Annotated in this window: 36 protein-coding genes and 1 pseudogene; 21 read left to right on the forward strand and 16 right to left on the reverse strand. The window is 65.8% G+C overall.

Translation table 11 applies throughout. The annotated features are described in order from the left end of the window. The first annotated feature begins 230 nt into the window (after positions 1-230). Both BCF44_RS53395 and BCF44_RS53400 read left to right on the forward strand, forming a co-directional pair. Complete coding sequence (locus tag BCF44_RS53395) at positions 231-1,352, forward strand: SDR family oxidoreductase (protein ID WP_116182291.1); 1,122 nt, start codon at positions 231-233, stop codon at positions 1,350-1,352. Positions 1,353-2,624: 1,272 nt separating this feature from the next. Next, positions 2,625-5,264 (forward strand): LuxR C-terminal-related transcriptional regulator, encoded by a 2,640-nt coding sequence (locus BCF44_RS53400; protein WP_116182292.1) that lies wholly within the window; start codon positions 2,625-2,627, stop codon positions 5,262-5,264. Positions 5,265-5,271: 7 nt separating this feature from the next. On the opposite strand, the gene BCF44_RS53405 is transcribed toward BCF44_RS53400, so the two are convergent. From BCF44_RS53405 to BCF44_RS53420, 3 genes are all read right to left on the reverse strand, one after another. Next, positions 5,272-7,884, reverse strand: coding sequence for a helix-turn-helix transcriptional regulator (locus tag BCF44_RS53405; RefSeq protein ID WP_170218262.1), 2,613 nt, complete (start codon positions 7,882-7,884; stop codon positions 5,272-5,274). Between the two features lie 233 nt (positions 7,885-8,117). Beyond that, entirely contained in the window at positions 8,118-8,591 is a 474-nt protein-coding gene (locus tag BCF44_RS59460; RefSeq protein WP_170218263.1) for a helix-turn-helix domain-containing protein, read from the reverse strand. A 1,223-nt stretch (positions 8,592-9,814) separates the two neighbouring features. Further along, positions 9,815-10,987 carry a PucR family transcriptional regulator gene (locus BCF44_RS53420; RefSeq protein WP_116182296.1) on the reverse strand — a complete coding sequence of 391 codons (1,173 nt, stop codon included), beginning with the start codon at positions 10,985-10,987 and terminating at the stop codon, positions 9,815-9,817. Between the two features lie 478 nt (positions 10,988-11,465). Between BCF44_RS53420 and BCF44_RS58390 the strand changes: the two genes are divergently transcribed. Further along, a complete protein-coding gene (locus tag BCF44_RS58390; RefSeq protein WP_246016319.1) occupies positions 11,466-11,696 on the forward strand; it encodes a transposase in 231 nt (76 codons plus the stop codon). Between the two features lie 1,457 nt (positions 11,697-13,153). Here BCF44_RS58390 and BCF44_RS53430 read toward each other — a convergent pair. The 3 genes from BCF44_RS53430 to BCF44_RS53445 form a co-directional block, all read right to left on the reverse strand. After that, the gene (locus tag BCF44_RS53430) at positions 13,154-13,549 is read right to left on the reverse strand and encodes a hypothetical protein (protein ID WP_147329071.1); all 396 of its coding nucleotides are present in this window, start codon (positions 13,547-13,549) and stop codon (positions 13,154-13,156) included. A gap of 750 nt (positions 13,550-14,299) precedes the next feature. Then, positions 14,300-15,211 (reverse strand): helix-turn-helix domain-containing protein, encoded by a 912-nt coding sequence (locus tag BCF44_RS53440; protein WP_116182299.1) that lies wholly within the window; start codon positions 15,209-15,211, stop codon positions 14,300-14,302. A 596-nt stretch (positions 15,212-15,807) separates the two neighbouring features. Beyond that, on the reverse strand, positions 15,808-16,992 hold the full coding sequence (locus tag BCF44_RS53445) for a S1 family peptidase (RefSeq protein WP_147329072.1): 1,185 nt from the start codon (positions 16,990-16,992) through the stop codon (positions 15,808-15,810). Between the two features lie 199 nt (positions 16,993-17,191). On the opposite strand from BCF44_RS53445, the gene BCF44_RS55115 reads away from it, so the two are divergent. Continuing rightward, complete coding sequence (locus tag BCF44_RS55115; protein WP_147329073.1) at positions 17,192-17,467, forward strand: hypothetical protein; 276 nt, start codon at positions 17,192-17,194, stop codon at positions 17,465-17,467. 81 nt (positions 17,468-17,548) lie between these two features. On the opposite strand, the gene BCF44_RS53450 is transcribed toward BCF44_RS55115, so the two are convergent. Beyond that, positions 17,549-20,356, reverse strand: a complete 2,808-nt coding sequence (locus BCF44_RS53450; protein ID WP_211353680.1) for a S8 family peptidase — start codon at positions 20,354-20,356, stop codon at positions 17,549-17,551. Between the two features lie 1,538 nt (positions 20,357-21,894). On the opposite strand from BCF44_RS53450, the gene BCF44_RS53455 reads away from it, so the two are divergent. Then, the gene (locus BCF44_RS53455; protein ID WP_116182302.1) at positions 21,895-22,182 is read left to right on the forward strand and encodes a hypothetical protein; all 288 of its coding nucleotides are present in this window, start codon (positions 21,895-21,897) and stop codon (positions 22,180-22,182) included. Between the two features lie 23 nt (positions 22,183-22,205). Here the strand turns inward: BCF44_RS53455 and BCF44_RS53460 are convergent, their stop codons facing one another. Both BCF44_RS53460 and BCF44_RS58395 read right to left on the reverse strand, forming a co-directional pair. Then, positions 22,206-22,406, reverse strand: coding sequence for a hypothetical protein (locus BCF44_RS53460; protein WP_147329074.1), 201 nt, complete (start codon positions 22,404-22,406; stop codon positions 22,206-22,208). 386 nt (positions 22,407-22,792) lie between these two features. Next, positions 22,793-22,978, reverse strand: coding sequence for a hypothetical protein (locus BCF44_RS58395; RefSeq protein ID WP_246016320.1), 186 nt, complete (start codon positions 22,976-22,978; stop codon positions 22,793-22,795). Here BCF44_RS58395 and BCF44_RS59465 point away from each other — a divergent pair. From BCF44_RS59465 to BCF44_RS59475, 3 genes are all read left to right on the forward strand, one after another. Next, the gene (locus BCF44_RS59465) at positions 22,895-23,107 is read left to right on the forward strand and encodes an alpha-L-rhamnosidase-related protein (protein WP_379801206.1); all 213 of its coding nucleotides are present in this window, start codon (positions 22,895-22,897) and stop codon (positions 23,105-23,107) included. The genes BCF44_RS58395 and BCF44_RS59465 overlap by 84 nt on opposite strands. Positions 23,108-23,302: 195 nt before the next feature. Then, entirely contained in the window at positions 23,303-23,581 is a 279-nt protein-coding gene (locus BCF44_RS59470; protein ID WP_211353681.1) for an alpha-L-rhamnosidase-related protein, read from the forward strand. 169 nt (positions 23,582-23,750) lie between these two features. Then, positions 23,751-24,233: an alpha-L-rhamnosidase C-terminal domain-containing protein gene (locus BCF44_RS59475; RefSeq protein ID WP_379801193.1), complete on the forward strand. Its 483-nt coding sequence runs from the start codon at positions 23,751-23,753 to the stop codon at positions 24,231-24,233. Here BCF44_RS59475 and BCF44_RS53470 read toward each other — a convergent pair. The 3 genes from BCF44_RS53470 to BCF44_RS55120 all read right to left on the reverse strand — a co-directional run bounded on the left by BCF44_RS53470 (position 24,207) and on the right by BCF44_RS55120 (position 27,600). Then, positions 24,207-24,884, reverse strand: coding sequence for a M15 family metallopeptidase domain-containing protein (locus tag BCF44_RS53470; RefSeq protein ID WP_116182313.1), 678 nt, complete (start codon positions 24,882-24,884; stop codon positions 24,207-24,209). The two genes, BCF44_RS59475 and BCF44_RS53470, sit on opposite strands and share 27 nt — an antisense overlap. Continuing rightward, positions 24,881-26,392: a glycoside hydrolase domain-containing protein gene (locus tag BCF44_RS53475; RefSeq protein ID WP_116182304.1), complete on the reverse strand. Its 1,512-nt coding sequence runs from the start codon at positions 26,390-26,392 to the stop codon at positions 24,881-24,883. The genes BCF44_RS53470 and BCF44_RS53475 overlap by 4 nt, the downstream gene beginning before the upstream one ends. 809 nt (positions 26,393-27,201) lie before the next feature. After that, entirely contained in the window at positions 27,202-27,600 is a 399-nt protein-coding gene (locus BCF44_RS55120; RefSeq protein WP_147329075.1) for a hypothetical protein, read from the reverse strand. 1,710 nt (positions 27,601-29,310) lie between these two features. Here BCF44_RS55120 and BCF44_RS53480 point away from each other — a divergent pair. The 7 genes from BCF44_RS53480 (at position 29,311) to BCF44_RS56395 (ending at position 33,661) form a co-directional block, all read left to right on the forward strand. Beyond that, positions 29,311-30,546, forward strand: a complete 1,236-nt coding sequence (locus BCF44_RS53480; RefSeq protein WP_211353683.1) for a hypothetical protein — start codon at positions 29,311-29,313, stop codon at positions 30,544-30,546. Positions 30,547-30,649: 103 nt separating this feature from the next. Next, entirely contained in the window at positions 30,650-31,159 is a 510-nt protein-coding gene (locus BCF44_RS53485) for a hypothetical protein (protein ID WP_116182306.1), read from the forward strand. An 18-nt stretch (positions 31,160-31,177) separates the two neighbouring features. Further along, positions 31,178-31,345 (forward strand): hypothetical protein, encoded by a 168-nt coding sequence (locus BCF44_RS57205; RefSeq protein ID WP_211353684.1) that lies wholly within the window; start codon positions 31,178-31,180, stop codon positions 31,343-31,345. A 202-nt stretch (positions 31,346-31,547) separates the two neighbouring features. After that, positions 31,548-32,069: a transposase gene (locus tag BCF44_RS57210; RefSeq protein WP_211353685.1), complete on the forward strand. Its 522-nt coding sequence runs from the start codon at positions 31,548-31,550 to the stop codon at positions 32,067-32,069. 54 nt (positions 32,070-32,123) lie between these two features. After that, positions 32,124-32,357, forward strand: a complete 234-nt coding sequence (locus BCF44_RS57215) for a hypothetical protein (protein WP_211353686.1) — start codon at positions 32,124-32,126, stop codon at positions 32,355-32,357. Positions 32,358-32,780: 423 nt separating this feature from the next. Continuing rightward, on the forward strand, positions 32,781-33,059 hold the full coding sequence (locus BCF44_RS55125) for a hypothetical protein (protein ID WP_147329076.1): 279 nt from the start codon (positions 32,781-32,783) through the stop codon (positions 33,057-33,059). 386 nt (positions 33,060-33,445) lie between these two features. Beyond that, entirely contained in the window at positions 33,446-33,661 is a 216-nt protein-coding gene (locus BCF44_RS56395) for a hypothetical protein (RefSeq protein WP_170218264.1), read from the forward strand. A gap of 185 nt (positions 33,662-33,846) precedes the next feature. Here the strand turns inward: BCF44_RS56395 and BCF44_RS58900 are convergent, their stop codons facing one another. Next, positions 33,847-33,981 carry a hypothetical protein gene (locus tag BCF44_RS58900; RefSeq protein WP_281283278.1) on the reverse strand — a complete coding sequence of 45 codons (135 nt, stop codon included), beginning with the start codon at positions 33,979-33,981 and terminating at the stop codon, positions 33,847-33,849. Between the two features lie 573 nt (positions 33,982-34,554). Continuing rightward, a complete protein-coding gene (locus BCF44_RS53500) occupies positions 34,555-35,775 on the reverse strand; it encodes an FGGY family carbohydrate kinase (RefSeq protein ID WP_116182308.1) in 1,221 nt (406 codons plus the stop codon). Between the two features lie 176 nt (positions 35,776-35,951). Here BCF44_RS53500 and BCF44_RS53505 point away from each other — a divergent pair, with 176 nt between their 5' ends. Beyond that, complete coding sequence (locus BCF44_RS53505; RefSeq protein ID WP_116182309.1) at positions 35,952-36,464, forward strand: GTP-binding protein; 513 nt, start codon at positions 35,952-35,954, stop codon at positions 36,462-36,464. A gap of 463 nt (positions 36,465-36,927) precedes the next feature. On the opposite strand, the gene BCF44_RS55130 is transcribed toward BCF44_RS53505, so the two are convergent. Continuing rightward, positions 36,928-37,155, reverse strand: coding sequence for a hypothetical protein (locus BCF44_RS55130; protein ID WP_147329077.1), 228 nt, complete (start codon positions 37,153-37,155; stop codon positions 36,928-36,930). Positions 37,156-37,624: 469 nt separating this feature from the next. On the opposite strand from BCF44_RS55130, the gene BCF44_RS53510 reads away from it, so the two are divergent. Next, entirely contained in the window at positions 37,625-38,701 is a 1,077-nt protein-coding gene (locus tag BCF44_RS53510) for a PucR family transcriptional regulator (RefSeq protein ID WP_246016321.1), read from the forward strand. Positions 38,702-39,504: 803 nt separating this feature from the next. On the opposite strand, the gene BCF44_RS53515 is transcribed toward BCF44_RS53510, so the two are convergent. Then, the gene (locus tag BCF44_RS53515; protein WP_170218267.1) at positions 39,505-40,620 is read right to left on the reverse strand and encodes a PucR family transcriptional regulator; all 1,116 of its coding nucleotides are present in this window, start codon (positions 40,618-40,620) and stop codon (positions 39,505-39,507) included. Between the two features lie 596 nt (positions 40,621-41,216). Between BCF44_RS53515 and BCF44_RS55135 the strand changes: the two genes are divergently transcribed. The 4 genes and pseudogenes from BCF44_RS55135 (at position 41,217) to BCF44_RS53525 (ending at position 45,509) form a co-directional block, all read left to right on the forward strand. Beyond that, complete coding sequence (locus BCF44_RS55135) at positions 41,217-41,591, forward strand: hypothetical protein (RefSeq protein WP_147329078.1); 375 nt, start codon at positions 41,217-41,219, stop codon at positions 41,589-41,591. After that, positions 41,585-41,986: a hypothetical protein gene (locus BCF44_RS55140; RefSeq protein WP_147329079.1), complete on the forward strand. Its 402-nt coding sequence runs from the start codon at positions 41,585-41,587 to the stop codon at positions 41,984-41,986. The genes BCF44_RS55135 and BCF44_RS55140 overlap by 7 nt, the downstream gene beginning before the upstream one ends. Before the next feature lie 949 nt (positions 41,987-42,935). Continuing rightward, positions 42,936-43,160: pseudogene (locus BCF44_RS53520) on the forward strand (transposase); the annotation flags it as partial. A 528-nt stretch (positions 43,161-43,688) separates the two neighbouring features. Continuing rightward, the gene (locus BCF44_RS53525; RefSeq protein ID WP_116182312.1) at positions 43,689-45,509 is read left to right on the forward strand and encodes a reverse transcriptase/maturase family protein; all 1,821 of its coding nucleotides are present in this window, start codon (positions 43,689-43,691) and stop codon (positions 45,507-45,509) included. Positions 45,510-45,682: the final 173 nt, after the last annotated feature.

Consider the following 45,682-nt stretch of genomic DNA (forward strand, 5'->3'; position numbering starts at 1 on the left):
GGCCAAGATCCTTCATCCCCCGCGCAGCACCGCTTCCGAGTGACTACCTACATCAGCACCCCTCCACGTTCAGGACACACGAGATCACGTCAGTGCACCTGATCGGACACGACGAGCGCCGAACCGGTTTCGATCGCGCGCCGGGCTGACTCAAGAAAGAGCACGCCCGCGACAATTTTCCCCACAGTTCGGATTGATCACGGTTGAGTGGCGTCCACAGACTGAGTCGCGTGATCGGCATCCTGGGTTGCACGAGCGCCGTCGGCCGCAAGGTGGCCTGGCTCCTGCGCGATCGATACGCATACCAGCTCCGCCTTGCGGTTGGCGTGCACGAGGAGACGGACGAAGACCGGGTGGAACGTGTCGACGTCCACGACATCAAGTCGCTGACCAGGTTTAGCCAGGGCTGCGATACGGTGGTGAACTGCCTCGACCTCGACGCCCCCGCAGTCAGCGGGCTCGCGGCCATCGTAGTCGACGCGGGCTCGAGCTTCATCGACGCCACCGGCGGCGTCGGCCCCGAGTCGTTGTCCCCTGTCGTCTCCGGTCAGACCGTGGTGCTCGCGGCCGAAGGGATCCGGTGCTGCACGAATCTACTCAGCCGGCATGTGCTCACGCTCCCCGAGACGCGCGGCGACAGCATTACCGTGCACTTCGGAGGGCTGTTCCACCCGACGTTGTCGTACGCGACCGAGATCGTGCGCCAGGTCTCCGCCGAGCGTCCGCTGCGGACTTGGCGCGCGGGCTTTCCGTCAAGAGCCGTTCCCGACGTGCCCGCGAACCCCTTCTTTCCGGCCGATGTCCGCTCGGTCCCCTTGTTGTCCGCTGAATCGCGGCGGCTGGCTGAGTATTGCGGGCTCGACACCGGGAGTTGGACGGCGGTGTTGGACGGGCGCGCCACTGCGGCTGTGCTGGACGGGGGCAACCTGACGCCGGACATATTGATCGAGGGTTGCCAACGGGACATGGCGGTCTCGCGGCCCTATCTGCTGGTCGTGGCACGAACCGATACCATCCAGGCCGCGCATCGGACCGCCGTCCTGCGGATACACGCCCTGAGTTCGGTCACGGCCACCATCGCTGCCCGCACCGTCCTACTGTCGAAGACCGGAAACATACCGTCCGGCGTGCACTACGCGTCCGAGCTCTTCCCTCCGAACCGCATGCTGGCCGAACTGACGCTCGAGTCCAACGTCGCGATGCTGACCACCATCTCGCACTCGGACCCGCATTTTAGGATCAACCAGGACACCGGGTCCGACAACGCCGGCCAACGGAAGCCCTTCCGTGCCGTGCGCGACTCGACGGATTCACCAGTGCGCACCTCGCTACCCGTCTCAACGGTGTGGTAGGCAGCCTCGGGATTTTCGACGGTTCGTAGGTTCGCGATCGACCCCAAGATCCAACGAGTCGCAGCGCCGGAGAACATCGGAAATCCATCCAAAATTCGAGGAATCGTGACACGCCCGCACAACGCGGAGCCGATTCCGCGTCCGTCGGCTATCCGGCAGCCATGACGCCGGACCATCATGGGGACTCGCAGCGGATGCGACAACGCCGCAGATCGCCCTGGCCTGCGCGCCCCGTGACCACGATGCGCCGTCCGGCGTTCATCACACCCGACAAAGATGTGATCATCGCCGCGCACCACGCGACCCTGGCAGTAAACCCGCGGTCATCGACACCGACACTTCCGCCGAGGTCTGAACAAAACTGATCGACGCGATACGGACAAAGAGACCACCCGGCCCACCGGCATGTCCCCATGCATCGGATCCACCGTGGCCACGACGGCCTGACCCATCCCGCACGAACATCCGCTCCGCCAGTCGTCCTGACACGGACTCAAGGACGACGCGGTATCCAGGTCCCACTGCCCGACTGGCCGCCGGCGTGTCCACCGCGTCGTCCATGAACGTGCTCGACAGGTCATCGACGAAATGGTCAGCAGCCGTGCTGGCGCCACCCCAACTCTGGCCGGAGCAGCCGCCACCACCGGTGCGCCCGAACCGTAGCTTCCCACTCGCCGAGGACGCCGCATACCTTGCCAGTGCGCCGCCTTCTCCTCGTGCAGGCGAGTTTGCCCCGCCGCATCGCGGTGCCAGCGGTGCTGATTCTGGTCGGTGATGCCGGCAGCCATGGCCGCGTACTCCACCCGTGTCACGCCAGAGGTCGCTGCACCGGTCGGGACTCGTCAGCCCCTTCACTCGTTCGCGGCAACACTTGCCGGTCCCACCCCTCGAGCCGGTCCGGGCCGTCGCGGTTCACACACCAGCAGGCGCGAGTCGAGGCGCGTGGCCGGAGTCGGGGCGACCGAGCCGGCCCCTGCCAGGTCCGACTTCGACCGGACCGTCGGCTTGGGCCAACTCGCCGGCCGCGACACGGCGATACGCCGACGACCTGGCGGACGGGCTTCACCAGCGCGATTTGGCAAGCATCCGCGTTCGCGCCGCCGGCCGGCCCCGCGCCGTGCGGCCGAATCGATTCCGCTCGCCAACCCCAACTACCCGAGCCGGAGGACTGTCCTCGGGAGTCCATAATGGGCGCGCGGCCGTCGGAAAGGAGACGCACCCGCCGAAGCAATCACGAAGAGAATTCACCTTTCGCACCCTGGAGCCGCACCCGTGCACAGCCGAGCCGCACTCGATCGAGCCAACACGATCAATCACGTTCTCGACGCCGTGAACCGACCGCTGGGCCCGCCATTGATCACGATCGTCGGTCCGTGCGGAATCGGCCTGAGCACAACACTCGAGCAAATATGCACAACGCTGCGCAAACGCGGCACACACGTCACCACCGTGCAGTTCACCCAGGGCTCCTCCGACCTGCCCGGCCCCTTCGGCAGCCCAGGACTCCCGAACGCGAGCGAACTCCTCAGCCAGGGAACCACGGTACTGGCGATCGACGACGCGCAATGGATCGACACCGAGACGCTCGGCCAGCTGGAGTCACTGATCCGCAAACTGGTCGGAACACGGGCACGATGCGTGTGCGCCGTCAGGCTGACCGCTACCCCGGAAGCCGGATCTGCCAGCCAGCTTGTGTTGTCCCAACTGGTCCGCGAGGGCCTGGCCGAGATCGTCAACCTCCGGCCACTCACCACCGCCGAGGTCACTGACTTGATCATCGAACGGTTCAACGCCAAGCCCGTCCCCCAACTCGTCCGACATCTGCGGCGACTCACCAGGAACCGGCCCAGAGCGCTCGACGCCGCACTCGATGCCTACAGGCACATGAACGCGATCCGCGTGGTCGACCGCCACGTCTACCTCGCACAGCGCGATGCCACGCCCACCCTGCCGGACAATCACGACCTCCCGCTCTACGTCCGCCGCATGGGACACCAGGCCTGGTCAGTCGCCAAAGCGATGGCTGTGCTGAACCCGCTGGGCGATGTCGCCGCCCACCTGGTCGCGCAGACCACGGGCATCGCCGAACCCGAGGTCTCCGAGGCCCTGAACCTGCTACGCGCCCGCGGAATCCTCCGTTACCTGCCCGGGAGAAGGCGCTGGGCCTTCCAACTGCCCCTCACCGAGGCCGTGCTGACCGGCCAACTTGGCCCCTACGAACGCCGCCGGCTCGCCAAGGCCGCGGTGACCGCGCTCTGGCACGGCCAAGCGTTCTGCGACGATCCGAACTACCTGGCCGACCAACTGGTCAACGCCGGCCGCATGGTCGACCCCGACCGCGCCAGAACCTGCCTGCTCACTCGCGCCGGCGTGGCGATCCGCCACACCGAGGATCACCTCGAACGCTGGCTACTGGCGGCTGCCGAGCTGGCACCGGATCGAAGCCAGCGTGCGAACACGCTGGTCGATCACGCCATCGTCTGCATGCTCCAGGGCAAGTCCACCCAGTGCCTGCAAACCACCGACACGCTCCTGTACGACCTGCCCGACCAGCTGTCACCGGAGTTGCTGCAGGAAGTCCACCTCGCCCACCTGCGAGCACTGCACGCCACCGGAGACTTCGCCACCACCGAACAGATCGCACGCGGCGAGGTGTGGCCGTGGCCCGATAGTCCCTTTGATCAGGCCATCACCAGAGTCGCCGCGTTCTACACACTCGGGCAATGGCGGGAAGTTCGGAAACTACTCAACGAAACGACGGTGGACTGGCGCGACCGTGCCACCGCCCGCTACCGCGCCGACCTGTTCGGCTCGCTGGCCGGGCTGTGGCTGGGCCAGCACGACCAGTTCGATCGTCTCGTGACCATGCTGCCTCAGTGGCGACACCACGGCGGCCACCACTGCGAGCAAGTCAACCTCTACATCGGCGCCCTGCTGACCATCGGCGACCTCAACACCGCGGAACGGCTACTCGCAGAGCAGGACCGCCCCGCCTCCCAGCTGAGTCTGGCCGAACACGCGGTGCTCGCGGCCCGCCGTGGTCGGTGCGACCAGGCACTCGAACTGACCCGCCGCTGCATCGTCGGCGGTCCCTCCTTCGGCTACGGTCCATGCCAAGTGAGCATGATCCAGACCGCCACCGTCATCCTGCTGGCCCGCGGACGGATCGCTCGTGCCCGCGACCTGCTCTCCGGCGCCCAGTCCGCCCAACCGGTGCTCCCCCATCTGCTTGCCGGCCCGGAGGCATGGATCGCCGTGGTGCTCGGCGAGCCCCACCGCGCCCGCGCCACGATCGACGCCGCGCTCACCGAGGCATCGCGGACCGGCGCGGTCGTCGGCACGGATGAACTCTGGTACGTAGCGGCCAGCTTGGCGCTCGCGGCCGGCGACATCACCGCCGTCCAGCGGTGCCGGCGGGAGGCCGAGCAGGTGGCACACACGTTGGGCACCGACCGGGCACGAATGCACTGCCTGGCGATACAGGCGGCACTCGACCCGCGTGGCGAGGCCGGCAGAGAGGCATTGCGCCTGGCCCGTCACCTCCGCCAACCCATCCAACTGGCTCTGGTCATCGACCACCTCGTCAGCATCGGCGCCGCCGACCCACAGCTGCTGCCCGAGGCCTACGGGCTGCTCGGCGATGCCGACGCGCTGCTGCTGCGCTCCTGGATGCGCAACCTAATGCGGGAAAACAACATCCCGGTTCCCGGGCGTCAGTCCACAGTGATGGAAAACGAACGGCTGCTGGCCGTGCTCGTCGCGGAAGGCATGGGCAACAAACAGATCGCGATGGCCCTGCGAACCAGTGAAAAAAGCGTGGAGGGCCGACTGTCCCGTCTGTTCGCCCGCACCGGTCACCGTTCACGTGTCGAACTGGCCGTGGCCGTCCTCAACGGGCAGTTCGACGCATGAGCCGCGCTCAGGTCCCGCTCAGCCTGCCGGCCACGCTCGCCGTCGCGAGGTCCACCCTGGACCGACACCCGGTCTTGAGGAACAGCCGGCTCAGGTGGTTCTCCACCGTCCGCTCGCTGACCCGCAACCGCACCGCGATCTGACGGTTCGTCCTACCATCCCGGACTAGTTCGATGATGCGTACCTCGATGTCAGAGAATCCGTTCCCGGACGCCTGCGTCCGCGGTGGGAACACGCCGAAATGGCGCATCACGGTCCTCACCAACGTCCGCATCGCCTCCGCGCCGAGCTCCGTGGCGATGGAATGGGCCTCGTGCAGCAGCGGCTGCGGGTCCGCCGCGACGGTCGCCGCGACCAGGCACGCCTGAGCGAGCTGCACCTTATAGCCTTGGAAACGGGCCAGCGCGACCGCTGCCTGCGCGGCATCGGCGTCCCGGCTTACGAGCCCACGCATCATCAGTGTCGCACAGTGCGAGGCCCGGTCACCTTGGCGCCGGTACAGCTCCTCGGCGTCAGCGAGCACGCGCTGTGCCCAGTCCATAAGGCCCAAAGTAAAGGCGGCGCCCGCAAGTCGCAGGAGCAACAGCGCCATCGCGAAGTCCTCCCCCTTGGCCTGAGCAAGCGCATACAATCTCACGCCCTGCCGGAACGCCGTCTCACGGTCGCCCTCGATCACAAGCATGCCGATCTCCACCCAGCCGCGCGCCGCGATGAACCCACCGTTGTCCGGCACCTCCGCCAGCCACGAACGGGCCTGTTTGTATTCGCCGCGGTAGGCGCAGATCTCGGCCGCGAACAGCCTGGACAGTTGCAGGCTCGGTGTGTCTGCGGTTGTCGTGAGGTCCAGGTCGGTGGCCGCCGACAGCGCGGCGTCCCATTGCCCGCTGATGTAGCCGGCCAGTACCCGGTGATACGCCGCGAGTGGGCCGTCCACAGGCGCGTGGTAGGCCGCACCGAACAGATTCTGGAACACCGTGACCAAGTCGAAGCGTGTGGACGCGACAAGCAGTTCGTCGTGGAAACTGCCCGTCCCCAGGTGACGGCGACGTGTCGGCGCTGCGACGAACGGCTCGAAGGCCTCGGCCACGTCCTCCGCCGAGATGCCGGGGTCGGCCGCAAACCATCGGTCGCCCAATTGCAGCGGGCGGTCGCTGCCCGGTGTTCCCGACAGGACGGCCCGCACGTGGCCGGACACGGGGCGTCCGGTGTGCAGGGCGGCGAGGGTGGCCGCGCAGGCGAGTTCGACCCGGTGTGTTGCGGCGCGCTCGGCGGCCACATCCTCGACGACCTCACCGAGCCAGTCGAACCGTCCGATGCGGACAAGCAGGCGGAGCAAACTGGACGTGATCCGCCCGGCAGCGGGGTGTTCCCGGTCCGCGTGCAGTAGTGCCGCGTGATAGAGACGGGCGGACTGCTCCGGCCTCGTCACGGCGATCCGGTCACCGACAGCCAGCAGGTCTACGATCGCCGGCACACGTGGCATCGCAGATCCAGCCTGGAGCACGTGGTGGGCGAGGACGCCGCAGTCGACGTGCTCGTCGCGTAGCAGGTACTCGGCGAACGCTCGATGGAGCTGGCGCACCGCCGGTCGCCCCAGTCCAGCCGCTACCGTGACCGCGAGCGCGGGACACGGGCAGTGCAACCGACCCGACGGATCCGCCTCCAAAGCCCCTAGACGAACCAGCTGGTCCAGCACACCACCGCAGCCGGACGGCCCACGGTCGATGACTGCTGCGAAGCCGCACAAGTCATCGACACGCAGCCGCTCGGACTGGCCAACCATCGCGACCACTTCCCGGCTCACATCGCCCAGCGCCTCCACTCGCCGGACGAGCCAGTGGCCGGTCGGCAGCGCGATGGGGGCCGCTTTCTCCCGAAGACACAGCACGCCGCGGAGTTCGGTGAATCGGTCCTGGTCTCGCAGTGCACGCAGGACCGCGAGCAGAGTGGCCGGATTGCCGGCAAGCGGCCCCAACGAGGCGCGGATAGCGGGCAACACTGCAGGGTCCACCGGCACGCCCGCCCACGCCGCGACCAAGACCTCCACATCCTGCCCGCCCAGCGGCGCCAGGTCCAACCGGCGCTCGGCCACCTCGATGACCGGAGTCAGTTCGGCCACCGCGTGTTCCTCCACATAGGTGGCGACCACAACACAGCCCGCCCGGCAAGCCGCCGCCACCCCCAGCAGCGGCGACGCGAGGGCGTGCACGTCGTCGATCAGCACCGCGACCTGCCTGCCGCGGCGAAGGCAGGCGAACATCCCCGTCAGCGCGGCCGTCAGAGCGGAGCGTCCCGAGCGGCTCAGATAAGTCCCGGCCGTACACAGTCGGGTGACACCGGTCAGCGCATCGGCGAGGCGGCGGTCGCCCACTCGCTCGAACCGGTCGCGGACGGCCGACACCATCGCCTGGGCGCCAAACAGGTCCCAGGCTGGGGTGTCACCCAGCGGAACTGTGACCACTTCCATGCCGCGGTCCGACCAGACTCGCTCCACCTCAGCCAGCACAGCGGTCTTCCCGCTTCCGACGTCCCCCTGGACGAGCACCAGCCCGCCCGCGTCAGCCATGTCGTCGAGGGCGGAGTCCAGCGCAGCGAGAATCTCGCCCCGACCGATCAGCACTTGTCCTCGCACCATCGCCGTTGCTTCCTCCCTACCGATCCTTCCTCCAGGGGACGAACGAACAGTCACGGTCTGACGCCGCATCATCCCATCGTGGGCATACGGGTGAACTTCATGGCGGACAAACGGGCAAACTTTGGCCGTCCTACCGACAGTGCACTGGTCAATCCCCCCATCAACACCAAGAGCTCCCAGGCACCCGCGGAACACGCCTATGCACAACTCTCGATCAATTACGCCTTTACACAATATGGAAGGTTTCGGACAAAACTCCACACTTCGCGTCGACCTGGAGGCGATGGCTCGGGTCGTTGCTTGTCTCGTAGCGCTTCCACAGTAGGTCGCGCTGCTCGTATCGCGGCGAGGCCGGGAGTCGGGTCATGTGCAGGCGTGTGAGGATGCGCTACACGCCGGACTTGCTGAGGGTGACGTCGTGGTACCGCCTCGGGTACATCTGGATCTTCGCTTGTCCGAGGTGGTAGTGCTGGCGCAGGTGGACGATCTTCTCGACGACCTCGACGGGTGGCGGTGTTCGGGCTGCCGCGGGGTCGCTTCAAGCGGTCGTGCGGGCCGTCGACGCCCTCGGCCTCGTATCGGCGTAGCCAGTTGCGGTAGGTCGGTCGGGTGCCGCCGAAGTAGCGGCAGGCCATGGCGAGGTTGCCCGTGACTTCCTCGACGTGTCGCAGGACCACCAGGCGATGTCGCACCTGGCGGTCCTGCCGAGGGGTACTCGCCCAGGTCTCTTTATGATCAAGAGGCCTCGACGTCAAGCATCTCCGTCAGTTTTATAGCGACATCCGCCAACAGGCACGCGAACCAGTATTTGATCCAGCGACTCCTTGTCGCAAGGAAGATGGTCCGCAATACATGGAATCAGGCTCCTCCAAGAAGGAAGCGAGTTACCATACAACCACATCACTAAATTGAAACGTTGAGGTGTCACACCAGCGTATCCTCCGGCGTTCGACCGGCTGGTTGTCTACCCAAGAAAATACACTATCCAGCCGACGTCGGCGACACCGAGTGCACACATACACTCGACGCGGAACAGATTGAGTTCAGCGCCGGATTGCAAGCTAAAAGGAGTACCGGTCATGCGAATGCTGATAGCAAAGGTCCTCGTCGCCGCCACGCTCGCGAGCGGCGCCGCACTCGTCAGCGCTAACACCGCGACGGCCGCTGAACCCTGTACACAGCCGCCAGGCGGAAGCAAGTGTGTCGTAAACGGGGCCGGCGTCGATACAAGCAAGGAAATAGCGACCACGAAAGCGGAGTTAAATGCGGGACAAAAGTGCGTCTCAGGCAAGATCAGACTCAAGCACGCCGAAATTATTGAGCTAAAAGGTACACAAACGGGCGACTGGTACGTATTCGTAACTGCCAGATGCTGGTAAAGAACCATCCACACCGATGTGGGCACGATTCACCAGCAGTCGTGCCCACATCAGCGGCCTACTACGTAGCAGCAGTCGACACCTCCACGTCGGTGCTGCGGCCGCGCCACTTTCCACAAAACCCGGGCACGCTTGTGGTGGCTTGGCGTCACCGTCTCGCGTCAACGAGACTGTCCTACTCAGGGCGCCCACACGGCGCCGAACAGAGCGCCTTGATCAGGCCCGACGAGGTCGGCCTGGCAGTCTCGGGGCATTGTCGACCGTCTTAGGAGGGCGATGTCGTTGTACCGGACGCCCGGCTCCCCAGTGACCTCAGCCGCCGCGTGGATGAACGCCGTCGCCGACCGACTGCTGACGGCAGCCCGGCGAGCCGGCTCGCGATCCCTGCTGCTTGCCATGCCCTGGGCTGTCATCGCTTCGGACTGCGACCCGGGGCGGCATTGTTCGCCCTCGGGAGCCCCCGCGCACGCCGCGGAGCATCGGTGACCGGAACGACTAGTTCACCCAGTGCCAAGCCCTGCGGGTTGGGGCTGCGACTACCGGAGAACGCCCTTGCCATATGCGAAGCTGCCCGGTTCGTCGATGGCCGACGAAGACCGCACCGATCCGTCGAGCGCGCTGGCCACCGCGCTCGCGGTCATCGCCGCGCTGAGCACCTGCCCGCCTCGGCCGCTGGTCGGGCTGTATCCAGTGATCTCCTCGATCCGTCGGGTTCTGTAGTCCAAAGTGGATCTGTGAATGAACAGCGCCTGCGCCGCTTGGTTCCGGTTGAAATCGAACTCGATCAGTGCCGCCAGCGTCGAGCGCAGCATTTCGTTGGCCAGCAACGGCTTGACGATCGCAACCAGACTGTCGGTCACGGAGCTCTGGCGCAGCACGGCGTACTCGATCAGGAAATCGTCCAGGCAGAACAAGCCGGGCTGCCGCCCCGAGGACATCGCCAGCGTCAGAATGTCGGCCGCCTCGTCGTACCCGGACGCGATCAGGTCGCGCGTCCGATGCGTCTTGGCACACCAGGGCTTGCTTCCCAGCTTGGCGGCCAAGTGGTCCACCACCTGCTCCACTTGATGGCCAGGGGATGCCGGGATGAGCAGGACGGCACCTCTGTCGACAGGAGCCCCCAAGATCGTTGGGTGCTCGAACGTGTCGAGCAACCCAACCAGCCGGTGTCGCATCAACTCGTCGGTCGGACGCAGCACGAGGATGTCGTAGCTTGCGGCGAGGTCGCGCTCGACACCAGGCGGGATCTCACCACCGGCGACAAGCTGTCGGACCACCTCGCACGCCAGCCAGGCGCGGTCTCGGCTGGCAACCTGGTCGCCCGTGGCCGCAAGTAGGTCACGCAACACGAGGTTGCCGGCGTTGACCAGCGCGGGCAGCACATCAGGTCGCCTCGTGGCAAGGTAGTTCACCAGGTGCGCGGCCAGTTGACCGAGATGATCGGCTGCCACGTCCAGCGAGCCGCCGGATGCCACGAGGGCGCGTCCGGCCGCCCGTACTCTGCGGCGCTGGTCCGCGACGATCTCAGGAACACCGGCCAGGATCCGCGCATAGGCACGCGTCACCTCGCCGTACAGCGCGCTGGCAGCCTCTCGCGCCCGGGCGGGCATGACATCGCCGCTGAGCCGGTCCGCGAGCGCGGTCAGCGCGTCGGTCTCGGCTGCAGTTCGCTGCCCTAGCTGGCCAGGTCGGTCGTCTATCACCGTCATCGGGATGCCCCGTCCAAGTCGAAAAACAGCGCACAAGCCGAGCCACGTCTCACGCGAGGAATTCGAAGGAGAACTGCGCTCCTTGCGTTCTCATGACGAGTCAGGGAAAAATCGGGTCGGAACCGGACCGGCTTCCGAACCCCAGGGCACCACCGGAAGAACGAATGCGAATTGACTTCACGTCTCGATCGTTCCAGCTTCGTGGCACCTCGCCGAGCAGAACTATTTTCCCTGCCCGAACTCTTACACGTCGAAGCCATCAACGCCTGAATGAAAAATGAGTGACCCCGAATCATAGGGTGACCAAACGGCGCGACGCGTGGATCTGCTTCCAAGACGAGAGCAGATTCTCGTTGCCCCCCGTGGTGAGAGCCATCCGGGCACCCCAGGGGCAGACACCGGTCTTGCACCCGATTCTCCTGGAAGCAGATGTCGATGTCCGAGGGCGCCGGCCTACCGGTCCGATCGCAGCGAGTCGGTGTTCGTGTTCGGCGTGCGCGATGGCACCCTCAACACCACATCGCTGATCGAGTTCCGGACCGATCCGCGCGAGCATCTCGATGACCAGCCGGTCACCTCGATCTGGGACGGCCCGCCCGCACACCGGTCGAAGGACCTGATCGCCTGCCCGGCCATCCAGCGGCACTGGCTGCGCATGGAGCCGCTGGCCGCCTATGCCCGCGACCTCAACCCGATGGAACTGGCGTGAGACAAGGTCAAGGCACGCGAACTGGTCAGCCTCTGCCCGGACTCCCCCGACGAAGCTCGCATCGCCGCCAAACTCGGCTCGTGCCGAGCGGGCAGCAACTACCTGCTCTGCTTCAACTTCCTCGACCATACCGGCCTCGCCCTCTGGCACCACTCGTCCAGATACCAAAAAAAGTTTTAAACACCCGCCAAACGAGCTATAGAGCGCTCTAACAGGCACGGCCAGTCTGTCACGCCGAGTGAACTCAGTAGGCCACCCGAGCGAAACATGGTTCACCTGGAGGACTTCCCTCACGAAGTTCGCGCGAACACCACGCAGCCACGGCGCGACCGAAATAGGTGAGCCAGCCCACACGCCCCGCGACGAAGCGAGCACATGTCGGAGACACTCTGGACCGACATCGAACCGCCGCGTCCCGACCGGCACTCATCGACGACCCCGCCGGCGTCGAACGGCCCGCGCTCAAGGAGTGCGCTGTCGTACGGTCCACACAGGACTAACGATAGTTAACCATTCATTCGGAAATGATACACCTTTTGTTCATTTTCGACCATCCTGTCGATCGCACCAGGCGAACGACGCCTGGCCGTCGCGAAATTTCAGCTTGGCGCGCCGGTGGCGGACGCCACCGTGAAGAGCCCGGCTCGACAGCTCTCGCTTCGGGATCCACAGTTCGTACACGGTCGCCGTCCCCGAGGCTCACCCGAGCAGGTCGCCCGTGCCCACGTCGTCGCACATCTCGATGTCGTGCAGCACCGACGGTATGATGCGGAATGGCACGTCATGCCCATGTTCTCGTGCTCGAGCTTGTGGCAGTGACAGACGAACTTCCCGCAGAACCGGCCGAACCGCGTCGCGACGGCGACCAACTCGACCGCCTGCACACGCAAGTGTCCTTCCACCCGATGTCTCCCGGCAGCTCCGCGCGCCGAAGAAGAACTTTTCGGGACTTGCCGGGCACGCCGGGCCAGCCATGCCACGCCCGCTCGCCAGCTCGGCGTGGGACGCCGACGAGCCGCCGCGTCAGGTACGTGAGTACGTGGTGGCGGGCCTGGGATCGGCCACAGTCTAGGCAAAGACGTGTCGGGCTGGTCTGGCCAAGTGAGAGGCAGACACGGCCGCCAGTGATCATCCAGGTGTCGAATCCTGATGATCGCGTGAGGGTACCGTGCCTGCCGCCTCATCCCTGATCCCTGGCCGTCGCCAGCATTCCTAGACCATCCTGGACAGGATCACTGACCTGCATGAACATCTCGCCGTGGTGCCCGATCCACGCCACCGCCGCGGGACACCGCGCATGCTCACCACGATCCTGCTGATCGCCGCCGCGCTTCGGCACACCGCGCTAGCCGTCACCCGGCCGCCCACGCTGCTGGGAATTCGGGCCTGACCAGCGCCACCGACTTCGCAGGGACCGTGCCTGCGCCCAGTGCGTGTCCAAGTGCGCTGTGACGCGGTCAGCCCTCGAAGGTGTGCTGCTCACGTCCGGTATTCGGGACGTACGTCGCATAGTAGGTCGAGCAGTAGACGTATGACCATCCACGCGCGACCCATGGGCCTAGGTACCAGTTGCCGTTGCTGCACCGGGCTACCGCTTGGTACTGGGTAACGCCGTTGGGGTCGCAGCTGACACCGAAGGTGTGCTGGTCGTTCCAGTACTGACACTTCAGCGGTTGCTCAGCGGCCATAGCCGGCGATGCCGCGGCGACGCCCACTCCCCCGAGCATCGCGACGAGACCCATCGCGGCGAGACCCGTCGCGACGAAGGAACGCTTTCCTGGCATGTCTTCACCCTTAGTTGGACGTTTCGACTCAAAGGAGTTTAGCCGTCGACCCTCGTCCGGCAGGACCACGTTTCCGAATGATGCCGAAGGACTTCCTCGTTTCGGAGTTCGGTCGCGCGGCTCACGCCACCGGCCACTGAGGTGATCTCAATATGCCAACCAAGATCACACTCCGCAGTCGGCGTCAGTGTAGATCAGTCCTAAATTCCATAGACGAGCACCCAGGGCTCTGGCGCGTTGCCGGTAGTTCGCAGGCAGCTGTAGTCCCATTTTTGCGTCGACTCTTCCGCAGTGTTCCTGGCGGTCACGCAAAGCTGTAGGGTCGCATAGAAGCCGACCAACTCGACGACAGGCGAAGGGGGGGTCGCCGACGCAGTAGCCGGAATAGTGAAGGCCATGACGCCGCCAATGAGGCTGGCGACGACCGCCCCCGATAGGAGACTTTTCCGCACGAAGCACTCCTTTCTATACACGCAACAGCGACACGCAGTCGCATGTTCGAGCGTGACAACTTTACCGAAGCTCCAAGGCAACCCGATACCAAATGACCCTAAATCGGAAAACTTTCCAAGTTTTACTGAAGCGCTTGGTATTCAGCGACCAGTCCGCAGTCACGTGACTCTGCGGTGATCGCCGGGCGCCGTACGTTCTCGTTGGCGCGGACAACCCGGCGGGTGAACCGGATCCACCCCCGCGCGGTTGACTGTGCGATCTCCAAGTACAGCGCCAACCAGCAGACCAAGATCACCAACACTGCCCCGCCGGGTTCGGCCGATCCTCACCTCGACTATGGGCCATTCGCGTTGGTCGACAGGGCTATCACAGGGGTCGTGGGGCGGCGAGCGGTCCCTCGCCGTCCGAATTGGCGCTCGGGCTGGTGGTGGGCAGGTGCACCGCCGCCCAGGACGCCAGGATGCGCAGCGCGTCGTGCGACGGGGTGCCTGGCTCCGCGGTCAGCACGATCACGAACTGGTCCGGCGCCGTGTCGCAGATGAGCGTGTCCCAGTCCAGCGTGAGATCACCCACGACCGGGTGGTGGAACCGTTTGGTGCCCTGTCCCTTGCTCTCGACGTGCTGGCCGTGCCACCAGGTCCGGAAGTCCGCGTCCCGAGTGGACAGTTCACGCACCAGCCCGGCCAACCGCGGATCGTCCGGGTGCCGAGCGGCGTCCATGTGCAGATTGGTGACCGCCTTGCGAGCGACGTCCTCCCAGTCCGGATAGAGCACGCGCATCGCCGGATCGGTGAACACCATCCGCACGTAATTGCGCTGGTGCTCCGGGATCCGGGCAAAGTCGGTGATCAGCGCAGCGGCCAGGCCGTTCCACGCCAGGATGTCCATGCCGCTGCCCAACACCAAGGCCGGACCCTCCGGCAACTGATCAAGCAGCCGCCGCAGCTGCGGACTGATCGCCCGAGCCGACCTGACGCGCGGCCGACCCGAGGGCTTGCCGGCCAACTCGAACAGGTAGGTCCGCTGGTCGTCGGTGAGCCGCAGCGCCCGGGCCAGCTCGTCCAGCACCGGCCCGGAGGCGCGGATCCGGCCCTGTTCCAGCCGCCGGTAGTAGTCCGTGCTGATCGCCGCGAGCCGGGCCACCTCCTCACGGCGCAGGCCCGGCACCCGACGTGCGGACGGCGCGGACGGCAGCCCGACGGCCTGCGGCGTCAGCTCGGCGCGCCGCGCCCGCAGGAAGTCCCCCAGCTCCTTCAGCCGGGCGTTGTCGCTGCTCATGGCGATAGTGTGCCTCTCTGCCGATTGGGATGCACAGTGGTGCCGTCACGTGAGCGGGTGGATGCTCTCAGCGGCGTTCGTGGTGGGCCGTGTGCACGCAGCCCACAGTGTCGCTCCCCACCCTGGCCTGTCTGAGCGATGGCGGCTCCCCAACTGGCCAGGAGCGTCAGCCCATCGTGTGATGATGACTCGCATTCAGCGCCGGATGTGGTCGAGGTCAGCCCAGAGTCGTCCAGACGATGTCGCCTTGAAGCTGGGACCAACTTCCGCAATCGAGGGGTCGAACCGCTTCGCGCCGATGTGACGCAGGGGTACATCCGAGCGTGGTCCAGCAGGTGCAGAGCTCATCGCGGTGTGTGCGCAACTAACAAACCAGAAGTCGTCATAAGGTACGCCGCCGGTCTCGGCCCGCAGAGGACTCACCGTCGTGGTCGTCGTGTCCTCTACATTCCAATGGACGTCCGTCCACTTGGTATCTCGTTGCTACAATCGGGCTGAGTGTGCCCGACACCATTTCGGGAGGGACGCCGACCAGACTCCTTCGCCGCATGTCGACGACACCAGCAGGGATTGCATCCTTAAATTCGTTGGCTGGTTCAGTTGCTCGTCACGAGCTTGATGCCGTTGAGCACCTTCCACAGCGGTTCAATGAAGTTGACTCTCTGGCACTGGCCCGTGCTGGTCACAGCGCCGCCGCTGACCATTCCGACGCCGATCACGCCGTTACTCTGCGCGACCATAACTGGAGCGCCGCTATCGCCCGCCACGGAGCACAGGCTAGTCCTGTCCAACCCGGTGACCGTCACACCGCTCCGTGAGTCGGTGTAGCTCTGGTTGAACGCGAGGACCTGGCCGCAGTTGTACGCGGTACTCGAACCGCGCATGCACACGGTCGTCCCGGTGACGGTGACTGTCCCGGAACCGGTCACCGCCTGCGGACCATTACGGGTGTAGACCCAGCCCCGTGGCTGCCAGGCGGTGTAGTTTGTCAGAACGATAGAGGCATAGTCGTCCGGTCCGAATTCGCTTTGGCTGATGTAACCAATCTTCTGGCCGCCCCGCCACCACGTGCTACCCGCCACCCCGCAGTGCCCCGCGGTGAGCAGGTAGTCGAGTCCGAAGCCGTCGGGGTTCGCGTCGGTCGCCACGAACCCCGAGGTGCAGCTGCCTCCGCCGGGCCGGTCGCGGTTGATGGTCAGGCCACCATAGAGGTCGGTCGCGAGCGTCCGCGCCGGACCAGCGGACCGGTGCACCACCACGGCGTCGCCATAGTCGCGCACCGGGGTGAACGCCGCACCGGCTGGCAGCTCCACCACCACGGCGTCGACCCGGGGATCGACTCCCCAGGAGCTGCCGCGCGGCAGGGTGCCGTGACCCAACTCGGTGGCGACCCGCTCGAGTTCGGCGGTGGTGTACCGCACGATCTGGGCCCGCGCGCCGGCATTCTCCACGGTCCGCGCGTCCAGGTCGTCGACCACGTTGACCACAAGGGCGCCGTCCGCCGGGTCGAGCCACGAGCCCGCCTGCCGGTCGCCCAGCCTGGCCGCGAGGTTGTCGGCGAGCGCGGTCACCCCCGCCTGCGCGTCGACCCGCCGGCGTGCCTCGGACTCCGACAGCCCCAGATCACGGCGGAGAGCGGCGACCGAGGCTTCGGTCAGCTCCTGGCTCTGCACGAGTAACTGTTGATGTACGTCGGACACGGCGGCCAACGCCTGCGAACCGGTCAGACCGACTGCGGCCACACAAGCGACAATGACCCCAAGAGTCATGATTCTCTGCACTTCGACAACAGTAAGCTCGCCGGTCGCAGTGAACGCGCTCGCCGAACGAACCTCCGAATACCGACGAACGACCTTCGCGCGATGCGCATCCTCTCGTTCCGACTCCGCTCTCCCCGGGGCATCTCCCCTGGGCTGCCGGCCACTATCAGCGGCCCGGTCGTCTGGCGCTGACGGCGACCACGACCCATACGAGCGGGTCGTGGTCGCCGACGCCGGGCAGTTGATCACCATGTCCGCACGGGCCCGTCCGGACGAGATCATGGGCGTCCGCGCCGGACTCGATCTGCCGGTGGCCTGTTGCTTGAGCAGAATTCCGCGCGGTTGCCCCGTCCTCTCGTCCGGCACGTCATCGATCACGAAGACCGCGTGCGGTTTGCCGCCCAAATGCCGGACGCACTGCCTTCCTGGCCACGCTCGCCCCGATTTCGATCGTCTCTTGCTCGGCGTCAATGTGGTACCCGACCCGCACGACTAGGGGCTTGCCAGACCTGTCCGCCGCGGCGAGCCGATCAAGACGACGTGGGTCTGGCTATCGGTGTCGACGCCTCCTCGGATTTCATCCGACGGTGTAGGTGTAGGGAAGGCCGATCAGTTCGGACTCGTTGGAAACGTCCTCCTGAGCGCCGGCTTCGTCGACGTAGAGGATGCCGCGGACGACGGTGCCCGGCGCGGCGGTGGGAGTGATGGTCAGGTCGATGTGCGCCGTGCCGCCCGCGGCCACGTACACGGGATTCCAGTCGGCGGTGATGTCCCAGTAGCTTCCGGTGGACGGGTGGGCGTCCGGGTCCGTGGTCTGGGTCAGGGCCGTCATCGTGATCTTCGCAGTTGTGCTCGGCGCCGGCGTGGTGCCGTACGCGCCGACCGGAGTGATGGTGGTACCCCAGAAACCGCCGGCCAGCTGCCCGGCCTTCGCAGTGGCGACCGTAGTTCCGCTCGGACCGGGCACGCCCAGCACGAGGGGGGAGGCGGTCCACGGCGAGAGCTCCAGGTTGACTGGCGCGCCGGCAGAGGCGGTCGCCCGGAGTTCGCTCGTGTGGGACGGCACCCACCAGCCGGCGCCCGGCGCGCTGGGAAGGGTGACGTCGGCGCTGGCGGCGCCGGACGTGGTCATGACGGGTACGGTGCTCATCGAGTCGAGCCGCGGGTCGAGGAAGTACTGCCGGTCCGCGGGCCCCAGGTTGGGAACCGCGACGGAGACGACCTTGTTGCTGCCCTTGCTGATCACGATTGTCGGGCTGTTGGGCAGACCAGGGGCAGCGGCGGTGGCGGTGTCGACGTGCACGGTGCCGGCAAGCTGCTCGTTGAAGTCGGTGCCGGAGATGAGACCCGGCAGGGTGACGTAGAGCGTCCAGCGCCCTGGGGCCGGATCGTTGACGGTCAGGCTCGCATACTGGCTGGGGGTGTCGGATTTGGGCCCGGCGAGGTTGGTGTCGCGAGCGAGGATCTGCTGCTCGGGACTGACGAGGTAGTAGACCAGTTGGGTGCCGGGATTCTGGGCGGCGAGGTCGATGGTGAGGCTGCGATGTCCGGCGGCCACGTCCAGGTAGTAGGCAAGGACCTGGTTGACCGAGCGCCCGGTGCCGCCGGTGACCGTGGCTGTGAACGTCGTGCTCCGCGCGGATGCCGAGGGCACGGCGACCAGCGTGCGCCGGGCTACCGGTAGCAACGCCGTGTCGGAGCCGGATGTGAACCGCAGCGAGAACGGCGTGTCGCCGGCCTGGGCCGGCAGCGCGACGGTCACCGGGAAGACGACGGTGCCGCCCGCGGGCACCGGACGGGTCTGCGGCGCCACGTCTGCGGCGGCGTACCTGTGGCCGCTGAAGCGCAATCGCACCGGGCCGCGGTAGCTACCCGGTTGGATCGGCTGGGCGAGGGTGACTCCGTTGCTCCAGAGGACCTTCGCGGTCCAAGTGCCCGCTTCCGGCTGGACTACGTCCACGTGCTGGTAGTTGGCGGCGCTTTGGGCGCCACCGAAGTCATAGCTGATCTGGGCCAGACGGCCGTGCGGGTCGACGAGAGCGAGAGCGAGTACTCCGGTGTTCTGGGCGCCGGGCCAGGTCATGTCGGCGTCGAGCAGTGGGGTGTTGCCGGGCACGGTGAAGGTGACAGGTGCCGCCGCCAGCTGGCCCTCGCCGGTGGTGTCGGGCAGCGGCGCCGCGACGGTCGTGGTCTGCTCGGTGTCGAAGGTCTGGGTGCCGACTGCGCTGGAGGACATCGTCACCGTCTGCGGACGGTTGCTGGTGTTGGTGACCGCGACGGAGCTGTGCTCCACCTCGCCCGCCCGGCCGCTGACGGAGAGCTGATCCGTGGACAGCACCAGGCCGGTGCTGTGTGCGCTACCGCCGGGGACAGCCCAGGCGCTTGCGGCCTGGACCGCGCCCGCGGAGTCGAGCAGTCCGGCGCCCTGCTCGTCGGTGGGGGCGCCGAGGTCGGTCGCCGTGCCGGTCAGTAAGCGGCGGACCAATTCCGGCGTCGGGCGGGCGCCGCTGTGGGTTTGCATGTACGCCTGGATCACCAGCGCCGCGGCACCGGACACGAAGGGCGCGGACTGGCTGGTTCCGCCGAACACCTCAGTGGCGTGCTGACATCCGGTCCACAGTGGACCGACGGTACACGCTGCCATGCCGACCATGCCCGGCGCCGCGAGATCGACGAGCCGGTTACCGGCCGTGGTGCCGCCCGAAGAGAGGGCGGCAATGTTGTTGTCGATCGCACCCGGATAGCCGTAGCCGAGCGCCGGGAGACGGTACGCGGTGGTGGCGCCCACACTGATCACGCTCGGGTCGCTCGCCGGGGAGCCGATGGTGCCGGTCGGTCCGGAGTCGCCGGTGCTGGCCACGACCGTGACTCCCGCCGCGACCGCCGCGGCGTCGGCCAGCCGGAAGGGATCAGTAGCGGAATCTGGGTAGAGGTTGCTACCAAGAGACTCGTTGATGACGGCCGCGTGGTGTTCGACCGCGTACTGAATCGCCTGCACGACCGTCGATGTGAAGCCGCCGCCGTCGTGGTCGAAGACCTTGAGCATCATCAGATCGGCCCCGGGGGCGAAGCCCCGCATTTGGAAGTCGCAGCCCTTGGGAAACGTGAAGCCCGGCAGCTGGTCGGACAGGTCGTATGTTTGCCTGCCCTGCGCGGCGATGGAGCTGGCGTCCCCGAATGCCTCCTCGGCGTCGGTCGCGTCGTTGGTGCCCTCGCCGGTGAAGTCCTTGTAGTCGGTGATCACGCTGCTGCCGTCGGGCCGAACGAACTCTGGGTTCGCCACGTCGATACCGTCCGAGATCACGGCGACCGCCACGCCCTTGCCGGTCGCCACCTGCTGCGCCGCATCGGTGTGGGTCAGCGTCAGTGCCTGTGGCTCGATCATCGGGTGGTCAGCCGTGGTCGCGCATCCTGCGAGCGAGGTGGCATTGGCGCGGGGAGGCTTGCTACCGGGCCTCCGGGGAGGCAGGTGCACCGGCAGATCCGGAAGCACCGCGGCAACCTGTGCGTCCGAACGCAGTTGGGCCAGTGACGCCGGATTGACGCTGGCGGACACGGCGTTGATCAGGCTTAGGCCAGCGACCGACTGGGCGCCATTAATGCGCAGTTGCGACACGACAGGCGCTTGGTCTTGCTCCACCGCCTGTTGGCGCTGCGCGGTGTGGGTGCCTACTGGGAGATCCGTGTGCTGGTCACGCAGCACGACGATCACTCGCTGCGATGGTCCCGTGGGCGACGCCACGGCCGGGACGGCTAACACTCCTGTCCCGACCGAACCAGTCATTACCACAGCGAGTAACGCTGCTCTGATCCGCATAGCGGTGAAACCTCTCCATTCAGTAGCCTCACATGCCCAGGCTGGTCACCAGTAGATGGGACGCCGGGCTGGCCAGCCAAGTGCTGGCCTCTTTCAACCGTTTCGATTGAGACCGTGTGCCGCGACCCGTACATACCAGGACGAGCGCCGTGTCACGCACACGACGCGCGGCAGCCGACGGCGTCGCGAATCCAATGTCATTGATCATTCACATTGACGAGCCGCAGGCCGCGTACAGCCACCATCATGACAGAGTTGCGCACCCAAAGGAATAGTCGGTTTTCGCACAGCGTCAGGTCGGGCAACACGTTCGACATGCCGCCTACCGCTACGCCCCAGCGTCACAATCGGTCACAAAGAAAAGCGCAGTGTCCACCTCCCAGAGGGTGCGGTTCGATTTACCTCCGTTTTTTGCGGAATTCCGTTGCCATTCTTCGGGTTTGTACGGTTGCAAGGTTGACTGTCCAGCACCGGGGTGCCCACTCATCGCGGGCTGTTGATCGGAATGACGGCGCCTGCAGTGAGCGCCATAGAGTGCGCCACGGTTGGGGCGAACATATGCTCGCCGCTGACAGTGGTGGCCAAGACCCGGCCGGTGTCGCGCTAGTGCTACATCTTCGTCCCCGCCGTCAACGTGGCAAAGGTCACCGAGGCGGCGCACCCCGAGACGGGAACTTCGCCGCTTGTGATCACCGGCGATTTCGCGCGATGACGTCATGTTGCGATCACGAGCAACCGGCGTTGCAGCTCGCGTCCGTGGTCGCGACATAAAAGGCGATCCTTGCCCGTGCGGCCGGGAAAGCTTGAGAGCCCCGATGCCGGCATGGTTTGCAGCCAACTAGCCCTCCCGGAGAACGGTTTTAGACGCCCGAGCGACTTCCACCGAACAGGGTCTCCACTGCAGGCATGCTCACCACACCTCGCCCACACAATACACATATGTCCATATGCCCAAGTATCGCGCCTAGGTTCCGCGAGTCGGTGAGGGTTTTCCTCCAACCTCGCTACCAGTTGCCGTTCTCGCTCCACGCCCGAGCCGTGATGTCCGATACTGGGGCCACTCCCGATCCGATTGGGGAGTGACAATCAACACACAAGGAAAGCGGATGGAACTGAAAATGCGTATCGTGCGCGCCGCAGTCGCGGCTGGCGTACTCGCGGCGGCCGTCGTGGGGCTGTCGACGGCGTCGGCATCGGCCAGCACCGGGGCCATCCATTACTTCAGCGGCAAGGCGACGATCGAATACATCGCGAATTTCGAAAAGCCGACCGTCGAGGCAGAATGCTCCGACGCGCACGGGGTGATCGTCTCCTCGGGGCTGGTCCACGTGGGGACCGGTCAGCAAGATTGGGAATGGCAGGTGGCCTGCGACTTCGACCGCTCTGTGGGCTGAGACGGTCTGGGGCAGAGCTCTGCTCAGCTCTGCCCCAGTTGTGGTCCGGGGTGCCGTTGTCCGGCACCCCGGACCACCGGGGCACCCGAGTTAGAGTTGTATATGCCCAGGACCTGCGAGCTCAGCACATTCTGCGCCTTGCCGGTCGCGCCGGTGGAGATCCCGCCGCCGCCGGCGTCGTCGGCACCGTAGGTCACCCGGCTGGTGCCGTCGATGGTCAGCACACCGCCCACTCGTGGGCACTTGCCGTCGGCCTAGGGCAGCAGGCCGCGGGTGTAGCCAGAGGCGGTGTTGGAGAACATCCGAACCCTGGTCGCGCAGCGTGCCGTTGACATCGGTGCTGTGTTCGAGCCTAATCGCGTGGGCGTGGAACGACCCATAGGACGGCGCCCCGCTCGGCGGAACCCACGTCACCCCGCCGCTATAGGTGAAAGCCGGCGTGTGTGGGTCCGTCGACGTGAACGGGCGCCAAAGCCGGCGGCGGTCGCAGTGACGAAAGGCGAGCGGCGTAAGCCATCGGCGCTTGGCTGGCTGACGGTTGGTATCGCGGCCGCCTGGGCTTCAACGGCAGCCACACCAACCTCCATGGCGGCCGGCTCGCACTGATCGCCTAGTACGAGAACGTGGTGTGGAGAATGCGCGGCAGCTTCGTCGACGTGCCCACTGACTCGCCAAAGCGCGACGAAGGCTGGTATGGACCGGTGAAATCCAGATCTTCTCCTCCACCGCGGCCCTTCTCCACGACTGTGACGGCATGCGGGCCTCCCGGCTGCGCGACGCCGCTGCCGAGCAGCACGACGACGGCACCGTGCCCTGGTACGTTCCGAAATTCGCGGGCGGACCACAGTGGACACCGGCAAGGCCTGGCGCCGGCTGGGACGATGTCGCAGCGCTGACACCGTGGGCTCTACCACGACTCCGGTGACGCCGGATTGCTCGCCCCGAAGTACGACAGCGCGCTTCGCTGGGTCGACCTCGTCACCGAGATTGCCGGTCCCTCCTGCTTGTGGAACAGTGGATACCAGCTCGGCGACTGGCTCGGCCCCTCCGGCGCCCCTGCACGGCCCGGCCGATTGCCGCTACCTGATCGCGACCGCCTAATACGCCTGGCCCGCACGGCATGTGGCCAAGATGGCCGCAGCCCTCGGACAGGAGCGAGGCCGCTGCCGCTACGGCGCTCTGGCCGAGCGCGTTTCGTCAGGCGTTCATCGACGAGTACATCAAGTCCGACGGTCTCATGACCAGTGGCACTCAGACCGCCTACGCCGTGGCGCTCCGGTTCGACCTCCTGCCCGGGCCGCACGTGCGAACACGCGCCGGCAACCGGTTGGCCGTTCCAGACTGCGTTCATCGGCACTCCCCACTGACACCCGCGCTCAGCAACCACGGGCCACGATGATGTGTCCTATGCCCCACTCCTCCAACAGATGCGCCCGCCCCGGCTGTACGCGCTCAAACACAACGCGACCACGGCGTGAGGAACGCTGGGACAGCATGGTGACCGACGGCACGGTCAACCCAGGCGAGATGATCCCCGTCAACCACCACACCCTCGACGCGATAACCCAATGGCTGCACACCACCGTAGCGGGACTGACCGCCGCCGCACCGAGCTACGGGAGCTCGTCTTCCGCCCCCGGCCTAGCGGCGGAGTGGCCTGGGCCGAAGCGGCCCACGAGTCTCCCTATAGGCAACTAGCGATCCGATGGGAACTTCATCCTTCGCAGATCGAGATTCGCACCACCGTGGCCCACCGGCGCCTCCGCCCGAATCGAGTGGCCCGACGGCGGCGTCACGAACCTGCCGACCGGAACCGTAACCACATGGCGGCCGAGGGGGCATGCACGTATCTCACGCGGCATCTACCTCCACGTTCGACGACGGCCGTCGTCGAACGTGGAGGCAACGCACATGCCACAGCCAGGCGACACCGACGGCACCTTCGCCCCGACACGAATATCCGGGACGCCCTTCTTCAGGAACCAGTTTCCGGCTGTGATCATGGACTTCGGCTGCCGTACCAATCAGTGCCTCTGCATGGCCGCCAGTGAGCGGGCGGCCGCGCGCCGTTCGGAGCTGAACGGGTCGACCGCTGAGCCCGCGCCCCGCCCGGGACGCGACCGCCACTGCTCGATCTTGGCCGCCACCTGGCGCAGCTTCGCGTCGTTCGGGCCGACATCGATCTGGAAGTGGGACTCCTTCAGTGGGTTAAGGTCACCGCCCCACCGTACAACGCCCTCGCAGTCGGCGAGGATGTCGCGGATGACCACGACTTCACGGGCCAGGAAACCACCCGCGACACCGATCGGGTACCAGCCTGGACGCACGGCGACCGCCGTGCCGGACAAGTGGTTGCTCTCGAACGCGGCCGCGACCCGAGGGTCGCTCACGTACCCGAGGATGTCGGTCTGCACCAGGGTGTGATCGACCTCGTAGTAGTAGCGTCTCACGCAGTGCAGCAGCACGGTCGCCACCGCGCCGGGCAGCACGGACAGCGCGAAGCCGGTGCCCTCCACCCTGGTCGGCGCCGGCGGTCCGACGACCGGCCAGCCGTTGGCGGTGGTGTTCGACTTCCAGGCCGCCTGGGCATCGGCGGCGACAGCCTTAGTGACGGTGCGGGTGGACAGCAGCGCGCCGGCGCCCACGACGACGAGGCCGCCCTTGAACAGCCGCCGACGCGAAACCGCTGACTTCTCGTTCACCACGAACCTCCCTGCGTCGTCTGCACCGAGGACACGCCTGGGTCGGCGCCCGGCCGCTGGACGTCCTTGTCGATCTCGATCTGGCCGTCGCCGGACCCCACCGTCAGGGTCTGAATCTGGCTGAACGCCCAGTTGGCCGGCAGCGGGAAGCCCATGTTGCCGCCATAACCCGTCGACATGTCGGACACGAACGACCAGCGCGCACCGGTCCGCTCGCTCACCTGGGCGCACACGTCGCGGGAACCGTAGACGCCGTGGACGTACCGGCCACCCTTGGCCGCCAGGCCCTCGATCACACCGCGGAAGTACGGCTCGATCGCGGTGTCGATCTCATCCTGGACGGCGTCGTAGTCGACCGCGAAGTAGATCACCGTGCCGGCCTTGAAGCCGTAGCCGGCGGCGGCGGTGTGGGCGTCCGACGCGTCCCGCACCCCCTGGTCATGGGTGAAGTAGCTGGCCTCGCTGCCGTCGTACTGAGAGATGGGCAGCACCTTCAGGCCGGCGCCGAAGATCGTCTGGAGCTCGCCGGGTTTGATTTTCTTGTCCAGCGTGGTGCCGCGCTGGTCGAGGTAGCGCCCGACCACCCGATAGCCAGCGGTGCGCAGGGCCTGCGCCCGCGCGGGTGTGATCGTGGTGACGCAGTCGCACGCCGTGGCGGGGCGGTCCGCGTCGCCGGTGGAGACCAGCAACTGAGCCCAGGTGGCGAAGTCGGCCTGCCCGGTAACCGGAAGCGCGGAGAATTCCTGGAACCTCCGCACCGCACAGACGAGTTCCTCGGTGTAGGTGGCGGCGAACGAGCCGGAGGCCCCGAGCACCATGGCGGCGCTGAACAGGCTCACCCAGACTCCACTCGCGCCGACCGAGAGCGAGTGGGCCGTCAGGCCGGCCCGAGTCATCGGACCGAACACGCCGGTCGCCTGGTCATCGGTCAAGCCCAACTCGAACTGGATTGCCAGGATCGTCGCCTGCACCACCGTCCGCGACACGACACCGTCGCACGCGAGCACGAAGAAGTCACGGCGGGTGGTGTACCTGCCGTTGAACCACTGCTGCACCGAGCGGACCGCGGCGTTGCCGCCGGCCACCAGGACGTAGGAGTCCATGCTCAGCAGTGCCTTCATCACCTTGGGCGCCACGCCGCTGCCCAGCGCGCCGACGCCGGCGTCGGACATCATTGCGCCGACCGCGAACCGGGTTCGCTGGCCGAACGTCCCGCTGAGGCCGCCAGCAGGGTATCCCTTGCAGGCACAGGCGCTCTGGAGGATCTTGACGATGTTCTGGTTGGACTCGGTGAGCGGCACACCGCCTCGCTGAGCGAGCGCCCCCAGCGTCATCGGCCCGAAATTGTCCGACAGCGCGGTGATGCCGAGTTCGTGTTGCAATGCCCTGGTCAACGAGTACAGGGTGGTCGCCCCGGCCACACCGTCCTCGGGGCAACTGTTGTAGCCGACGACACCGCCGTAGGTCGCGTTGACCCACTGCTGCGCCTGGAGAACCTCAACATTCACGTGCCGAACCTAGTGGAGCCGGTGATCGTCCACACCGGACAACAGCGGAACTCCTACTTTCAAGGACGTGGATCCGATTCTCAACCGTCTGGCGTTCACCGAGGACAGCTGGCAGCAGGCGTCGACTGGCTCGCGCGAACTTGAGTGACCATCAGGCAACCCAGGAGCAACGGCCGCGCGGGCACGGCCCTGGGGCCGTGCCCGCGACGACACTCCGAACCCGCGGTCACGCCATCACGTCAGAGCTTTGACGCCATCCTGAGGACATCGTGATGATGACTCATTGGCCACCAGGGTAAACACACTTGTACGGGCCGCCCGGCGGATGGACGTCCCCTCCAGAGCAGGGAATGGAACGAATCCTGCATGGGCTGATTCCTGCGACATCAGGAGCATGACGAGGACGCCGTAGAACGACAGCAAACGCAGCGAGCGCACGCTACCTACCTACGGCGATCACCATCCACTTCCTCCAAATGGCAGTGCAGGCTCCTATATCCAGAATAGGACATGCCGACAATCCCACCGAGCCGATCTCGCAAGGCCCGAAAGCTCGGGCTACTTCTCCACGCGTGGTCGCGACGTGCATATTTTCGCGACCACGCGCCACGTGTCAGCCGGCGGCCATCGAGGTGCTCAACCGGCGACCCTCACCCAAACAGGGCGGATGCGTCGGGAAATTAACTCAAATTTCGAGCCACGGCGCATCGCGCGCACAGACTACTGTCGGCCGCTCGCGACGTTCCCGGCAGCATCTCAGCCGCGATCGCTCTACATTTCGACGCTGCCGCTTGAACAGCCCTTAGCCGTCAGTTGTAGTTGGTACCAACGTTGTCGCCGCATGACGGACAGTTGACCTGCACCTGGTGCCAAGCAGCGTTGCTCTTGCTGTCGATTTTGAACGGGAAAGATTTCCAGCTCGACGCGGGCGTGGGCGAGCTACCGAAAGCGACCACAAGGGTCGCCCCCTTCTGCCACCACCAGTTCTGAAGATAGTAACAGGTTCCGGCCGGCACGACGTTCGTAGGCGACTGCGTGTTATTGCCGGACTGGTTCGGCCCTGTGATCTGGAAATGGATCGTGCCAGCAGCGCTGCAGACATACACCTGCTCCGACGGAACGTCGGCATTGGCCAGTCCGGGTGCGGCGAGGCCGGCGGCTGCGGTCACCGCAACGGCCGCAATCACCTTGCTCAAGAAACGGAACACGGAACACCACCTGTTCAACGGATGTTTGCTTCGGTGCGGCATGACACATGCCAATAGTTCCCACCTGCGCCCGTCGACCACCGCGAGAGTACGGTAGAAACGCCGCCGCACGGACGAGACACTCCGCGATTCACAAATAATGCGAATTACTTCACACAGATGTCGACTGTGAGCTTCGCACTGTAGTCGGTCAAGACAAGCCCGACTGTCACCGCTCCGAACGGTAGGTCTCAAGGCCAGGACCAAGGTAGTCCCGACGAACAGTGTGGATCCATCCGAAATTCGAGGAATCGTGACATTACCGCACAACGTGGACCCGATTCCGCGTTCGTCGGCTACCCGGCAGCCACGGCACGTCAGTCGTCGGAGGCGCCTCGCGACCGTGCGTGGCATCGCCTGCCAATGGGCCCTTACCGTCCACGCGCCGCCATGGCGTATCCAAGCCGACTCGGAGGGCTGCGCGCTCTCCGAGACCGGGCCGCCGAGGCGGTACTGTCCACCGCAGGCGTGGACAACCGCTGGCTGCTCGTAGCCGACGGCGTCGAGATCTCCGCCCAGCCGGCGCCGAGTCAAGGCAATCAGAATGGCCGCCGATATGCGCGAGTCACCCGCGGTGGCGATGGACATCGCCAACCTCGAACGATGTGCCCGCGGAGGTCTCCGACGTCGCCGGCCCCTGGCTGCCGGCGCGGCCGCTCGTGCCCAGCACGTAGCGGGCGTGCCGGCCTCCTGTGACGCCACTGCCCAGATGTTCCCGCCCCACCACGTGTACCACCCACAGCGAAGGACTGGCACAGGACCGTTGACCGTTCGACGCAGCGGGATGCCTGCCGGTTCGTCGCGCACCTCGCCGGCGCCGCGGCAGCAGACGGCCTGCCCCAGGAGACTTCCCTTCGGGCACTACACCCTCGCTGCCCCTGGGAGGGATCCCGCTCCTGAATGGCCCCAAGTTCGCACCCTGGGGACGACTGCTCACACCACGGCAAGCGGGTTGAGCCACCTCCGGAAGAGATCATGAGGGACATCGACAACTTTTTATGTCGACCACCAACACTTCGTGGCAATAGTTCTCACCGAGGGCAAGCTCAGCAATAGACTTACCGTCATTATTACTGCTACACAGAGGCCAACCCCCGCCATTGTTGATGAATACCACAAAGCACAGTTCCCGTCAAATTTCGGAACCATACTGCGATCTCGCGCAACCTGGACGTGCTCGTTCACGGATTAGCTCCTGAGGCGAGCTCCCGCTCCGGCGAACGACCACGACCCGAACCGGGAGCGCGCCAGCGACAGGGTGGGTGGGTGTGCCCTGACCCGGGATGCCCACAATCACCGGTCCGTCGACCCAGCGCGGCGTACTCCGCCGAAAATCCTCGTAGTTCAACGAAATCCGGCCGATTGCACCAACCGGCGACCAAGACCGAATCCATCAGGCGACGTGAGCAACCCGATCCAGCCGTGGCGCATCGGCGATCGGTTCCTCCGTCGTCTCTACAGCCGGTCCGTGTACGGTCGTGCCAGATTTCAAGTGTCCGAAGGAGCACGACGTATGCTCGGACATCGTCCGCCCTCGACGGACACACGAGAAAAGTTCCCCAAATTTCGGATGCAGGACCTGACATTTCCGTGCTGGACTGCCATTCCGACCGGATCCGGAGAGGAATGGGCGTGCCCACTCGCAGACAAGTCCTTCAGGCGGGAATCGCAATGGCCGCCATCATGGCACCCGGCGTTGCGGCGAGGGCGGTGACGGCGGACGACAGCGCTTACCGGTTCCTTGACCAGATGCTGGACGCCTACCCGGTCAACAACGGCCCTCGACTGCCTCAGAGCTACAGCGACCAGTCCGGCCTGCCCGCGGTCGCCTTCACCTACGACGCCGCCTTGGCACTGCTGGCCTACCTCGGCGACAGCCGTTTCACCGCGTTGCAGCGGGCCAGGACGATCGGCGATGCCCTGCTGTATGCCCAGGACCACGATCCCCAGTACCAAGACGGCCGGCTGCGGCAGGCGTACGTCGTCGACGGCTTCGTGCGATCGGACGGCGCGGTGAACATCGCCAGCAACTTCGGACTCACGGGTTCGGCCGGCGGCGATCTGGCCTGGGCGGGTATCGGCCTGTTGGCGTTGCACCGTGCGACCGGCGACGCCCGCTACCTCGCCGGCGCCGGGCGGATCGGGCAATGGGTGGTCCAGAACTGCCGCTCCGGCAACGGGTTCCTGTTCGGCGTGGACGCGGGCGGAACGCATCTCCAGAACAGCGCCACGGAGCACAACATCGACCTGACTGTGTTGTTCGGCGGACTTGCCGCAAGGACCGGCGACAACGACTGGCTGGCACAGCGTGAACACGCACTGACAATGGTGCGGCGCATGTGGAACCCCGGCGCCGGCCACTTCTACACCGGCACCACCGACGGCACCACGATCAACCGATCGGTGATCCCCGAGGACATCCAGACCTGGAGTTGGCTCGCCCTCAGGGATTCCCGTTACGCCAGGGCCATCGGCTGGGCCACCAGCCAGCTCACCGTCACCGACCGGGCCGGCGGCGTCAACTCGGAGCTCACCGACGGACGGTCGGTCACCGGGCTCACTTTCAGTTCGGCCAGCCTCGCGGCGGACCCCGCCCGGCCCATCGGCGCCAACCTGCCGCTGCCCGCACCGAACGGTGTGTGGTGTGAAGGCACCGCACACGCCGTGTGCGCTCTCCAACAACACGGCGCCCGCGAGCAAGCGGCGGCTCTGTTGGGTGGCTTGGCAACCGTACGGTCGCAGTTGGGCGCGGGTCAGACCGTCGGGGGTCGACCGCTGAGCGGCGGGCTCGTGGCCGCAACGAGTCCGATCGACACCGGCTTCGGATACGGCTACTACTCGCACCAGCATGTCGGCGCCACTGCATGGTTTCTGTTCGCAGCGGCGAACAGAAACCCCTTCTGCTGACGGTCATCCAGGCTGCGACGCGCTTTTCCTGTCCGATCCTCGCCAGGGCACTGGCCACGAGACCGGCGATGGCCCGACAACTTCTTGAAAGTTTGAAAGCTGCTTGGAGCTGGCCAGCGCCGTCGGAGGATTCATCGCATACCCCAACGACGTCGATCTCGACGATCCCTCGGTGTCGGCATTCGACGTGTTGCGGCGCATCAACGACGGGGTGGACCGGCTACCGACCGGTCTGCTGGCCGGCGTGCACCTCAACGGGGGCGGCATGCACACCGCCGCGTTGCATTGCGGCGATGCGGCCAGGGTCGTCGCAGGTTTCCTCAAACTGGACGACCCGAGCGTGGTGTTCCTGGCCGAACGGCTCGTCACGGCCGCCGTGCCAGGGCTGACCATCGAGAGCACCGACGGCCGCGCCGGGCTGACCGGCCGGTCCGACGGGTCCGTCGACCTGGTCGTGCTTGACGCCTTCGAGTCCGGGCAGATGCTCACAGCGTTCGTGACCGTGGAGTTCGTCCTGGATGTGCCCGGGTGCTGGGCGGGCCGCGCACGTACATCGCTAAGCTGGTGGACGATCCCGGTACTACATTTCGAGATCTTGGACCGGATCGACTGACGCCGCGTGGGGATCGGCATGGCCGAGGCTGTGACGGTGCAGGACGTCGCCAGTTGGGACGCCGACCTCCACACCCCCACCGACGGCTTGGGGTGGACGGTCAACCACCCCGAGCCGAGGGTGATGTTCGGGTTGATGATGCGGGCGCCTTTGGCCGATGTGCCGAAGAAGAACTCCTGGGGCTAGCAGAGCACGCCGGACTGGCCACGCCACGCCCGTTCGAGCACCGGCTGGATGGCGCGGTGTGGGACGCCGAGCGGCTGAGGGACCAGGTCCAGGACTAGGTGGTGGCGGGCCTGGGCTCGGTCGACGCCGCGGTGGTCGCCGATGACACCCAGGCGATCAAGAAGGGCGACAAGAGGTCGGGGTGGCGCCGCAGCACTGCGGGGTGACCGGACAGGTGGAGGACTGCCTGGTCATGCCGATGCTGATCTACGCCACCGAGGCCGGGCACGCGTTCGTCGACCGGAGCTCTACCTGCCCGGCCGTCTGGACCACGGATCCGGCCCGCCGCCGGGCCGCCGGGATGCCCGCGGACCGCGATTTCGCGACGAAACCCCAACTGGTGCAACAGATACTGGAGCGGGTGCTCGCGGCGAACGTGGTGTTCGCCTGGTTCGCCGCCGATGCCGGCCACGGCCGTGGCCCGGGAGCTGCACGTTCTGCCATGACCACGTCATCCCCCTGTGTGCTGGCGGTGCCGGTGGAGCTGCCGTTGCTCGACGCGCGGGGACAGGCGTCGTGCTGTAAGGACATTCTGACCGGCCGCGTCCTCAGGTGGGAACGTCGCGCGGTCGGTGGGGGCGGTACGGGCCATTGGTTGTATGACTGGGCGACGCACGCGGTGACGGTGAAAGAGCAGCCGCCGACCGAGGGACACGGCCACGCCCTGTTGATCCGTCGATCCTAGGACGGGAAGACCCGCAAGGGGCGGCCGGCGTCCTGTGACATCGAGTACTTACTGGTGCACGCGCCGGTGGTCACGGCGACGATCCGAGCGGCCGGGCTGCGGTGGACAATCGAGGAGGACGCCAAGACCGGCAAGGAACAGCTCGGGATGGACCAGTATCAGGTTCGGACGTGGGTGAGGTGGCAGCGGCACACGGCGATGTGCATGCTGGCGCAGGCCTTCCTCGCGTTCACCCGAGCGGGGCAGGGACAAGAGGCGACGTGCCAGCCGAGCAAGGTGGTCTGCTGAGGTCGGCTCTGCTGTCGTTGCCGACCGCGGCGATCCGTGGGCTGCTCGCCGCGACCGTCCTGGGTCGTGTCGTCGACGCGGCGACCCGCTCACACATGAACGCGGAAGTTAGTACCAGTAACGGAGGCTATGGAAGGAACGAGCTGGACCTCGACTGACGTCTGGGGCCGTCCGGGTCTCGATGTTCGTCAACGCGACCGAACGACTTTCTGACCCGGGACGTCGTTCGTCGTTCCATACCGGGCATTCTAGCGCGTATTCCCACGTCGCCGGGGTCCGGGTGTTCCAGTAGAACAACGCCCGGTCACCGAACTCTAGTCGCAGGCGACGGGTCACCGGAAGCAGGTTCAGTAAGACGCGAAATATTTTCCGCTTCCGCCTGAAAAACGCTAGCGGGCGGCGACCGGTTGGCATAATAATGCCATGAAGAAGACGACAGCGGCCGCCCTCCTCGGGCTGACCTTGCTCACCACCGGCGCCTTGGGTGTTGGGATCGCCGATGCCAGGCCAGCGCCTATCCCGAGAGTGACGGTGACTGACACGGAATCGAACTCGGAGTCGCTGAAACCTCGGCTGAACTCCGACCTGATCAGCGCATGTCTATACAAGAATTATTCCAGTGTCACCAACATTTCCTATGGTGTGACCACAATTGTTCCGGGTGGATATTCGGCTTCTGCCACCGGTATCTGCATAAACTGAGTGCGGAGATCCGTGTTGTGCAAAGAAGGCGGAAGTCAACCTGATCCACCAGGCGATGCTCGCTATTGGGGTCACCGACCCCTGATCACCGTAGTGCAGTACGACGAGGTCGCGAAGCAACACCGATCCCGGGCGCGGTCGGGCTCTCGACACCCGCTAGTTCTGCTTGCTTCTGAAGCACGGCAACTTCAAGATCATGAGGTTCGTCCGAGGATCGTGAGAGGCCTGGTCATGTAGCGGCCGGCCCATCGGGTGGCTTCGGTGATGTCGAGACGCCCGGCCAGACAGAACGCGCCGTAGGCGAGGTTGCGCAGGGTGGCCTGACACGAGGCTGGAGCGGGTGCGGGCGGAGGAGTGGTCCTCGCGCCAGAGGGTGTCGCGGATCCGTGCAGGACCTCGACAGCCCAGAGACCTTGGACGTGCTGGGCGAGCACGGCGCCCTCAGCGTGGCTGGTGACGCCGAGTTGTGCGACGGCGGAGATGGGGTGCCGTCCAGACCGGTGACGTACCGCTCGATCACGCTGACGCTGGACCGGAACCACCGCATCAGTGGCGACCTGGCGAGGGCGCTGTCGCAGGCGTGGCGCTGCCAGATGCCCTGATGGCACCGTACGTCGCCAGATGACCGACCAGGACGCCGCTGCCCTACTTGGTCAGATGACGGCGCCGCGTCGGAGCGACCATCGTCGTTGCCGATCCCGCATCCGTCAGTGAGACGCTGATCGGCGCATGCGGCTCGGCCACGACAGAACAACTAGGGTGCCCTGTTCGTACTTCTGCCGCCGGATCAGCGGCTGACGATGGCATCCCGGGTACCGGACATCGCCGCCGCGCAGGTCGAGGTGTTGCTGAGCCCGATGCCGGCAGTTCGGGCCGAGATGGTGGCGGGGCTGATCCGCACCTGTGCCCGCGCGGTCGACACCTCGTCGGATCTTGTCGTCGCGCGGGCCTGCGTCGAGGCGGTGCGAGTTGCCGCCGAACACGACGGAGGAGCCTCTCTAGCTGTGCCCGCGACCTGCTCTGTGACCAGGTCGACAATGCCCTTCTGCTGGACGACACGGCATGGACTGAGCTCAAGCGCGGCTTAAGGCGGTTCGGTCTGTTCCGCTGAGCGCGGCACCTTGTTCACGGCGATGGCCGAATACACGCCCGAGGAACTGCTGATAGGTGGTCCGCCGTGGACCCGCATGGTGGTTGTAGCACCGATTCGAATGGTCACCGAGGGCCCGATTACGCCGAACGTTTCGACAGCCTCGCCGACGCCCAGGAGTTCTGCCAGCGGATCGTCAGCTGGAACAACACCGGGCACTACCACTGCGGTATCGGCTGCCGCCATCCATCGGTGTCCGCTATGGACGAGCCAGTGCGGCCCGTGCCGGGCGCACGAGGTCCTGACCGCCTCCTACGCCCGCAACCTCGAGCGCTTCGTCCGCAAGCACCCCGAACCACCCGCGCTACCCACCACCGTCCGGTTCAACCAACCAAACAACCTGCATCAAGAATCTTGACACGCACCGGTGCGCGGATAGAACACCTGGTCGGGCGGGAACATCAGCGCGGTGGCGTCAAGGGAGGGCAGTACTCCCACCGTGTACCAACCAAGGACAGCAGCACCGACGGCCACCGGTTCATCGACAGCGGACATCTCTACCGGCACACCTTGCGAATCAGCGATGTCCATGGCCACCTCCTGCGAGTCCCGCATGCCGGCGGCCACCCTGATCACTCCGACACCGATGCCGGCGGCCCGAAGGTCGGCCACGTCCCGGCCGGCGAGAAGCCAGCAGCCGCCGACCCCCACGGTGGACGGCACCGACTCGGCTGGACCGTCTCCCAGGGCGCACAGCACGCCCAGCAGGCTCGGATGCACCATGGCAGCGTCCGGCCGGTGCAATCCCATGGTGAGCGGCGCCACGCAGGCTCCGGAGCCGCCGACGACGACCGCCGTGCTGCGGTCCAGACCGGCGAGTTCGGCGGCCTCCTCGGTGATCGGGAAGCTCTGCTCGGAGCGCATCAGCGGCGGCAGTTGGTCCGGCCGGAGCCCGAGCGGCGACAACGCTGCGGTCGACCAGCCCATCGACTTACGGTCGAGCAGGCCCATAGCGGACGCGCCGGAAAGATCGGCGACCAGTCGACCGTAGAACCGGGACGCCACGAAGTCCTTGAGTCCACACCAGGACGCGTGTCGGAGAGCGTTGTCGTGCGAGATGAACCACGCGATTCTCGCCGCCGTCGACCCTCCGTGCACGGGAAAGCCGGTGGAACGCGTGATCTCGCCACCAGCCACAGCATCGATGAGCCACGCCCATGACTCGACCGACATGCCAGCGCCGCTGATGGACGGCGTCATCGCCATGGTCGCCTCGTCGACGGCGATGATCGCGTCTTCGTTCGACGCGCCGAACGCCAGACAGCTCACGTGACGGCCGCGGGCCGCGCATGCCAACGCGATCTGACGGACGGCAGTGAAGGCCGTGTCCACCACCGAGTCCGGGTCCACCAGCCCGGCGACACCGCCGGTGGCGTCGAACGAGTAGCGCAGGCACGTAGTGTCCAGCACCTCGCAGTCCTCGGTGACGGAGACGACAGCGATATGATCAGAGCCTATGTCGACCCCAATCGCGGCGCTGTCGGGCCGATCGTTCCACCACACCCCACTACCATGGCTTGACGACAGGCTCGCGGGTAGCCGATGAACGCGGAATCGAATCCGCATTGTTCATAGCTGGGAACGAAGTTCCTCGTACTTCGGATGGATCGTCGCGCCCATGCGCACTTACGGTCGGCCCGCCCCGTTTCGATCACAGACGTGGCCTCGCCCAGCCCCCCGATTCACCGAAAGGCCCGCTCGTGCATCTCCGTTCGCCGATTACCGACCGGACGACGACGTCAGTGAAGATCGTGATCCTCGGCGGCCGACGAGCGGGCAAGACCGCTTTCCTGCGCTCGATCTCGGCGCCCCTGCCGTCGGCACTACTCGGGAGGGCCGACTTGATGGGACTCGACGCCGTGGATTTTGTCCGCGTATGGCTGGACGAGGAACTGACGCTGCATCTGGTCGCGGCGGGCGGCCCTGCTTTCCCGTCGACGTGGCACCGGTTCGGGCACGGCGCGGTGGGAGCTGTGGTACTCACGGACAACCGCCGGCTGGCCGATGCGTACGGGGCGATCGACTTCATCACCGGGCAGGGGTTGCCGTACGTCGTAGCGGTCAACCGATTCAATCGGCAGCGGTGTGCTCGGCTTGCCGAAGTCCGTGCCGCGCTCAACGTCGGCGCCTCGGTGCCAGTCGTCGCGTGCGACCCCCGTGTCCCGGCGTCCGCGAGGCGGACCCTGATCGCACTGGTCGAACACACGATAGACGAGCAAGCCTCGCACTCGCGGAGACTGTCATTCGGACTGTAAGACAGCGGCGACGGCGTATCCGCACCCGAACGCAGGTGCCGTAGCGACGGTCGGATGATCGTCATTGGCGTGCGCCGGCGGGACGAGGCGTGCGCCGCGCCGGGCGCCGGCGCCTAGTTCGCGCCGAAGAACAGGAGGCCGAGGTCATCGCTGGCCACCTGGACATCCGCCCGCGGTTCGTTGTATCGGACAACCTGATCGAGCGGGACTTCGGCGTGTTTACCCACGGAACAAGAGCCTCGTGAGGAAGCGGTGGGTGCGAGCTGTGCCGCTGGACGGGGAACGCGACAAGGGCTGGGTCGAAGTCAAGGTCAACGCCTCTAACAGTTCGTCGATGCCCCGAACACCCTCGTCAAGCCCCCTCTCTGTCCCTCGACCGCGGCCACTGCATCAATGTCTCGACGGACGGCCATACCCGGTGCACCGGCGACAGCGTCACGGCGGATGCCCCCCGAAGTGACGCTCAGGCGATCGGCGTCGCGACGGCGCCGCCCACCGCCACCACGAACTTGGCCACATCGGCCGCCTCCAGTTCCGCCCACTCGCCCGGTGGCAAGCGGAAGCCGACACGACCGCCGGGCAGCCGCACCACGGTGATCGTCCGCTGCCGATCGACGGCGTCCCAACACCGGATGACATGTGTTTTGTTCGGATAAGGCACCACAGCACCACCTTTCAGCTTCACGCGCACTCGCCCGACGATCGTATCGATTGACACGCCGACCGGAACGAGATAAAGATCTCACACGCCTTCCTGCGGAACAAATTCCGAGCTTCGCAAACAAAGGATGCAGTCATGACGGGTTACGGACTAGTCGCGACCGTGATCAGGCTTCCGACTTTCACCAGTCAGGTGTGCCACGCCCGTCACCAGAGGCAGGCCACCCAGGTGCCGGAACAATTAGCAGGCTACGGTACACCCGCGCCACGGTCGGCGTGGACGAGGTGTCAACCGCCCCGTCTCGGCATATCTCGGACAGTATTCCGAGAAACGCCGAGCCGTCGGAGAAGTGCTCGCCGGCTGTCGAATATCAAGCCCGCTCGCGGCGTTACACTGCGATCAACCACGCCTGTCGACAACGCCAGCGCCGAGTGCACGCATTGTGCGCGAGAGGGATACGCGATTGATGTCTGCGCAGGGAGAAGTACCGGTGAACACCATGCACGCCGATATTTGGTACGGCGTGCTCGGCGAACTCGATCGACTACCCCCAGCCCGGCGCAGAAAAGCCGACAACGTGGTGCGGCTGGCCATCAGGCTGCTCTGCTCGGTGGACCCGACGCGCGATCAGTGGGACGCGCGTGAGCTTGCCGCCGTCCACACCATGGGCCATGGTTGGGCCGTCGAGGGATGGCCGCTCGACCAGCTGCTCGAACTGCTCGGCAAAGTCTGTGGGGAGGCCGTCGTCGTGTGGGCACAGGTCTCAGAGATCACCACCGAGCGGTACAAGGCGTTCACGGAGACAGGCAACCGTTTCATGCGGACGCTGTTACGCGGCTACCAGGAGGTTCCGCCCTCGACCGCGGCGCGCGGCGCGGGCAATCCTCAAGTGGCGAGGGCACTGCTGCGGGGCCAGGCCGCACCCGATGGAGAGAACCTCGCTCCGGCGTACACGGTCATGGCCTTCCGCACGCTCACACCACAGCCGACCAAATCCGTTCTGGCCGGAGAACTCAGGCCCGGCGTGCTCACCGTGCTGTGCCCATGGGGCGGATACGCCCTTGTGCCCGCGGAGGACGAACGCTCGGGGCACGCCGAGTGCACGCGGATCCATGCCCTGCTGCCGGAGCCGAGCTGGGCCGGCGTTTCATGGCGTGAGACCGGTCAGCTGCCAGCGGGCCGGATCGAAGCCGTCGACGTGGTCGCTTCGGCGCTAGCGTCCCGACGTCCCCCTGGTTGCTACCTGCTTGGCGATGTGTTGGTGGAGTACGCGGTGCTGGCCCAGCCGTCGGTCGCCACCATGCTCGCCGCGAAGATCGAACCCGTCACACGCCATCCGACGCTGCTCACCACGCTGCACGCGCTGGTGGCTACCGACGGCAACAGATCCAAGGCGGCAGCCGACCTGATCATCCACCGCAGCACCTTGGACTACCGGCTGCGGAAGATTCAACAGCTGACTGGGTACGACCCGACATCGTTGCGGGAGCTACAGATCCTCAGCACCGCGCTCGCGGCACACGAGGCAACCGTCTCTCCCCTCCCCCCACTGTCCACAGACAACGGCAGCGAGTAACACCAGAACAGCGCGAGGCCCATGAGCCACCATCGGACAACGACTTCTCGCCGTCGGCGCGACCACGATCGCGCCCCCTGGCGCCGCGCTGCTCGCGCCCCGCTTCCGCGGCCGACAACGGCCACCTACCTGCTGGTGGTCAACAGGTCTGGTTCGGAGTGGAAGACTTGCTACTGGGTGTGCGACCAGGGCGGCGGGGAAATCGCTCCGGGCGCGGACCGGGAGTGGTGCATCCGGATCACCTCGTTGGGCAAGGTGCACGAAGCAACCGACCAGCCCCGTACGACGAGCCGATCACGGCGCACTGAAGCCGACCTGCATCGGGCTGGCTTCCGTGCGTGCCGAAACAGCGCCTGCGCCGAACGGAAACCCCCTTTGTGGGCAAGGAAACTGACGCACTGCAACTACCTCGCCGGGCATGGAGTCAGTCAGCGAAACGATGATCTGCACCGCGTCCGCGTACGCCGACGTGGTGCACCGATGCCCGCGGACGGCGACCGATCTGATCCGCTCAACGGGCGGCGTCACCTTGAACCGGCCGAGCAGACCACCGACGGGCTGCTCCTGTTCACCCCGGGGCAAGGCAGACGGCGTTCGGGTTTGCGCCGCAGCGTATGCGAGGCTCCCGGATCGGCTGCGGGCGGTGACGTGACCGCCGTCTCGTACGCCCTCGGGATCGATCGGCGCACGTTGGGGCAGATCGAGCAGCTCCGCGGATGCTGTCCGAGCCAGTGCGCTGGGGCAGCGGTTATTGGCGACTGCCCTGACTGTGCGCCAAGCCCCCGGACACACCCGGCTCTCGGCTATGAGCTGGGCGGCCGTCTGCGGATCGCCTTGACGGCCGTGCTCGACGTCATCGCGGCACTGAGCACCTGGGCGCCTCGGCCACTTGTCGGGTTGTACCCGGTGACCTCCTCGATGCGACGGACCCGGTAATCCAAAGTGGACCTGTGGATGAACAGCGCCTGCGCGGCCATGTTCCGGTTGAAGTCGAACTCGATGAGCGCCAGTAGCGTCTCGCGCAGGATCTCGTTGGCCAGCAGCGGCTTGATAATCGCCACCAGGCTGTCGGTCACCGAGCTCTGCCGCAGCACGGCGTACTCGATCAGGAAGTCGCGCAGACCGAACAGACCAGGCCGTCGACCCGAGGACAACGCCAGTGTCAGGATGTCGGCGGCCTCGTCGTACCCAGAGGCGATCAGGTCCCGGGTGCGGTGTGCCATGGCGCACCAGGGTTCGCTACCCAGCTTGCCCGCGATGACGGCGAAGACACGCTCCGGGGGGTAGCCCCTCGAGCTCGGCACGAGCAGGATCCCGTCTCCGTCGACGATCGCGCCGAGCATCCTCAACTGCTCAACCTCGTCGAACAGCTCGAGCAGTCGGTGGTGCGCCAGGACTTCGGCCGGCCGCACCACGAAGATGTCATAACCATCGGCGAGATCGCGCTCGACGTCGGGCGGGATCTCGTCACCGGCGACCAGTCGTGGGACCAGCTCCTGCGTCGCCGACGCACCGGTCTGGCCGACCTGCTCGCCCGCGCCGGCGAACAGGTCGCGCAGCATGAGGTTGCCCGCGCTGACCACTGCGGGCAACACCTGCGGTCGCGTCGCGGCGACGTGATCCACCAGGTACGAGGTCAGGTGGCCGATGTGGTCGGCGGCCATGTCCGGCGAGCCGCCGGCCGCCGCGAGCGCATGGCCGGCCGCCCGCAACCGGCCACGTTGATCCGCGGCGGTCACCGCTGTTCCGTCCAGGATCCGCGTGTACACACGCGCCACCTCGCGGTACAGCACTCGGGCTGCGTGCCGAGCATCGGCCGGCAGCACATTGCGGCTGAGCCGGTCGGCGAGCGAGGTCAGTTCGTCGGCCGAGGCGGTCAGTTGCCGCTGCTGGCCAGGTCGATCTTCCAACACCGTCATCGTGATGCCCCTCCACTCGGAACGGAGCGTACAAGCGAGTCGCGATTCATTCGACGAATTCGAGCGAGAACACGGTTCACATTGAGGAGTTCCCTCACGAGTTGACGGCAACTTCGACAAGCTGAGCCCGCCGCCCTCGAGCCACGAAATCTCGCCAGGCCGGAGACCTGAACCTGGAACGGCCTGATGTACCGGCGTACGAGAGTGGATAACCCGATTCCGGAAAGCGCGAACGTGTATCTGCCCACACGTGCCCGACGGTGCCTCCGACAGACGACCGCCGTTCATCCAGAGGGCGCAGTTCCCCTCCCGAATATCAAATCCAGCCCAAGCCTCGGTCGAGTTGACGTCGCTAGCGTGGCGACCTCTGCTCGACTCGGCACACCTCGCGTCGCCCAGTTGACACACAAACCGGCCTCCTAACGTCCATACGACCCCAGAGCATGATCATCATCACAGGCGAGGCGGCAGTCCGCGAATCGCCAACTCACTGAAAGCTCGCCTTTGTCAATCCATTGGGCCTTAAACGAGACAGCTGGTAAGCACACGAGAAGATCGGATACGGGCTCCTCGTGACGTCCATCGGAGCGGCGGCAATGGACGTCACGACGAGTGCATCCGCGGGACCGACGAACCAATTCGTACTACCCGCCAACAAGTCCGTCATCCTGCGGGCCTGCGCGGCCGCCCTGGGCGGAAACGGGACCGAGGTCGGACACGACTGCCAGACCAGGGCGGCCGGCCAGAAGTTCCTGCACCTCAGACTGACGGAACCTCGCGTACCCGCCCATCACCGATGGCCTTCCATCCTCGACCTCGCGGCCGCGCTGACCACCATCGATGTCAGCTGGGCAATCCACAATCGCCCAGCGACCGACCCGGGGAAATCCCTCGCGGTGCCGCGCTTCGCAGCGCGGCATCGCTCCGGTGACGATTACCTGGTGTTGCAGTTACTTCCCGTCGAATGCTGATTGAGGTCAATACCATCTCCGGTGGAGACTTGGTCCACGATCCTGAAGCAGCGATTCATGTCGTTGTACCATGTGCCGAAAGTTTTTATACCGGTGATATCGACCTTGAACGTAATTCCCCCATGATCCCCCGTGAGATAGAATTGGTTTCCATGTCCCGCAGTCACGTCGATTTTACAACTAAGCGAGGTGCCGGAGACAGTCACCGTAACATCCTCCCCACTGTGGTTCTGAAAATGCCACAGATTGCCACCACTGTCATTAGGGCAGGTGTTGGTAATGGAAGCGCTCGCCGAAGGGGCAACCACGGCCCCCCCGAGAGCGATGAAGCAGCCCGCGAAAAACGCGGCGCGCTTCCCGACAGTTTTGAAGTTCACTTCGACTCCATCTGGTAGTCAGACATCGGGTACGTTGACACACTTACGCTCGACGTAACCGTTAGCCCGACGGTAATCGGAGCCCGGTCACGCCACACTACGCAACATGAGGAAAATCATTACCGCCATTTCGGAAAGTGGATTTACTCACGAGTCTGAACTGGGGCTTGTTACATGACGGCGGGGCACCTTGATCTCGACAGCGAGTCCATTGATCATAGTGGCATCTCGGCGAGATATCGGGCGGCGAGGGGGCAAACGCCTCATGCTCGCCGTCTCTGGACCTGACGGCCACACTGCCGCCGACGTGACCGCACACAGGCGGAAGAACGGCTGCACCGCATCACCCAGCACCGTTCCGTCAACCACCTCACCGGACTCCTACCCGAGCGGCTCCAGATCGATGACGAACGTCGGGGCACCCTCGCCGACATCGTCACCACCACCCGAGCCAGCCGCTACCCACATGGAGAATCAGCACGCGCCGGCTGGCACGAACCCCGTCGAAACCGAAGAGCCCACTACCGACCTGACGGAACTGCCGGAAGCACCGGTGATCGGCGTACGCGTCCGCCCCATCAGCGGCCTGACCTCGGCGGCCCGTGCCGCATTCGCCGACGCCGTCCACCGACACTTGAGCGACCTGCCTGGTCAGCGCATCCCTCCTGCCGCAGTGTCTGCTTGACTGCCGACGTGGACAGTGGCACCGCCAATGCGTGACGGTCCACCATTCACGAAATTTCATCGGTTTTCTTCGGAATTCACTCGTTTTGCGGACGTTCCTCGCCCGTCATAGCGCGCGACACGGTAATAAACACAAGGTAAGCATTACCAAGAAGAAAGAGTCGCGAAATGAGAAGGCGTTCCTTGGCCGCTGCGGCCATTGCCGTGGCGTTGGGGGGACTCAGAAGGTGTTTGAGATCCTGGCCGCTCCCGAGTACCACTGACCTCCGGCAAAGTCGATCAGATGGCACGCGACCACCGGTACCCCTCGGACCTGACCGACGCCGAGTGGGCAGTGGTCGAGCCCCTGCTACCGCCACCGACGGCGCATCCCCAAGGCGGACGCCGGGAGAAGCACCCACGTCGCGACCTCGTGGACGCGATCTTGTACGTGGTCCGCTCGGGCTGCTCCTGGCGGCAACTACCGGTCGACTTCCCACCCTGGGAGACCGTGTACTGGTACTGCGCGCCGTGAGGCGCTTCGTTGTATCCCCGGCGCAGCTGGGATGAACTCGGAGGGAGGTTCTTGGGTCACCTGGCTTACCTAGAGGCGAAAGCTGAAGGGGACAACAGCATGTCAGGGAAGCGGCGGCTGTCTGGAGGTGTCCAAGGCTTCGCGCCGCAAGACCCGCGCGATACGGCCAAAGCTGGATTGCTTGAAGCCCAATCCCCAGCGGCACAAGTAGAAACTCATCGGAACGGCACCTGGAACCGATGCTCTCGCCTTGCTGGGCCATGAATTATCTGGCCGGGCAACCTCCGAGGCGGGAGGCGCCTCCCAGCGAGGGCGGTCAAGGGGATGAGTGGGTGGCCTACGTCGCGCTCGACACGTACAGCGAGGACGTACCACGGGATCGCCTACGGGGCGCGAGCCCTATGGCGACGGAGTGCCCGTAGTAGTCGCAGGAGCAACGACCTGCCAGGGAGGTCGGGAGAGCCGGCCACAGGGCGAAGGGGCACAGGAGGACGAGACGTCCGACGACGGGAGGTATGCGTAATGCAGAACGCCGAAACGGTGCTGGACGTCATCCGGGAACGCGGCAGGCGCGACCTGCCGTTGGAGAGGCTCTACCGGCAGCTGTTCAACCCGCAGTTGTTCCTCATGGCTTATGGGCGCGTCTACCGGAACTCCGGTGCGATGACGCCGGGGGCCACCGGGGAGACCGTGGATGGCATGTCGCTGGCGAAGATCGTCGCGATCATCCGCGCGTTGCGCGCGGAGTCGTATCGGTGGACGCCGGTCAAGCGGGTTTACATCGACAAGAAGGGAACCCCCAAGAAGAAGCGCCCGCTTGGCTTGCCGACCTGGTCGGACAAGCTGGTCAGCGAGGTCGTGCGCGTGCTGTTGGAGGCGTACTACGACGTCCAGTTCTCCGATCGGTCCCACGGCTTCCGCCCCAGGCGGGGCTGCCACACTGCGCTGCAAGAGGTGGTGGGGCACTGGACGGGAACCAAGTGGTTCATCGAGGGAGACATCTCTGACTGCTTCGGCAGTCTTGACCACGAGGTCATGCTGTCGATCCTCGCGGAGAAGATCCACGACGGCCGTTTCCTGCGGCTGATCGGCCATATGCTCGAGGCCGGGTATTTGGAGGACTGGCGGTGGAACGCCACGCTCAGCGGTGCGCCGCAGGGCGGGGTGGCCTCCCCGATCCTGTCCAACATCTACCTTGACCGGCTCGATCAGTTCGTTGAGCAGAAGCTGTTGCCGGAACACAACCGAGGCACGCAAAGACGGCATCATCCCGAGTACCACAGGCTCGACGGTCAGTCGTATTGGGCGATACGGCGGGGCGACCGCGCCACCGCGCGACGGCTCCGCCTGGCGAAGCGTCATCTGCCAAGCCTTGACCCACACGACCCAGACTTCCGCCGCCTGAAGTACGTCAGATACGCCGACGACTGGCTCCTCGGGTTCGCGGGACCAAAACACGAGGCCGAGGAGATCAAGACGCGGGTGAGGAAGTTCTTGCGTGATCAGCTCAAGCTGGAACTGTCCGAGCCCAAGACCTTGATCACGCACGCCACCACCCAGGCGGCGCGCTTCCTCGGCTACGAGGTGAGGGCACAGCGATGCGACACGAAGCTCACCGGCCCAAGGCGTTCAGCCAGCGGCATCATCGGGCTCTTCGTGCCACGCAACGTGATCCGACAGCGCTGTGCGCCCTACATGAGCGGCGGGAAACCGATCCAGCGCGGTGTGCTCCTCCACGACAGCGACTTCTCGATCGTGGCCGCATACCAAGCGGAGTATCGGGGACTCGTCCAGTACTACATCCTGGCCCAGGACGTTTCCCGCCTACAGCGGCTGCGGTGGGTGATGGAGACGTCCATGCTCAAGACCTTGGCAAGCAAGCACAAATCGACCGTCACCCGGGTGGCTCGCAAATACAAGGCGACCATCGACAGGGAGGACGGGCCGCGGAGGTGCTTCGAAGTCGCCGTCGAGCGCGGGGCTGGGAGGAAACCACTGGTCGCTCGCTTCGGTGGCATTCCGCTCAAACGACAGCGCGCAGCGGTGTTGAAGGATTCAGAACCGATGACGCCTAACCGTGTCAACACCGCCGAGTTGGTGAAGCGGCTCCTGGCCGACAGGTGCGAGATATGCGGGTCGACGGATCGGGTGGAGGTCCACCATGTCCGGAAGCTCGCCGATGTCCAGCGCCCAGGCAGATCCGAGCGGCCCGTATGGGTGACACTGATGGCGATGAGGCGACGTAAGACCCTGGTGGTCTGTCGCCCCTGCCACGAGGACATCCATGCTGGACGCGCAACCTTCTCCACTCGGAACCGACCTCTGGAGAGCGACGTGCGGTGAAAGCCGCCCGCGTCGTTCGGGAAGGGGCCGTTGGAAAAGGACCCGAGCCATGGGCACCTCGTCGGCGGCCTACTTCACTCACCCGCTGGGAACAGCAACGCCTGACCTTCCGCCTGCTCGACGCCCTGCGGGCGCGGGTCCGCACCGACGCCGGCCGCGATCCCGACCCGAGT

This window comes from Kutzneria buriramensis, assembly GCF_003387475.1.
Taxonomy (GTDB): domain Bacteria; phylum Actinomycetota; class Actinomycetes; order Mycobacteriales; family Pseudonocardiaceae; genus Kutzneria; species Kutzneria buriramensis.

Bases quoted from the DNA above. Each gene is read 5' to 3' on its own strand.
- BCF44_RS53420 (WP_116182296.1), bottom strand. From the start codon at position 10,987: ATGACGGTGATAGACGACCGACCTGGCCAGCTAGGGCAGCGAACTGCA.
- BCF44_RS53440 (WP_116182299.1), bottom strand. From the start codon at position 15,211: ATGAGCAGCGACAACGCCCGGCTGAAGGAGCTGGGGGACTTCCTGCGG.
- BCF44_RS53450 (WP_211353680.1), bottom strand. From the start codon at position 20,356: ATGATCGAGCCACAGGCACTGACGCTGACCCACACCGATGCGGCGCAG.
- BCF44_RS53455 (WP_116182302.1), top strand. From the start codon at position 21,895: ATGGAACTGAAAATGCGTATCGTGCGCGCCGCAGTCGCGGCTGGCGTA.
- BCF44_RS59470 (WP_211353681.1), top strand. From the start codon at position 23,303: ATGTGGCCAAGATGGCCGCAGCCCTCGGACAGGAGCGAGGCCGCTGCC.
- BCF44_RS59475 (WP_379801193.1), top strand. From the start codon at position 23,751: ATGGCTGCACACCACCGTAGCGGGACTGACCGCCGCCGCACCGAGCTA.
- BCF44_RS53480 (WP_211353683.1), top strand. From the start codon at position 29,311: ATGGCCGCCATCATGGCACCCGGCGTTGCGGCGAGGGCGGTGACGGCG.
- BCF44_RS57205 (WP_211353684.1), top strand. From the start codon at position 31,178: ATGGCCGAGGCTGTGACGGTGCAGGACGTCGCCAGTTGGGACGCCGAC.
- BCF44_RS55125 (WP_147329076.1), top strand. From the start codon at position 32,781: ATGAAGAAGACGACAGCGGCCGCCCTCCTCGGGCTGACCTTGCTCACC.
- BCF44_RS53500 (WP_116182308.1), bottom strand. From the start codon at position 35,775: ATGCGGATTCGATTCCGCGTTCATCGGCTACCCGCGAGCCTGTCGTCA.
- BCF44_RS53510 (WP_246016321.1), top strand. From the start codon at position 37,625: ATGCACGCCGATATTTGGTACGGCGTGCTCGGCGAACTCGATCGACTA.
- BCF44_RS53515 (WP_170218267.1), bottom strand. From the start codon at position 40,620: ATGACGGTGTTGGAAGATCGACCTGGCCAGCAGCGGCAACTGACCGCC.
- BCF44_RS55135 (WP_147329078.1), top strand. From the start codon at position 41,217: ATGGACGTCACGACGAGTGCATCCGCGGGACCGACGAACCAATTCGTA.
- BCF44_RS55140 (WP_147329079.1), top strand. From the start codon at position 41,585: ATGCTGATTGAGGTCAATACCATCTCCGGTGGAGACTTGGTCCACGAT.
- BCF44_RS53525 (WP_116182312.1), top strand. From the start codon at position 43,689: ATGCAGAACGCCGAAACGGTGCTGGACGTCATCCGGGAACGCGGCAGG.